The following is a 57,671-nucleotide window of genomic DNA, read 5'->3' as shown; positions in this document are numbered from 1 at the left end:
CCCCGCCCCCGGCGCCGGGGCGGGCGGCGCGGGGGGGGGGGGGGGGGGGGGGGGGGGCGGCGCCCCCCCCCCCCGCCCCCGGGGCCGCCCCCGGGGGGGGGGGCGCGGGGGGGCCCCCGGGGGGGGCGGCGGGCGCGGGGGCGGGGGCGGGGGGGGCCCCCCCCCCCCCCCCCCCCCCCCCCCCGCGACCGTGTTCACGGTGCCGCTGCCGCTGTGACGGGAGCCGGTGCCGTGGTGGGTCCTTGGGGTCCTACGAGCGTCAGCCCGCCCCCGGCGACCGCGAGCTGTCCGTCCCCACGGCTGACCGCGGCCCCTCGTCCTGGATCTGACGGTGTGGAGGGTTCTGAAGGCTCTGCCGGTTTTGGTGGCTCTGGCGGGGCGTCGGGAGACCGGTGGCGTCGGCCGCGAGGCCGTCCGGCGGCGTGGCGCCGTGGGGCACGGCGGCGGTCGCGGGCGACAGCAGCGCGGCCACGAGCATGAGCAGCAGGACCAGCACCATCGCGCCCCGCAGACCGTGGTGTTCGCCGACGAAGCCGAGCACCGGGGGCCCGGCCAGCAGCGCGACGTAGCCGATCCGGGAGGTGAGGGCGACGCGCCCGGTGGTGTCCGGGCCCGATTCGCCCGCCGCGGAGAGGGCCAGCGGGAAGCCGAGGGACGTGCCGAGCCCCCAGAGCAGCACGGCGCAGCCGGCCGCGAGCGGGGAGTCGACGAAGCAGACCAGGGCGATCCCCGCGGCGGTCAGCAGCGCGCCGCCGCCGAGGACGACGGGCCGGCCGAGCCGGGCGACGACGGGCCCGCCCGCGAACCTTCCGGCCGCCATCGCCGCGGCGAAACCCGCGTACACCAGCGAGCCGAGGCCCGCGGGCATGCCGTGCCCGTCGACCATCAGCAGCGGCAGCCAGTCGGTGGCGGCGCCCTCGGCGAGCGTCATGCCGAGGACCACACCGCCGATCAGGAGCAACCGCGGGTCGAGGTACAGCCTGCGTTCGGCGGTGGCCAGGGGCGCGACCGAGGGGGCGGCTGCCCGGGCAGCTGGACCACCCGCCGCGGCCGTGGCCCCTTCCTCGAAGCCGGTGCCGGTGCTCGTGCCGGTGCCGTCGGACGGGGCGCGGCGGCCGATCCCGGGGCGCAGTCCCGGCACCGCGACGGCGAGCAGCACCGCCACGAGGAGCAGCACCGCCGCGAGGTGCCAGGGCACGGGGAAGTCCAAGGTGGCGCCCGCCACCCCGAGAGCCGCGCCGATGACGGTGCCGAGGCTGTAGCAGCCGTGCAGGGCGGGCAGCACGGGACGGCCGAGCTGCCGCTCCACCTCGACGCCCGCCACGTTGCTGGCGACCTCGGACAGGCCCACCCCGGCGCCGATGAGCAGCAGCCCGAAGGCGACCGCCGGCGGCGAGGACGCCGTCGTGCCGAGGGCCGCCCCGCCCGTGCCGGCCAGGACGAGGGCCATGCCGGTGACGATGACGGGACGGGTCGAGAAGCGGGCGACCAGGGCGGCGGCCACCAGGATGCCGAGCATCGAGCCGATCGACATGCCGAAGAGCACCAGGCCCATCTCGGCGGTGGACGCGCCGAGCCCGTCCCGGACGTCCGGGGTACGGGTCACCCAGGAGGCGAGCGCCAGGCCGGGGATCGCGAAGCAGAGCCGCAGCGCGGTGCGGTGACGGCGGATCAGCGGGTCCAGCGGGGCGGCGCCCCGGCGGGCGCTGGCCGTGGAGGCGGGGACAGCGGGCATACCGACGTACCCTAACCACCCGCACGAGCCCCCTGAACTGCGCGGGGGCCACCGGCACCGGCCGTGCCGGTGCCGCTCCCGGCCTGTGCGCCGGCGGGACCGGGGCCGCGTGCCGCCCCTCGTACGGCACGCGGCCGCGGTGTCAGCAGACCGGCAGCGGGTTCGTCTCACTGCTGATCGAGGTGTCCTTCATGTAGCCCCAGGCGCCGTTGTCGGCCTTGGTCCACACCCAGCGGTGCGGGTGCGGGCCGCCGACGTAGGGGCCGTCGTCACGGCGGCAGCGGAACCAGCTCGGATTGCTGTTCATACGGCCGACGACGACGTCCGGGTGCGGGTAGCCGTTGCTCTCGGCGCCTTCGTGGACGGCGGCGCCGCGGACGTTGTTGCACCACCACTCGCCGCCCTGGTACCAGCAGGGAGAGGCGGCGGACGCGGTCGGTGCGGCGACGACCGTGAGACCGGCGGCGAGGGCCGCGGCCGCGGTCGTGGTGACGATGTTCCTGACGAAGTGCATGGTGGGAGATCTCCTCGACGGGTGCCGGGGCGGACAGGGATACACGGCGGTCATCGCGTCACCAGCAGGCGGGCAGCGTGTTGGTCTCGCTGGCGATGGCCGTGTCCTTCATCCAGCCGTACGCGCCGTTGTCCGCCTTCGTCCACACCCAGCGGTAAGGGTGCGGTCCCCCGACGTACTCGTCGGGGTTCCCGCCGTCGTAACGGCAGTCGAACCAGCTGGGGTTGGAGTACATGTGCCCGACGACCCGGCTGGAGTCGGGGTAGAACCGGGCGAGGTCCTTGTAGCCGTAGACGGCGGCTCCGGAGACGTTGTTGCACCACCAGTGCGCGCCGCTGCGCCAGCAGCCCGCGGCGGCCGACGCGGGCGGCGCGGTGGCGGCGCCGAGGCCGACGGTGAGCGTGGCAGCGCCGAGCAGCAGAGCCAGGTTGTTCTTCAGACGCACGACGGATGTCCCTTCTGCGGGCGGCGGTCGGTCCGCCTCTCCAGCAGATCTAGCAGGTGGACGTTGTTCGCTCTCCGTCGCTGGTAGTGAACAAACAGATCCTGAACAATGGGATCAAGGGGGGTGGGACGGTGCCGCGCAGAGAGACGCCGCTTACTGAGGGCGACAGCCCGTTGCTTCGACTGGCGGCGGAGCTACGGAAGTTGCGCCACGGCGCGGGCTCCCCCTCGTACCGCGCCCTGTCGGAGCGTGCGCACTACTCCGTGGCCACGCTGTCGGGCGCCGCGGCGGGACGCAGGCTGCCGACGCTCGACGTGACGCTGGCGTACGTGCGCGCCTGCGGGGGCGACGCCGAGGCGTGGGAGCGGCGCTGGTATCAGGTGGCGGCGGAGCTCGCCGCCGGGACCACGACGGAGGCGCGCGGTGCCGGGCCGCCGCCGGACCGGCCTCCCTACGCGGGGCTCGTCGCCTACGAGGCCGAGGACGGCGACTGGTTCTTCGGGCGCGAACGGCTCGTCGAGGATGTCGCCCGGCGCGTCGCGCAGCGCCGGCTCATCGCCCTGTTCGGGGCGTCGGGGGCGGGCAAGACCTCGCTGCTGCGCGCCGGGCTCGCTCCGTCGCTGCGGGCGGGCGGCCACCGGGTGATCACCTTCTGTCCGGGGCCGCGTCCGCTGGAGGAGCTCGCGGTCCGGCTGGCCGCTCCCGCGGGCACCCCGCCGGGTCCGCTGCTGCGGGAGTTCGCGACGGACCCGCGCTCCGTCCACCTCACGCTCCGGCAGCTGGCGGCCGCCGGCACGCCCGGCCGGGGCCAGGGCCCCGCGCCCGAGACGGTCCTGGTGGTGGACCAGTTCGAGGAGGTCTTCACGCACTGCCGCGACGATCAGGAGCGGTCGCGGTTCCTCTCCGCTCTCCTCACCGTGGCCCGCGCTCCCCGGAGCGGCGGCCGGGTCGTCCTGGGCGTCCGCGCCGACTTCTATCCGCACTGCGCGGTCCACGCCGAACTGGTGGAGGCGTTGCGGGACGGCCAGGTCACGGTGGGGCCGATGACCGTCGACGAGCTGCACAGCGTGATCACCCGCCCGGCCGCCCGGGCGGGATGCCGTGTGGAGGGCCCGCTGCTCGCCCACCTGATCGCGCAGGCCCAGGGCCGGGCCGCCGTCCTGCCGTTGCTGTCGCACGCCCTGCTGGAGACCTGGCACCGCAGGCGCGGCAACGTCCTGACGCTGGACGGGTTCCGTGCCGCGGGAGGCATCGAGGGGGCGCTGGCGCAGACCGCCGAGTCCTGTTACGCGTCGCTCGCACCGGACCGGCAGGACGTCGCCCGGCATCTGTTCCAGCGGCTCACGACCCTGGGCGACGGCACCGAGGACACGCGACGCCGCATCACGCGCGCCGAACTCGACACGGACGGTGCCACCGCCGACGTCCTCGAACAGGCGGTGCGGGCCCGGCTGATCGTCCTCGACGGGGACGGCGTCGAGATCACCCACGAGGCGCTGCTGCGCGGCTGGCCGCGGCTGCGCCACTGGCTGAGCGACAACCGCGACCTGCTGCGGACGGCCCGGCGGCTCACCGAGGCGGCCGAGGTCTGGGAGTCCCTCGGCCGGGACCCGGGCGCGCTGTACCGGAGGGCGCGGCTGGCCCTGGCGCGTCAGCTGGACGACGCCGGCACCCACCGGCTCACCGCGGGCGAGCGCGCGTTCCTGGACGCGAGCGTGGCCGCCGAGAGCGCCGAGGCGTCCGTCGCCCGCCGCAGGACCGGTCGGCTGCGGCTGCTGGCCTGCCTGTTGGCCCTGCTGCTCCTGCTCGCCACCGGCACGACCTACTACGCGCTGCGCGCCGGCAGGCAGGTGACCGAACAGCGCAACGCGGCGGTCGCGATCACCGCGTCGGACCGCGCGAGCGCGCTGGAGCACAAGGATCCCGCGCTCGCCCGTCAAGTGGCGCTCGCCGCCCATGAACTGGCGCCCCAGCGGCACACCCGGGACAACCTGCTCAGCACCCTCATGCAGGCGTGGCGGGCGCACGGCTCCGAGGTGGTCTCCCTGGCGGTCGTGCCGGGCGGCCGGATCCTGGTCACCGGCGGCGGTGACCGGACGGCCCGGCTCTGGGACCTCGGTGGTCCCCGGCCGCGGCCGCTCAGCACCCTGCGGGGTGCGCACGGCACCGTCTGGGCGCTGGCGGCCGGCCCCGGCGGACGCGTCCTGGCCACCGCGGACGCCGCCGGGGAGCTCCGCACGTGGAGCCTGGCCGACACGGCGGCCCCGAAGGCACTGGCCGTCTTCGGCCCCCGAGACGGGGCGGTCCGTGCCCTGGCCTACAGCCCCGACGGCCGTACCCTCGCGAGCGCGGGCGCCGACCGCGCCACCCGCCTGTGGGACGTCGGCGACCCCGCACGGCCGCGGCAGCTCGCCCGCCTGACCGGCCACACGGCGACCGTCCGCGGGGTCGCCTTCGACCGCACGGCCCGGCTCCTCGCCACGGTCGGCGACGACCGGCGGCTCCAGCTGTGGGACGTACGGGACCCGCGCCACCCGCGCAGGTACGGGCAGTGGTACGCGCACGCCATCACCGGCCTGGCGGCGGCCTTCAGCCCCGACGCCGACCTCCTGGCGACGTCGGGCGGCGGCGACGAGTCCGTTCGCCTGTGGTCGGTCGCGGACCCGGCCCGCCCGCGGGAGCTGGCTGTCCTGCGCGGCCACAGCGACGTGGTGGGCGGGCTCGCCTTCAGCCCCGACGGCCGCACCCTCGCCACCGGCGGCGACGACCGGACCGTACGGCTGTGGGACGTGTCGCGCCCGGCCGGGCCCGCCCTGCGGGCGGAACTCACCGGGTACACCACCGCCGTCAGCGCCACGGCGTTCGCGACGGACGGCCGGACGCTGTTCACCGGCGTCTACGACGGCATGGTCCGGGCCCTGCCCCTGGACTTCCCCGGCGTGATCGGCCGGGCCTGCGCCGGGGCCCGGCCGGCTCTCACCGCACTCCAGTGGCACCGCTACCTCCCCGGCGTCCCCTACCACCCGCCGTGCGCGGAATGAGAGGTGACGGATCGAGCGATAACTCCTCCCCGACGGGCGCCGAGTTGATAGCACTGACAGTGACTGACGGGGACTGACGGGGACTGACGGGGACTGACAGAGACACGGTCTCGGGGTGGGAGTGGAACGATGGCGGCGGACGAGCAGCGGGAGTGGCGGGCGGGCGAGGTGCCCCGGGCCCACGGTGGCCTGGTCGGCCGACGCACCGAGCTGGACCAGGTAACGCGGGCGTTGCGGCCGCACGGTGTGGTGACGCTCGTGGGGGTCGGCGGCGTCGGCAAGACGCGGCTGGCGCAGGGCGTCGCGGCCCGCCTGCGGCCGGAGCTCGCGGACGGCGTGTGGTGGGTCTCGCTGTCGGGGCTGCGCGAAGGGGAGTTGCTGCCGCACACCATCGCGGAGTCGCTGCCGATGGCGCACCAGACGGCCGTGCCCGTGATGGACGCCCTGGCGCACTACCTCGCCGGGCGGCGGCTGCTGCTCGTCCTCGACACGTGCGAACATCTCACGCGCGAACTGCGGCCCGTGGTGGAGCGGTTGACCGCGGCCGCTCCCGGGCTGCGGATCCTCGCCACGAGCCGGCGGGCGCTGGGGGTGGCGGCGGAGGAGGTGCTGACGGTCGATCCGCTGCCCGTGCCGGGCCCGGACGCGGAGCAGGCGGCGGGGCCGGAGTCCGACGCCATGGTGCTGCTGGCCGAGCGGGCCGCCGCCGCGGTGCCGGGGTTCACCGTCACCGATGCCGTCCGGGCCGACCTGGAGCGGTTGTGCCGGCAACTGGAGGGCCTGCCGCTGGCGATCGAGCTGGCCGCGGCCCGGCTGCGGGAGCTCTCCCCCGCCGAACTCGCCGACCGGCTCGCCGACCGGGTGACCGACCGGTTCTCGGTGCTCGGCGAGAGCGATCCCGCCGCCGCCGGACCGGCCGACCCCGTCTGGCACCACGCGCTGCGCACCACGATCGGCTGGAGCCACCAGCTGTGCACCCCGGCCGAACGGCTGCTGTGGGCGCGGCTGTCGGTCTTCGTGGGCAGCTTCGACACGGAAGGCGCCCTGCAGGTCTGCGCCGACGACCGCCTCGACCGTGCGGACATCCCCGGCCTGCTGGCCGGGCTCGCCGAGAAGTCGATCATCACGTGGGAGCCGACGGCGGCCGGTGAGCGGTACCGGATGCTGGACACGATCCGCGAGTTCGGCGAGGTCTGGCTGCGGAGCCTGGGCGAGGGCCGGGAGTTCCGCCGCCGCCACCGCACCTGGTACCTGCGCCTGGCCCGCGAGGGTGACACGGCCTGGATGGGCCCCGACCAGTACCTCTGGTACGAGCGGATGCACGCCGAGTTCGACAATCTCCGGCTCGCGCTCGACTCCTGCCTGGGCTCCGCGGACACCCGAATAGGCCTCGGGATGGCCGGGGACCTGTGGTTCCTCTGGTACGCGTGCGGGCTCGCCCGGGAGGGCCGGCACTATTTGGAGCGGGCCCTCGCGGCGTTCCCGGGGCCCAGCCCGCTGCGGCTGAAGGCGCTCTACGCGTACGGCCTGGTCCTGACCGAGCTGGGCGATCTGCCCGCGCTGGAGGAGTGCGAGGTGCAGAGCACCGCTCTGGCGGCCCGGTTCGGCGAGGCCGAGGACAGCCTGGCGAAGTCCGTGACCGCGGTGACGGCGGCGCTGCGCGGTGACGCGGTTACCGTCCTCAAACTCACGGACGAGCTGCATGCCCGGCACAGCCGCTCGCCCGAGGCGATGCTCAGCGTGCCCGGCCTCGGCTCGCTCTCCGTCGGCAGCCACGCCCGCATCGCCCTGGGGATGGCCGAGGAGGCCCTGGTGGGGCTGGACGAGATGCGGCGTACGTGCGACGCGTCCGGGGAGAGCTGGATGCGTGCCTGGGGCGACTCCATCCGCGCCCAGGCCGAGCTGGCCCTCGGCCGCATCCAGGACGCGGAGCACTCCGCGCGGGCGTCGCTGACGGTCAAGCACCGGATGCACGACAGCTTCGGCTCCGGCATGTGCCTGGAGGCGATCGCGCAGTGCGCCATCGCCGACGGCCAGGCGGAGCGGGCGGCCCGGCTGCTGGGCCTGGCGCACCAACTGTGGGACGCGCTCGGCCGCCCTCAGGTCGGCATCCCCACGTGGGTGGCGGCCCATGAGGACTGCGTCAGCCGCACCCGCGAGGCGCTCGGCATACCGGCGTACGACCGCGCGTTCGACGCCGGTTACCGCACCGACCTCGACGCGGGCATCGCGGAGGCGCTGGACGGGGCCGCGGCGACGTGATGCGGGCGTGCAGGGAGGGTTCCCTCACAACGGTGGCTCCGAGGAGTACCCGCTCTCGCCGGGCGGGGCGGGCTCGCGCTTCGACTCGGCGGCACGCTGTTCGGCCACTGTGGGGTGGACGGAGATCGCCTCGTCCGCGCGGCCTTGCAGGACCAGGACCTCGCACAGTTCCTGACGTGCCTCGATCGTGCCGAGGGCCCGCAGTGCATCGGCGGCGTCAGCAAGGCGGCCGGCCCTCTTGAGGAGGGTGGCCTCGGCGATGCGGGGATCGGTCCAGGGAGGGTCGAGCGCGGCCACGGTGATCGCCTCGTCGACGCGGCCGAGGCCGGCGAGGGCCCAGGCCCGCCACCAGTGCTGGAACTCCTCGTGGTCGTGGTGCGGCACGACCTGGAGACCTCGCCGGCTTCAGTCAGCCGCACCAGACCGAGAACCTCCTCCGTGCCGCGGCCCGCCCGGAGCAGGATCCCGGCCTTCGCGTCCGTGGCCGGCCGCCACCCGGCCACGACGAACGGCTCCAGCACGCGAAGCGCGCGCCCGAGGTCCCCCGCCTGGCTCAGCTCCGCTGCCGCTGCTTCGGCACAGAACCACTCGCGGCGCTCCACCGCCGCCCGGGCCACCAGGTCCAGGTGACCGTGGTCCAACAGGAGCCGCACCGTTGCTGGAGACAGACCGCGGTAGGTGCTCGACTGCCATGCGCGATCGTCGACATTCATGGCAGGAAGCGTAGAAGCACCCACCGAGCCCGGCTCGACGGCACCCGTCGTCTCCTACGCGGACGGTCATCGAGCGTGCCGGCACCGAGATCCTCCAGCCGGACTACGACGAGCGCCTGACGGCGGCGCGCCAGCGCCTGCTGGGCACTATGTACGGCCCGGACGACGGAGCGGCGACAGGGAAGACGACGTCCTGACGCGGGACTCGGAGGTGCTCTCCGCACGTCGATGGGCCAGGGGAGGTGACCACGTCGCACCCCCTTCCTAGGGCAACCGCCCCGCCCGCTTCGCCCGGGTCCACTCCAGCAGCCTGTCCGCCGGCCAGGTCGTGACCACGTGGTCGGCGGGCACTCCGCACTCCTCCGCCCGCGCGCAGCCGATCACCTGCCAGTCCAGCTGGCCCGGGGCGTGCGCGTCGGTGTCGACCGAGAACAGGGTGCCCGCCGCCACCGCCCGGCGCAGCAGGCGGCGGGGTGGGTCGAGGCGCTCGGGGCGGCTGTTGATCTCCACCGCCGTGCCCGCCGCCGCGCACGCCGCGAAGACCGCGTCGGCGTCGAACTGCGATTCGGGCCTGCCCCGTCCGGTGACCAGCCGGCCGGTGCAGTGTCCGAGGATGTCGGCCCGCGGGTTGCTGACGGCGGCGATCATCCGCCGGGTCATCGCGTCGGCGTCCATCCGCAGTCTGGAATGGACCGAGACGACCACGACGTCGAGCTGGTCGAGCAGTTCGGGCTCCTGGTCCAGGGAGCCGTCGTCGAGGATGTCGCACTCGATGCCGGTGAGCAGCCGGAACGGCGCCCAGCGCGCGTTCAGCTCCGCCACCACGGCCAGTTGCTCGCGAAGCCGCTCGGGGGAGAGGCCGCGGGCCACCGTCAGCCGCGGGGAGTGGTCCGTCAGGACGGCCCACTCGTGCCCGAGCGCCCGGGTGGCCCGGCCCATCTCCTCGATAGGGCTGCCGCCGTCGGACCAGTCGGAGTGCAGATGGCAGTCGCCGCGCAGCAGCGCCCGCAGACCGCTGCCGGCGCCCTCCGGCACGAGGGGTGTCGTCCCCGCCTCGTCCTCCAGGCGCCGCAGATACGCGGGGACGTCGCCCGCCCAAGCTTCCCGGATCACGGCGGCGGTCTTCGGGCCGATCCCCTTGAGCTTCTCCAGGGAGCCGTCCGCGATCCGCCCGGCCAGCTCGGCGGCGTCCAGCCCGGCGATCACCTCGGCGGCCGTCCGGAAGGCGCGCACGCGGTAGGTGGGAGCCGCGGCGCGCTCCAGCAGGAACGCGATCCGCTCCAGCGCCCGCACCGGCTCCCCGGCCGCCCCGGCGTCTGTCCCGCTCTGCGTCATGGGGCTGCTCCACTGGTCACTGCGCGGCGACGGCCTCGACCGCGGCTCGGGTCGCGCCGACGAGCGGCACCCGGCCGGCTCCCCACCAGGATGAACCGCCCGGTCCCGTTCAGCACGTGGGCGGGCCCGTGCCGGGCCGGCCGGTGAGCGGCTGCGCTGCTGTGCGCGTCTCCACTTCCTGACACCACGCCCACCGGCCCCCACCGCGGCCCGCCGAGAACTGAAGCGGCAAGCGCGACAAACAGGGCCCGGGCGGTGACCGTTCCGTTCGGGTCCTGAAAATAAATCGTGCCCGAGGTCTTGCCCGACCAATTGCCTCGGACCTTAAATCAAACCCCGAACTAAGCCGTTTCATATGGCCGTTCACCCCTTCCGCACGCGGCAGGGGTGCGCTCCACCGCGCCCGTCGGTCCAGACGTGCGCTCACTCGGTGAAGGCCTCCGGGCCGCCTCACCCTCACCCCCGCACGGAGTGAAAACGTATGAGACACAGATCCTTGGGGATCGCGCTCGCCACGGCGGCGGCGCTGCTGACCGTCCCCGCCCAGATGTCGGTGGCGGCCCCCGCGGCCGCCGCCGACACGCCGCTCTCCCAGGGCAGGACCGCCACCGCCTCCTCCACCGAGAACGGCGGCACGCTCGCGTCCGCCGCCGTCGACGGTGACAACGGGACCCGCTGGTCGTCGGCGGCCAGTGACAGCCAGTGGCTCCAGGTCGACCTGGGCGCCTCGGCGAACCTCAGCAAGGTCGTCCTCAACTGGGAGGCCGCCTACGCCAAGGACTACAAGATCCAGGTCTCGGACAACGCGAGCACCTGGACCGACCTCAAGTCCGTGACCGCCTCCGACGGCGGCACCGACACCCTGGACGTCTCCGGCAAGGGCCGCTACGTCCGCATGTACGGCGTCACCCGCGCCACCTCGTACGGCTACTCCCTCTGGGAGTTCCAGGTCTTCGGCGACTCCGGGAGCACCCCGCCCGCGGACGGCTGCGGGAGCGCGAACGCCGCCAAGGGCCGGCCGGCGACCGCCTCCTCCACCGAGAACGGGGGCACCCCGGCCTCCGCCGCGTTCGACGGTGACACCGCCACCCGCTGGTCCAGCCAGGCGAGCGACCCGCAGTGGGTCCAGGTCGACCTCGGTTCCTCGCAGAGCATCTGCAAGGTCGACCTCAACTGGGAGGCGGCGTACGCCAAGGCCTTCAAGATCCAGGCCTCGGCCGACGGCCAGAGCTGGACGACCCTGAAGGACGTCACCAACGGCACCGGCGGCCAGGCCTCGTACGACGTGAGCGGCACCGGCCGCTACCTGCGCGTGCAGGGCACGAGCCGCGCCACCGGCTACGGCTACTCGCTGTGGGAGGTGGCCGTGCACACCGGCTCGGGCACCACCACACCGCCGGTCGAGGGCGGCGGCGACCTCGGTCCCAACGTCATCGTGGTGGACCCGAGCACGCCGAACCTCCAGGCCAAGTTCGACCAGGTCTTCGCGCAGCAGGAGTCGAACCAGTTCGGTTCGCAGCGCTACCAGTTCCTGCTCAAGCCGGGCACCTACAACAACATCAACGCCCAACTCGGCTTCTACACCTCCATCTCCGGCCTCGGGCTCAACCCCGACGACACGAAGATCAACGGTGACGTCACGGTCGACGCGGGCTGGTTCAACGGCAACGCCACCCAGAACTTCTGGCGCTCGGCCGAGAACCTCTCCCTCAACCCGGTGAACGGCACCGACCGCTGGGCCGTCGCCCAGGCCGCGCCGTTCCGCCGCATGCACGTCACCGGCGGCCTCAATCTCGCGCCGAACGGCTACGGCTGGGCCTCCGGCGGCTACATCGCCGACTCCAAGATCGACGGCACGGTCGGCCCGTACTCGCAGCAGCAGTGGTACACCCGCGACAGCTCGGTCGGCGGCTGGACCAACGGTGTGTGGAACATGACGTTCTCCGGTGTGCAGGGCGCTCCGGCGACGAACTTCGACACCGGCCCGTACACCACGCTCGACACCACCCCGGTCTCGCGCGAGAAGCCGTTCCTCTACCAGGACGGCGGCCAGTACAAGGTGTTCGTGCCCGCCAAGCGCACCAACGCGCGCGGCGTCTCCTGGCCGGCCAACGCGGGCACGTCGCTGCCGCTGAGCCAGTTCTACGTCGTCAAGCCCGGCGCGACCGCGGCCACCATCAACCAGGCGCTCTCGCAGGGCCTGAACCTGCTGTTCACGCCCGGCGTGTACCACCTCGACCAGACCATCAACGTCAACCGCGCCAACACGGTGGTCCTCGGCCTCGGTCTGGCCACGATCGTCCCGGACAACGGCGTCGACGCGATGCACGTCGCCGACGTCGACGGCGTGAAGCTCGCCGGCTTCCTCATCGACGCGGGCAGCAAGAAGTCCGACACGCTGCTGCAGATCGGCGGGGCCGGCGCGAGCGCCGACCACGCCGCGAACCCGACCACCATGCAGGACGTGTTCATCCGCATCGGCGGCGCCGGCCCCGGCCTCGCCACCAACTCGGTGGTCGTCAACAGCGACGACGTCATCGTGGACCACACCTGGATCTGGCGCGCCGACCACGGCGACGGCGTCGGCTGGGAGACGAACCGCGCCGACTACGGACTCGTCGTGAACGGCGACGACGTCCTGACGACCGGCCTGTTCGTGGAGCACTTCAACAAGTACGACGTGCTCTGGAACGGTGAGCGCGGGCGCACGATCTTCTTCCAGAACGAGAAGGCGTACGACGTGCCCAACGCCGCCGCCGTCACCCACGACGGCATCGTCGGGTACGCGGCCTACAAGGTCGCCGACAGTGTCAACACGCACGAGGCGTGGGGGCTCGGCAGCTACTGCAACTTCACCTCGGACCCGAGCATCGTGCAGCAGCACGGCTTCCAGGTCCCGGTGAAGCCGGGCATCAAGCTCCACGACATCCAGGTCATCTCCCTGGGCGGCAAGGGTCAGTACGCCCACGTCGTCAACAACACCGGTGCCCCGACCTCGGGAACCAGCACCGTCCCCTCCAAGATCACCTCCTTCCCGTAGGCCCGACGCGCTGACGCGCCGCGTGCGGGGCGGTCCCACCACGGGCCGCCCCGCACGCGCGTGTCCACGGGCTGCGCACCCCCGGTGGCCCGGATCACACCCCGGACTCCCGCGGTGACGGAATGCCACGGGCGCCGGATCGGTTGGCACGCGCGTATTCATGCATGTGCACATACTGACTGGTACCCAGGAGGAACACTCCGTGACTGACTCCGCGCCGCACGCGTCCCGCGCCGCCGCCACCCTCTCCCGCCCCCTCGCGCTGAACGGCCTGACCGTCCGCAACCGCCTCGCGATGGCGCCGATGACGCGCATGTTCTCGCCGGACGGCGTCCCGGGCGAGGACGTCCGGTCCTACTACTCCCGGCGCGCCGCCGCCGGAGTGGGCCTGATCATCACCGAGGGGACCTACGTCGGTCACCCGTCGGCCGGGGAGAGCAGCCGGGTCCCGCGCTTCCACGGTACGGAGCAGCTGGCCGGCTGGGCGAAGGTCGCCGAGGACGTGCACGCGGCGGGCGGCGCCGTGGTGCCGCAGCTGTGGCACATCGGCACGGTCCGCAAGCCGGGCCGGCCGCCCTTCGCCGACGCGCCGGTCGTGGGCCCGTCCGGGATCGGCGTCGACGGCACCGAGGGCGTCGGCGAGGCGATGACGCAGAGCGACGTGGACGACGTCGTCGCCGCCTTCGCGCAGGCGGCCGCGGACGCCGAGCGCATCGGCATGGACGGCGTCGAGGTGCACGGCGCGCACGGGTACCTGCTCGACCAGTTCCTGTGGGCGGGCACCAACCGCCGCGGCGACGCCTACGGCGGCGACCCCGTGGCCCGCACGCGGTTCGCCGCCGAGATCGTCGCCGCGATCCGCGCCCGCGTCTCCCCCGGCTTCCCGGTGATCTTCCGGTACTCGCAGTGGAAGCAGGAGGCCTACGACGCCCGGCTCGCCGAGACCCCCGAGGAGCTGGAGGCGATCCTCACCCCGCTCGCCGCGGCCGGCGTCGACGCCTTCCACGCGTCCACCCGCCGCTACTGGGTGCCCGAGTTCGACGACTCGGACCTCAACCTCGCCGGCTGGACCAAGAAGCTCACCGGCAAGCCGACCATCACCGTCGGCTCGGTCGGCCTGGACGGCGACTTCATCGCCGCGTTCCAGGGCGAGGGCTCCAAGACCAAGGGCATCGACGACCTCCTCGACCGCCTGGAGCGCGACGAGTTCGACATGGTCGCCGTCGGCCGCGCCCTGCTCCAGGACCCGCAGTGGGCGGAGAAGGTCCTCGCCGGCCGCTTCGACCAACTGAAGCCGTACGACGTCGCGGCGCTCAAGACGCTGAGCTAGCGGGCGGGGCGGGGGCCGGTGGGCGGGGGCGCCCGCCGGCCCCCGCGGCCGCGCCGGGCCTGACTCAGCGCCAACGTTGAACCACCCTGCGAAGAAGGGCAGTTCTCCGCTCCGGACGTCGATATGACGCGTGCGTGACATTGACATGTCACACGCCGTTCGGGAGCCTGAGGCAGCGCACTTCCAACGATGTAACCCTTCCTCGGGGGTGCGTTCCGGGAGCAGCGACCCACAAGGAGAAGAAGCCCATGAAGATCTTCAGACGCTCCTTCGGCCTCGGTGTCCTCGCCCTCGCGGGCGCGCTCGCCGTCCCGCTCTCCGTGTCGCTGCCCGACGCGGCGCACGGTGCGGCGCCCGCGCGGGCGGAGCCGGCACAGCGTGCGGCCCCCGCCCGGACCGCGTCGGCGCAGGGCGCGATCGGGCTGCGGGGCGCCGACCCCAGCGTGCTGCGGGTCGGCGGCACCTACATCGCCGTCCAGTCGGCCGACGGCGGCATCGTCGTCCGGCAGGCGTCGTCCCCGGACGCCCTCGCCTCCGCGCCCACGGCGAAGGTCTGGTCGGACACCGCGGGCCGCGGCGAGATCTGGGCCCCGGAGATCGTCCGGGACGGCGGCCAGTACCACATCTACTTCTCGGCGGGCCGCGGCGCGGCCCACCGGATGTACGTCATCAGCTCGGCCGCCCCGGCCGGCGGCTACTCGGCCGAGAAGAAGGTGGCGCTGCCGGACGACAAGTGGGCCATCGACGGCACCCTGTTCACCTTCCAGGGCCAGCGCTGGTTCGTCTGGTCGGGGTGGGCCGGCGACACGAACGTCGAGCAGAACCTCTATATCGCCCGCATGAGCGACCCGGCCACCGCGACCGGCGGCCGCTCCGTCATCTCCCAGCCGCGCGAGAGCTGGGAGCGCGTGGTCGGCAATCCGTACATCAACGAGGCACCCGAGGCGATCAAGGACCCGAACGGGCAACTGCACATCGTCTACTCCGCCAACGGCAGCTGGAGCGACCAGTACTGCCTGGCGGACCTGCGGCTGCGGGCCGGCGGCGACCCCACCTACGTGTGGGACTGGTACAAGTCGAACGGCTGCCTGTTCGGTTCGCACCGCGAGACGATGATGGCCGGGTGGGACCCGACCCTGTACGTGGACGGCCCGGGCCACCACAGCTTCGTGCTGCTCGACGGGGACATCAACACGAGCCCGCCGGCCGGAAGCACGTTCCCCTCCATGTTCCACGCGGTGGCGAAGGGCACGCCGTACTCGTGGGAGAACCGCCAGTGGTACCGGGGTTCGTTCGCCTGGTGGGGGAACACCACCTACCGACGGGCCAACGTCCCCGGGGCCGAGACGAACACGGGCTGGAGCCTGAAGTTCTTCGAGTGAGCAGGGAGCGAGGGCGAGGGGCCGGGCGCGGAGTTGACGGCGGAGTTCGCCGCATGCGGGAGTGACCTACCGGCTCCCGCGCACGACACGACCGGGGAGCCGGCTCCCGCGCCGCCGCGCGCCGAACGTCCCGGAAGGTGTCCGCGTGACCGCTCCGCTCCCCCTCGACGGGGTCACCGTCGTCAGCCTCGAACAGGCCGTCGCCGCCCCGTTCGCCACCCGTCAGCTCGCCGACCTCGGCGCCCGCGTCATCAAGGTCGAGCGGCCCGGCGGGGGTGACTTCGCCCGCCGCTACGACACCACCGTGCACGGCCAGTCCAGCTACTTCGTCTGGCTCAACCGGTCCAAGGAGTCGCTCGCGCTCGACCTGAAGTCCCCGGCGGGCCGGGCGATCCTGGAGGAACTGCTCACCGGCGCCGACGTGTTCGTCCAGAACCTCGCCCCGGGGGCCGCCGAGCGCCTGGACCTCGGCCCGGCCGCGCTGCAGGCCCGCCACCCCACGCTGATCCCCTGCACGATCAGCGGCTACGGCACCACCGGTCCCTGGTCCGGACGCAAGGCCTACGACCTGCTCGTGCAGTGCCAGACGGGGCTGCTCTCCCTCACCGGCTCGGCGGACGAACCGGCCCGTGCGGGCATCTCGGTGGCCGACATCGCGGCGGGGATGTACGCGTACAGCGGCCTTCTCGCCGCGCTCTACACCCGGGCCACGACCGGCCGGGCGCCCACCGTAGAGGTCTCGCTGTTCGAGGCGCTGGCCGAGTGGATGGGCCAGCCCGCCTATTACACCCGGTACGGCGGCACCCAGCCGCCCCGCGTCGGCGCCCGGCACGCCACGATCGCCCCCTACGGGCCGTTCACCGCCGCCGACGGGAAGGACGTCCTGCTCTCCGTGCAGAACGAGCGCGAGTGGGTGGCCCTGTGCGCCACGGTCCTCGGCCGCCCCGAGCTCGCCCGGGACCCCCGCTTCGCCACCGGCGCGGCTCGCGTCGCCCACCGCGACCAGGTCGACGCCGCCGTCGCGGCGCGCTTCGCGGAACTCGGCAGCGACGAGGCCATGGCGCTCCTGGACGCGGCGGGCATCGCCAACGCCGGGGTGAACTCCGTCGCCGAGTTCCTCGCCCACCCGGTCCTCGCCGCGCGCGACCGGTGGCGGGAGATCGAGGTGCCGGACGCGCCCGGCCCCGTACAGGCGCTGCTCCCCCCGGCCGACCTCTCCGGCGTCACCCCCCGCATGGCTCCCGTCCCCGCCGCCGGACAACACACCGCGCAGATCCTCGCCGCCCTGGGACACGACGCCGCCGCCATCGAGCGGCTCCGGGCGCAGGGCGTCGTCGACACCCCGCGGGAGGGCAGGGGGTGACCCCGCTGAACGATGTGAGCAATTTCAGTCAAGTGCTGCGCGATATTGCCGCTCCGTGCGTGAACGAGCACAGTGACAGGGTCAGTTGTGTACTGCATGGAGGACTTGGCATGTCGCACTCCTTCTCGGCTCTCTCTCCGCGAAGCGCTCTCGAGGCCAGTCAGCGGCTGGTGGCGCGGCGCAGGGGTGTGCCGATGTACGTGTCTTTGCGTTCGGCGCCCTCCGGGGAAGGGGCGGGATTCGGCGGGGGCGGGCCCGCCCCCGCCGCCCCGCATCCTGCCGATCTCGCGCTCGCGCAGGCCTTCTGCGAGGCCCGCGCCGAACTCGCGGCGTCCACCGAGGAGGACACCTTGGTCCGGACGCTGCAGGCCTTGGCCTATCACGGTCTGGGGCCCGGCCGGGCCGCCCCGCCCGTCTCACCGCCGCCCGGCGGGGCGAGCGCCGCTCTGCCGCTGTCGGCCGGTCCCGGGATCAGCGCGGCGGGCACCGAGGCCGATCTGCGGGCGGGGCACTTCCTGCGCGTCGTGAACTACCACAACACTCCGGCCAGTTGGAAGGACGAACTCGTCGCCGAACTGCGCGGCTATGCCCGCGACTTCGCGACGGTCGACGTCGACGATCTGGAGCGGTTCGCCCGGACGGGGGTGTGGCACAAGCCCCGGCCCGGTCTGCTGCCCGTCTTCTACGAGGGGTACCGGGACAACTACGACGTCGCCGCGGCAGCGTGCGAGGAGGCCGGGGTCACCGGGTGGTTCTTCATCTGCACCGCGTTCGTGGAGACCCCGCCCGACGCGCAGTACGCGTACGCCCTCGACCACCGGATCAAGCTGGTGCCGGAGAACCCGCAAGGCGAACGGATCGCCATGACCTGGGACGAGATCGGCGATCTGCACCGGCGCGGGCACGTGGTCACCCCGCACACCGCCTCGCACGCACTCGCCCGCACGGTCCTCTCCCCGGCGGACATCGAACGGGAGGTGCACGCGCCGAAGCGCCTGATGGACCGCGCCACCGGCGGGTCCGCGCTGTGCACCGCCTGGCTGGAGGGCACCTCCTGGTCGGGCGGGTCGGCGGCCGACCGGGCCCTGGTCGAGGCGGGGTACCGGTTCGTGTTCAGCAACACGATGGTGCAGCGGCTGCCCGGTTGAGACGACGCGGTGGCCCGGCACACGTGTGCCGGGCCACCGCGTCCGCGCCGACGGCCGTCGAGCGTCGGGCGTCGGCTTCAGCCGCCGATGTACTGGATCGCGGTGTTGCCGAACTGGTAGCGGTAACCGGCCTCCCGCAGCGCCGCGTCGACCAGCGGATCGGCGCCGTACGGCGTGCCCCACAGGAACGCGGTGCTCGCGGCGGCCTGGCCGGTGACCGCGTCCATCCGGCGCTTGGGCTCGCCGATCTCCCGGTCCAGGTCGCTCGCGGTACGCAGCGACGCGGCCTCGGCGTGGTGGGCCGTGTGCGGGGTGACGACGTGCCGCCGGCTCAGTTCCGCCACGTCGTCCCAGGTCATGGCGAGCCGCTCGCCCCGCTCGTTCTCCTCGACCAGATCGATGTGGTGCTCCCCCGCGTAGTCGTACTGCTGCGCCACGGGCACGTCGAGGAAGGCCGTGCAGATGAAGAACCAGGCGGTCAGCCCCACCTCCTCGGCCAGCGGCGCGGCGACCTCGGCGTTGTTGCGGTAGCCCTCGTAGAAGACCGGGATGACGCCGGGGCGGCTCTTGTGCCAGCGGCCGGTGGACCGGAACAGGTCCAGGTCGTCGAGGGTGACGGCGCTGAAGTTCTCGGCAAGCCGGGCCAGTTCGCCGCGGATCCTGTCCGTGTCGGCGTGCGGGGTGTTGTGGTAGTTCACGACGCGCAGGTACTGGCCGGAGCGCAGTGCCTGCTCCTGGCCCGAGAAGGACGGCTGCCGGGTGCGGGCGGAGGTGGTCATCGTGCCTCGTCCTTCGGTGCGGCGGGGCCGTGCGGGGTGAAGTGGGCTGCCCCCATGACCTGGAGGACGTCGATCAGGGCGGGTTCGGCGTCGTCCGGCGCGTCGGGGGCGAGGACGGCCCGGTAGTGCCCGAGCAGAGCGGCCAGCTCCTCGCCCTCGGTGTCGCCGGGCGCCGCCGGCGGTGGCTGGTCGGCGGCGCGTCCGGGTACCTGGAGGGCCAGGAACATGGGGATGCCTTCGCGTTCGAGGACGCGCTCACCGAGTGCGGTGAGCAGGGCGCGAGGGTCGGGGACGGGCTCGTGCCGTGGCGCGGGCGTGGTCATGCTCGGTGCTCCTTCTGTGCCGCCGCGAGAGCGGATGCCGGTGCCGATGCAGATGTCGAGGTCGATGCAGATGTCGAGGTCGAGGTCGGATATGGGGGACGCCGGACGGGCTCAGGGAGCGGTGGGCGCCAGGAGGCGCAGGCGCTGCTCCGTGGCCGCGGCCACCGCGTCGCGGCCCGCGGCGAGATAGCGCCGCGGGTCCACGCCCGTGTACGCGTCGAGCCGGTCCCGGACCGCCCGGGTGAAGGCGGCGCTGAGATGCGTCCCGAAGTTGATCTTCCGCATGCCGTGGTGGACGGCGGACCGCAGGGCGGCGTCGGGGACGCCGGACGAGCCGTGCAGGACGAGCGGCACGCCGACGGCGGCGCGCAGGCGGGCGATGAGTTCCTGGTCGAGGGAGGCCGTGCGCTCGGTCATGGCGTGGGAGCTGCCGACGGCGACCGCCAGCGCGTCGACGCCGGTGGCCCGTACGTACGCCGCGGCGTCGGCCGGGTCGGTGCGCGCGGTCGCGGCGTGCACGCCGTCCTTGCCGCCGATCTCGCCCAGCTCGGCCTCTACCCAGATGCCGTCGTCGTGCAGGCGCGCGGTGACGGCGGCCGTGCGCGCGACGTTCTGCGCGTGCGGCAGCCGGGAGGCGTCGAACATGACCGAGCCGCAGCCCAGTTCGCGGGCGCGCAGCGCCAGGTCCTCGTCCTCCACGTGGTCGAGGTGCAGGGCGAGCGGGGCGGCGGCGCGGCGGGCGACCGCGGCGGCCGCCGCGAGCAGCGGGGCCGGGTCGTCGTGGTGGTAGCGGACGGCGTTGTGGCTGACGGCGAGGACGGCCGGCGCCGCGGCGCGCTCGCAGGCCCGCGCGACGGCCTCGGCGTGTTCCAGCGTCACGATGTTGAAGGCGAGGACGGCGGAGCCCTCGCGTACGGCGTTGTCCACCAGGGTGGCGGTGGGGACCAGAGGCATGGGTCACCTTCGGTGGGTGCGGGAGCCGGGGCGGGCATGCCCCGGGGCGGGTCAGGCGTGGGTGACGGTGCTGCCGCGGTCGGTGAGGGCGCGGCAGACGGGGTGGTCCGGGTCCGCGTCGGTGACCAGGGTGGCGACGCGGTCGAGCGGCACGAGGCGGACCGGCCCGCGGCGGCCGAGCTTGGAGCCGTCGGCGAGGACGACGACGCTGCGAGCCGCGGCCAGCAGCGCCCGGTCCGTCTGGGCCTCGTCGACGTGGGCGCCGGTGAGCCCGGCGTCGGCGTCGAGCCCGTAGGCGCTGGTGACGATGGAGCCGATCTGGAGTTCGTGCAGGGCGTGTTCGGTGAGGTGGCCGAGGAGGGACTGTTCGCGGTGGCGCAGGACGCCGCCGAGCACGATGACGTCGACGGTGGGGACGGCGGCGAGGGTCTGGGCGATGGGCAGCGCGTTGGTCACGACGGTCAGGCCGCGGCGTTCCCCCAGCCGGGCGGCGAGCGCCTCCGTCGTCGTGCCGCCGCTGATGAGCACGGTGCTGTGGTCGGGGATCAGCCGCAGGGCGGCCTCGGCGATGCGGCCCTTCTCCGCCGGCCGGGCGGACGCCCGCTGCGGCTGGTCGGGTTCCAAGGCGCCGTCGACGGTGGTGGCGCCGCCGTGCACCCGGCGCAGCATTCCCTCGAGTTCGAGGTCCCGCAGGTCGCGGCGGACCGTGGAGGGGCTGATGCGCAGCAGGTCGGAGAGTTCCTGCACGTTGACGGTGCCGCGGCGGCGCAGCCGGGTCAGTACGGCGTGCCGGCGCTGCGGGGCGAGGAGGTGCTCAGTAGCCACGGGAGCGGTCCACCAGGTTGATCAGTTCGCGGCCGGCGAGGAAGCGTTCCACGTTGGCGCCGACGAGTTCGAGGGTCTGTTCCTCGTAGTCCGGGGCGAAGCCCGCGACGTGCGGGGTCAGGACGACGTTCGGCTCGGTCCACCAGGGGTGGCCCGCGGGCAGGGGTTCCTCGTCGAAGACGTCGAGGGCGGCGCCGGCCACGCGCCCCGAGCGCAGGCTCGCGCGCAGGGCCGCTTCGTCGACGATGCCGCCGCGGGAGACGTTGACGACCATCGCGCCGTCCTTGAGGGCGGCGAACGCGGCGGCGTCCATCATGCCGCGGGTCTCGTCCGTCAGGGGGCAGGTCACGACGAGGTGGTCGCAGCGTCCGAGGAACGCGTGCAGGCGGTCCGGGGTGTACAGCTCGGCCTCGCCGCTCTCTCCTGCGGGGGCGCCGAAGAACGCGCCGCCGCGCGGGGCGCGGTCACGCTTGAGGCCGAGCACGGTCATCCCGAACTGGGCGGCGAGACGGCCCACTTCATGCCCGATGCGGCCGTATCCGATGACGCCCACGGTCGCGCCGCGCAGCCGCCGCGGCATGAGGGTGTTCCACCGCTCCCCCAACGAGGGCCAGGTGCCGCTCTGTTGCACCGCGATGGCGCGGGGCAGCCGGTGCGCGAGGCCGAGCAGCATCATCATGACGTACTCGGCCATGGGGACCGGTGAGATGCCGCCGATGGAGGTGAGCGGGACGGGCAGGTCCCACACGCTCGTCCCCTTCAGGTGGTCCGCGCCCGAGGTGTCGAGCTGGATCCAGCTCAGGCCGGGTGCCGCGGCCGGGGAGTCGGGCAGGACGGAGCTCGTGTGCAGGATCTGCGTCCGGCGCCACACCTGCGCCGGTATGTCCGCGGCCGTCTTCGCGGTCAGCTGGGTGACGACGAGCCGCGGATGCCGGGCGCGGAGCCGGTCGAGCCACCGGTCGGGGAAGGAGAGGGTGCTCAGGTAGTGGACGGGGGACGGAGAGGTCACTTGATTCCCGATCGTGCGAAGCCCTGGACGAAGTACTTCTGGAAGCAGAGGAAGAGAACGACCATGGGCAGGACGGAGAGGAGAGCGAGCGCCATGATGGCGCCGTAGTCGGCGGTGTACTGGCCGTTGACGAACTGCATGCCGACGGCGAGCGTGTACAGCCGCTGGTCCTTGAGGACGGTCAGCGGCCAGGCGAAGTCGTTCCACTGGTAGAGGAACGTGAGCAGGGACAGCACCGCGATCAGCGGCTTGCACAGCGGCAGGACGACGGTGAGGAAGGTGCGCAGCTGTCCGGCGCCGTCCATCCGCGCGGCCTCGATGATCTCGTCGGGGATGCCGAGCATGAACTGCCGGGCGAGGAAGACGCCGAAGGCCGTGGACGAGGCGGGGACGATGACGGCCCAGAAGCTGCCGAACAGGCCCAGGGCGCTGACGAGTTTGAACTGCGGCACCATCAGTACCTGCACCGGCACCGTCATCGTGCTGAGCAGCAGCAGGAAGAGGGCGTTGCGGCCGCGGAAGCGCAGCTTGGCGAAGGCGTAGCCGGCCAGCAGGTTGCAGGAGACCGTGAGCAGGACGACGAGGCAGGTGATCACGGTCGAGTTCATCGCCCAGGTCCCCACCGGCAGGCGGAAGACGCGGCGGAAGTTGTCCAGGGTCGGCGCGCTCGGCCAGAAGCGCAGCTGTGTGGTGTGCAGGTCGGCGAGGGGCGAGAAGGCGACCAGGACCATCCAGAACAGGGGCAGGACCATGACGAGGCCGATGACGACGGCGGCGGTCACGCGCAGCGCCTGGGCGCGGTCGCGGCGTCTCGGGTGGGCCGGTCCGTGGGGCCGTGCCGGGGAGGTGACGGACATGGGTGTCCTTCGGGAGGTCGGACGGGAGGCGGCGCGCAGGGGCGGGGCGAAGGCCGGGGCGGCGGCAAAGGGGCGGCCCGGGGTCAGCCGACCGTGTCCCTGTTGCGGCTGAAGCGCCACTGCAGCGCCGTGAAGATCATGACGATGACGTACAGGACGATCCCGATGGCGGCCGCGTAGCCCTGCTGCCGTCCTTCGAAGCCGTTGCGGTAGGCGTAGGTGATCATGACGTCGGTGGAGTGTCCCGGCCCGCCCAGCGTCATCACGTAGACGGTGTCGAAGACCTGGAACGAGTAGATGACGTTCATGATGAGCAGGAAGAACGTCGAGGGGCCCAGCAGCGGGACGGTGATGTTGCGCAGGCGCTGCCAGGGCCCGGCGCCCTCGACCTCGGCCGCTTCGTACATCTCGGGTGAGATGCCCTGGAGGCCGGCCAGGTAGATGACCATGTTGAAGCCGACGCGCATCCACAGGGTGATCAGCACGACCGAGGCCATGGCGGCGCTTCCGCTGGTCTGCCAGGGGGCGGCGGGCAGTCCGAGGGTGGTGAGGAGCTTGTTCAGGAGGCCGATGTTCTGGTCGAACATGAGCGTGCCGATGAGGGCCGTCGCCACGCCGGAGATGACCATGGGCAGGTAGACGAGGGTCCGCCAGAGCGGGCGCGCGGGCATCACCTTGTCGAAGAGCAGGGCGACGGCGAGGCCGAGTGCCATTTCCACGGGCACCGTCGCCACGCAGAACACGGCGGTGTTGCCGACGGTGCGCCAGAAGACCGGGTCCCCGGCCAGCTGCCGGTAGTTGGCGAGCCCGGCCCAGGTGGGCGAGGCGAGTCCGGTGCTGTACTGGAAACTCAGGACGAGCGCCATGACCAGCGGCACCAGCAGGAAGACCGTGACGAGCACGAGGTTGGGGCCGAGCGTGCAGTAGGCGGCGAGGGTCTCGCGGTGGCGCGCCGCTCTGCGGGCGCGGGACGGCTTCGGGTGCGGGACCGGCGGGTGCGGGTGCAGGGCGCGCGGCGGCGAGGCGGTGGTGGCCATGGCAACTCCTGTCTGCGGTGGGCAGGGCCTTACGCGGAGGCCAGCGCGGTCCGGGTGGCGGCGGCGATGTTGCGCAGCGTGGTCTCGGCGGGCTGCCGGCTGACGAAGGCCGCCTCGAGTTCGTCCTGGAGCGCCGAGTTGATGCGTCCAAAGCCGGGCACGGCGACCTGTTCCGTCATGGCCGGGGTGAGCGCCGTGGCCTGTTCGGCGTAGACGGGCATGAGGTCGGGGCGGACCGCGTAGTCGAGCGGCCGGGTGAGCAGCGAGCCGCGCGTGGGCAGCACGACGCACTGCTCGCAGAAGCGGGCCATGTTCTCCTCGTCCGACAGGAACCGCAGGAAGGCGGCGGCGAGTTCGGGGTTCTCGGTGGTGCGGGTGGCCGCCACCGCGTTGCCGCCGAGATCGGTCGCCGCCTGGCGGCCGCGCGGCTGGAAGGTGACGCCGTACAGCTCCTTCTTGAGCGCCGTGTCGATGGTCGGCAGGAGGAAGTCCCCGGCGAAGCTCATGGCCACGGTGCCCGCGGTGAACAGGGCGTCGGGGAACGCGGCGCTCTTGACCGAGCTGTTGGGCGGGACGAACCCCTCGCGGAAGAAGTCCTGCGTGTAGCGCAGGGCGCGCAGGCCCGCCGCCGATTCGATCGCGGGTGCGGTGCGGTCCTCGTCGAGGATCCGGCCGCCCGCCTCCCACAGCCACGTCAGCCAGCGGAACGCGCCGGTCTGCTGCCAGCCGTAGACGAAGGGGTAGACGCCGTGCACCTTCTTGCGCAGTCGTGCGCATATCTCGGTGAACTCGTCCCAGGTCCAGGCCTCGTCGAGCGCGGTGGGCACCGACGTGATGCCCGCGGTGCGGAACATGTCCTTGCGGTACAGGACCGCGGTGGTGTCGGTGTGGTGGGGGACGGCGTACGGCCTGCCCTCGTGGCAGACGGCCTCCCACAGGGCGGGCAGGAACGCCTTGCGGTCCCGGTCGCCGAAGTAGGGGCTGAGATCGAGGAGTTGGCCGCTGGCGCTGTACATCCCGAGGTTGGCATAGTCGCAGCGGAACAGGTCGGGGGCCCGGCCGCCCGCGAGCAGCGCGTCCATGTTCGTGTACATCTGCTGGTACGACTCCAGCCGGATCCGCACGCGGATCCCGCGGTGACGCCGTTCGAAGGCGCGGGCCAGGGACTGGAAGGCCGCGATCTCGGCATCGGCGCCCCACAGCGAGAAGGTGAGCGTGTCCGCGCCCGCCGAGCCGGTACTGGACGGCGAGAAACCGGACCGCCGGGCGTAGCCGACCGCTCCGGCGCCCACCGCGGCGGCGCCCAGCACCGCGCGTCTGGCGACAGCCATCGTGCACAACCTCCGTCGTCAAGGGGGAGATTCGGCCTCTCGAACGGCCCGGATGCCAGCTTTCTAGTCGCCGTGGGCAAGGTCAGTCAATAACAAGCACAGGCTGACTTTTATTGCTCGTTTTTTCATTGACGACCCCCGAGGGCGGGCTTAGCCTCGGCCCGGCGCGCGCTCGGTGCCCGCGCTGTCGCGAGCAAGGAGGAGCACACGTATGCCGGTGATCCAGGTGACCGCGCCGAAGGCGCGGGACGGCGCGGCGGACGACGCGGTCCGGCTGCGGTCCTTGTGCGCGGAGGTCGCCGCCGCGCTCGGGCTGCCGCCCTCCGGCGTGGTCGCGGTGCTGGGCGACGCCACGCTGACCAGTTCGGGAGACGAGCCCGTCACGGCGTGGCCGCTGGCCGTCCTGCACGGGTCCGACCGCGGCCGGGACGCGACCGAGCGGGCACTGGACGCGGCGGCCGGCGCGCTGGCCCGCGGGTGGGGCGTCCCGCGAGCGGAGGTCTGGGTGGAGTGGGCGGGGTACGGGCCGGCCCGGGGCTGAGGGAGCGGGGCGGGGCCCGGGTCAGACCCGGACGACGTCCACCCCGGCCGCCCGCAGCACCCCGAGGTCGTCCTCGGGTGCGGACGCGTCGGTGATGACCCGGTACAGCCGGGTGACGGGCGCGACCCGGACCGGGCCCGAGCGGCCGAACTTCGAGCCGTCGACCAGGGCCGTGACGCGCCGGACCTTCGACAGCAGCCAGCGGTCGGTCTCCGCCTCGTCCACGTGCGCTCCGCTGATCCCCGCGTCCGTGATGCCGTACGCGCCCACGAACGCCTCGTCCACCTGCAACTCCTCCAGGGCCTGGCGGGTCAGGTGACCGAGCAGGGACATCTCGCGGTGACGCAGGTAGCCGCCGAGCACGACGGTGCTGATCGCCTCGAACTGGGCGAGTTCCCCGGCGAGATGGAGCGAGTTGGTCACCACCGTCAGGTGCTCGATCCCGTCGAGCAGCGGCACCATCGCGGCCGTGGTCGTCCCGCCCGTGATGAGGATCGTGGCGCCGGGGGCGATGTGCTCCACGGCGGCGCTCGCGAGCTTGCTCTTCTCCCAGGACGCGACACCGCTGCGCTGCCGCCGGTCCGGCTCGTCGGCCTGGACCGCCTCGGCCATCGCGCCGCCGTGGGTGCGGTTCAGCAGGCCCTGGGACTGGAGGGCGGTCAGGTCCCTGCGGATCGTCGAGGGGCTGACGTCCAGCCGCTCGGCGAGCGTGCCCACATGGGCGACGCCTTCCGCGCGCACCACGTGAAGCAGCCTGTTCCTTCGCTCGGCGCCCAGCATGGTCCGGTCTCTCTTCCCTCGTCGGCTCGGACCGACGACCGGCTCGGCCTCGGCACCCGCGACGGCACCGACCGTGGGGTCCGCCTGTCGCACCGGCAGTTTACTGGCGTCGCCCGCGCGTGTTCCTGACGTCGCCGAGGCGCCCGGGCTCACGCGGGCCGCATCGACCACGGCCGGACGGCCCCGAGCAGGGCGTCCCGGTCGTCGTCGGCGTCCAGTGACGCGAGCGCCGCGGCGGAGATCTCCTGCGGCGTGTGCCACCGCGTCCCCCCGCCCGCGGAACCGGGCCGCGCCGGCCCGAGCCCCGCGGACCCGGGCCGGGCGGACCCGGGCCGCGCAGATCCGGACCGCGCAGGTCCGTCGTCGCGCCAGCCCAGCACGAGCAGTCGGCCGGGCGCTCCGGAACGCGCCTCCACGGGCAGGTCGTCGGGCGACCAACACGCGCTGCCCACGTGGGCAGCGCCCTGTTCCGCCACCCCGGCGCCCAGCCGCGCACCGCCCCGGCCCGGCGCAGCCCACTCACTTGTCACCAGCACCACCACGGGCCCCGCGACGTACGGCCCGACGCGTGCCGCCAGTTCGCCGGGCGGTACCGCCGGCGCGTACACGACGGCGCCGGTCAGCGGCGCGTGCCCGGCGGTGTCCGCCAGCGCCCGGTCGAAGCCGCCCGTCGTCACGTCCACCGCGAGCGGCGTGATCCGGCCCTCGCGGCCACGGGCCAGTGCGCGCAGGTCCGCCGCCGAGCGGGCGACGGCCGTCACGCGGGTGGCCCGGTCGCTCAGCGCGTCGACGGCGGGCCGCAGGATGCGGGTGGCGCCGACGACGAGTACGCGGGCGGGGCCGGTGGCCGCCAAGTCCCGCTGCGGATCGCGCTGTTCAGACATGGACATCAGTCTCTCCTCCGGCCCGGCCCGGTAGGCCGCGCTCCCGGCCTCTTCGCGCAATATTGCTCGTTTCTGCTCATTGACGCTTGTTAATGGGTGTGAATAGGCTGCTGATCGTGGCGCTCCCGGCCGTCGGCCCCGGTGCGGCGCCGACGTTCTCGCCGCCCGGCCCTTGAGGTGTCCCTTGGCTGCTCCCCCGGCTCCCTCCCTTCGTCCCCTCCGTACGGCGCCACCCCCGTCCTCCCGGGGCGGCATCGGTCTCGCGCAGGGCCGCTACGGCCTCCGCGGCAATCTCGAACTGGTCCTGTGCGACGCCCAGGACGGCCTGTGGGTCCTGTGGTTCAACAACGACCCGCCCGGGACCGCACCCGAGCCCGGCGGCCCGCCGCCGGGTGAGTGGAGCGGCGCCCTGCGCTTCGCGACCGGGCGGCGCTACGACGAGGTCACCGTCGTGCAGAGCCGCCACGGCCCGCACCACCTCGAACTCCTCGCCCGGAGCGGCGACGCGGCCCACCGGCTGCGCTGGAGCCCCGAGTCCGCGTTCACCGCCGAGCCGCCCCCGCCGTGCGGACCGGCCCGCTCGGTGACGGTGGCCGAGACCGGGGACGGCACCTTGTGGACCGCCTCGCTCACCCCCGACGGCGCGCTCCGCACCCTCCGGGCCGACGCCTCCGCGTACCCGCGCCTCACCTGGACCGACGCCACGCCGTCGCACCCGCCGCCCGCCGACACCCGGTGGACCCGGACGGCCCTCGTCGACGGCGACGAGGCGGCCGGGTCCCGCCCCGGAACGGTGCTGGTGGGCGACCGCGACGGCGTCCACCTCTCCCCCGGCGCGGCCACCACTGACCTGCCGGCGGGCAGTGAGGTCGCCGCGGTCGCGGCCGACGGCGGCGCACGGCTGTACCTGTGGACCGCGGGGCCCTGGCTCGACGTCCTCGTCCCCGGTCACCCCGGGCGGACGCGCCGCCTGCCGCTCCCCGGGTCAGGAGCGGTCACCGCCCTCGCCGCCACGTCCCTCCCCCACGAGCCGGGCTGCGTCGATCTCGTCGTCCGCCGTGCCGGGCGGCTGTGGCACCTGCGGGACACCGGGGACGAGAACGTCGCCGTCGCCACAGAACTCGTGAGCCGGCTGACCCCCGCTCCGGCCGACACCGACACGCCCCGCCCCGTCCACCGCGGCTGACCACCCGGCAGTCCCGGACCACCACCGCACCTGAAAGAGACCGAGGACCACCATGCGCATACTCATCGTCGGCGCCGGAGGCGTGGGGACGGCCGCCGCCCGGATCGCCGCCCGGCGCGACTTCTTCGAGCACTGCGTGATCGCCGACTACGTCACCGACCGTGCCGTACGGGCCGTGGAGGCCACCGAGGACGCCCGGTTCGTGGCCGCCCGGGTCGACGCGGACGACGAGGAGGCGACCGTCGCCCTGCTGCGCGAGCACCGCTGCGACGTCCTGCTGAACGCGACGGACCCGCGGTTCGTCATGCCCCTGTTCCGCGCGGCGCTGAGCGCGGGCACGCACTACCTCGACATGGCGATGTCCCTCTCCCGCCCGCACCCCGACGACCCGTACCGCCGAACCGGTGTGATGCTCGGGGACGAGCAGTTCGCCCTCGCGGCCGACTGGGAACGGGCCGGCGGGCTCGCCCTGCTGGGCATGGGGGTCGAGCCCGGACTCTCCGACGTGTTCGCCCGCTACGCAGCCGACCACCTCTTCGACACCATCGAGGAGATCGGCGTACGCGACGGCGCGAACCTGACGGTGGAGGGGCACGCGTTCGCCCCGTCGTTCTCGATCTGGACGACGATCGAGGAGTGCCTCAATCCGCCCGTGGTGTGGGAGAGGGACCGCGGCTGGTTCACCACCGAACCCTTCTCCGAGCCCGAGGTCTTCGACTTCCCCGAGGGCATCGGACCCGTCGAGTGCGTCAACGTCGAGCACGAGGAGGTCCTGCTCATCCCGCGCTGGGTGGACGCCCCGCGCGTGACCTTCAAGTACGGGCTCGGGCAGGAGTTCATCGACGTGCTGCGCACCCTGCACAAACTGGGCCTGGACCGCACCGACCCGGTCCGCGTCGGCGGTGTGGAGGTCGCCCCGCGGGACGTGGTCGCCGCCTGCCTGCCCGACCCGGCGGGGCTCGGCGACCGGATGCGCGGCAAGACCTGCGCCGGGACCTGGGTGAAGGGCGTGCGCGACGGCGCCCCGCGCGAGGTGTACCTGTACCACGTGGTCGACAACGCCTGGTCGATGGCGGAGTACGGCTCCCAGGCGGTGGTCTGGCAGACCGCGCTCAACCCGGTCGTCGCCCTCGAACTGCTGGCCGCCGGGCGGTGGCGCGGCAGCGGCGTCCTCGGCCCCGAGGCGCTGCCCGCCGAACCCTTCCTCGACCTGCTCGCCGAGTACGGCGCCCCCTGGGCCCTGCGCGAGCAGTGACCGCCGGGCCCGTCTCGTCTCCCGTCTCGTCTCCCGCCGCCTCTGCCTCCCTCTCCTCCGCCCCTGCCCTGTCCCAAGGAGTCCGTGTGAAGACCGCCGTTCCCGAGACCGCCGACCGTCCGCCCGTGCCGCCGGGCGCCGCCCACACGCACCGCGAGATCCGCCAGCAGCCGCGCCTGTGGACCGAGACGCTCGCCCGTCTCGCGGAGGAGCGCGCCGCGCTCGACACGTTCCTGGCTCCCCTGCTGGCCGACCCCCGGCTGCGGATCGTCCTCACCGGCGCCGGTACGTCCGCGTACGCGGGGCAGATCGCGCGCTCGGCCCTGGCCGCGGCCACCGGCCGGACGGTCGAGGCCCTCGCCACGACGGAGATCACGGCCGATCCCCGGGCGTGTTTCGCGGAGCGCGACCGCCCGACGCTGCTGGTGTCGTTCGCGCGCTCCGGGAACAGCCCCGAGAGCCTCGCCGCCACCCGGCTCGCCGACCGGCTGCTCGACCGCTGCGCCCACCTCGTCATCACCTGCAACCCCGACGGGGCCCTGGCCGCCGGGCGCGGCGGCCGCGCCGACTCGTACGTCCTGCTGACGCCCCCGGAGTCCGAGGACCAGGGTTTCGCGATGACCTCCAGCCTCACCTGCATGCTCCTCACGGCGCTCCAGGTGCCGGGCGGCGCACACGTCCGCGGCCTGGAAGGCTGCGCCGCCGCGGCCTCGGCACTGCTGGCGGGACCGGTCCAGGACCGCGTCGCCGACCTGACCCGGCACGCGCCGGACCGCTTCGTCTACCTGGGCAGCGGCGCCCTGGCCGCCCTCGCGGGCGAGTCCGCGCTCAAGCTCATGGAGCTGACCGGCGGCGCGGTCGCGGCGCTCGCCGACTCCTGCCTGGGGTTCCGGCACGGGCCGAAGGCGTTCCTCACCGACCGGACCGCGGCCGTCGTCTACGTGTCGAACGACCCCTACACGCGCCGCTACGACCTCGACATGTTCCAGGAGTTGAGCGCCGCGCTGCCCGCGGGCCGGGTGATCGCGGTCGCCGGCCGGCCGGACGGGCTCCCCGAGGACCGCACCTGGCTGGTGGAGCACATGGCCGCGGCGGACGACGCGGCGCTGGCGCTGCCCGCCGTCCTGTGCGCGCAACTCGTCGCGCTGCATGCCTCGTTGCAGCGCGGCATCCGGCCGGACAATCCGTTCCCCGACGGTGAGGTCAACCGGGTCGTCCAGGGCGTCACCATCCATCCTCTGCCCGCTTCCTGAGGCCGGCGCCGCACCCCGGACGACCCGTCCGCGCCCCCCGCGGACCCCGCGCACAAGGAGTTCAGCCCATGTATCTCGGAGTCGACGGCGGCGGCACCAAGACGGCCTTCGCCGTCGTGGACGCCTCCGGCGCCCTGCGCGCCTCGGCCACCGGGCCGTCCACCGCGCCCGCGCCCGGGCCCGGTGGCACGCGGACCGCGCGGGCGGTGCTGCGCGAGGGGGTCGCGGCCGTCTGCCGCCGGGCGGGCACCGACCCGTCGCGGCTGACGCACGCGTACTTCGGGCTCCCGGCGCACGGCGAGTCCCCGCGCCTCACCGAGGCCCTGGACGCGCTCCCCGCCGCCGTCCTCGGCCACGACCGGTACGCCGTCGGCAACGACATGATGTGCGGCTGGGCCGGCTCGCTCGGTCTCGCGGACGGCGTCAACGTGATCAGCGGCACCGGCTCGATGGCGTACGGCGTCCTGCGCGGCGGGCAGGCACGCACCGGCGGCTGGGGCGAACTCTTCGGCGACGAGGGCTCCGCCCACTGGGTCGCCGTGCGGGGACTCAACCTCTTCACGCGCATGAGCGACGGCCGCGCGCCGGCCGGGCCGCTGCTGGACCTGCTGCGGCGCCGCCTCGCGCTCGGCACCGACCTCGACCTCGTCGACGTCATGCTGCTGGACCGCCCCGACCGCACCGCCGTGGCCGCCCTCAGCCGCGACGTGTCCGAGGCCGCCGCGCAGGGCGACAGCGCGTGCGCCCGCATCCTCGTCCGGGCGGGCGGGGAACTGGCCGCCCTCGCCCGCGCGGCCCGCCGCGCCCTCGGCGCCGCGCCCGGTGAGACGCTGCCCGTCTCGTGGTCGGGCGGGATGTTCACCGTGCCACAGGTGCGCGAGGCGTTCGCCGGGGCGCTCGGGGCCTTCCCCGAGCCGTACGACCTGCGCCCGCCGCTGCACCCCCCGGTCATCGGCGCGGCGCTGCTCGCCGCCCGGTGCGTCGGCGAGTCCCTCGGCGCACCCGACGGCCCCTGAGCCTCACCCCACCCCTTCCCTCCGCTCCGCCGCCCTCCCCCGGGACGGGCCGCCGGACGCACCGAAAGGACCAGACCGTGTCTGCCACCCACCCCGGCCGGCGTTCCCTCGTGCTCATCGGCGCGGGCAGCGCCGTCTTCACCCGCGGCGTGCTCGCCGACCTGATCAGCGCCGAGGACCTCGGGTCCTGGGAGATCCGGCTCGTCGACGTCAGCACCGAGGCGCTGTCGGTCACCGCCCGCCTCGCCGAGCGCATGGTCGCGGCCCGCGGCGCCGAGAAGCGCATCACCGTACGCTCCTCCACCGACCGGCGCACCGAACTGCCCGGCGCCGACTACGTCGTCACATGTGTGGGCGTCGGCGGCCGGCCCGCATGGCAGACGGACCACGAGATCTGCCGGCGGCACGGCGTCTTCCAGCCGGTCGGTGACTCCGTCCTGCCGGGCGGCATCTCCCGGCTGCTGCGCACCACGCCCGTCATGGTCGACATCGCGCGGGACGTCGTCGAACTCGCCCCGGACGCCCACTTCTTCAACTACAGCAACCCGATGACCGCCAACATCCAGGCGATGACCCGCTACACGGGCGCCACGGTCACCGGCCTGTGCCACGGCATGCACCACGTGCAGCGTGAACTCGCCGCGTTCGCGGGGCTGCCGTTCGAGGAGACGTCGACGCTGTACGCGGGCATCAACCACCTCACCTTCATCTACGACTTCCGTCACCGGGGCCAGGACGCCTGGCCCGCGGTGCGGGCCCGGATGGAGCGGGAACTCGCCGAGCCCGCGGACCCCGCCGACATCGGCTCCATCTGGGAGAACGGCAAGGCGTGGCACAACCCGTTCTCCTGGGAGTTCTTCCGGACCTACGGCGCGTACCCGGCGGCCAACGACCGGCACGTGGTGGAGTTCTTCCCCGAGCGCTGGGCGAGCGGCGACTACTACGGCAAGAAGCTCGGTGTGGACGCCTTCTCCGTCCCGGAGATCCTCGCGTGGGGCGAGGACCGGTACCGGTCGATGCGGGTCCAGGCCGAGGGGGACGCGCCGCTCGACGAGTCCGCCTTCGACCGCTCCACCGGCGAGCAGGAGCAACTTCTCGCGATCATCCGGTCGATCACCTTCGACCGGCGGGAGATGTTCTCGGTGAACGTGCCGAACCGGGGCAGCGTCCCGGGCCTGCCGGACGGCGCGGCCCTGGAGATCCCGGCCGTGGCCACGGCGCGCGGCCTGCGCCAGCTGCGGGTCCCGGACCTGTCGGCGCCGCTGACCGCGATCCTGGCGCGGCGGCTGGCCCCCGTGGACCTCGCCGTCGAGGCCGCCATGACCGGGGACCGCGATCTGGTCGTGGAGGCGGTGATCGCGGACGGCGCCGTCACCGGGCGGGACGCGGCGGCCGCGCTGACGGACGAACTCCTCGCGGCCCAGAGCCGTTTCCTGCCACGCTTTGCCTGAATCCGCCCGCACACCGAGCCGACCGATGAGCCTGGAGAGACTGTGAAGATTGCCCGCGTGCGGTACGAGGGACGCGTCCTGGCGGCCCGGGTGGCCGGCGACACCGTGTTCCCCGTGGTGGTGGAGGAGCCGCGGCACATGTCCGACGCGGTCCGCGACCTGATCGCGGACGGCACGGCCGAGGAGGTGCTGGGGGCCGGGGTGCCCGGGGTGCCGCTCGCCGACGTGGAGCTGCTGAGCCCGCTCGCCGCCCCGCAGAAGATCGTCTGCATCGGCCTGAACTACGCCGACCACATCCGCGAGACCGGTCTGCGGACCCCGCAGTCCCCGCTGGCGTTCGTCAAGACGGCGCACTGCCTGACCGGTCCCGCCGCGGAGGTCCGCGTCCCGCGCGGCACCACCGAGCAGCTCGACTGGGAGGCGGAACTGGCCGTGGTCGTCGGCCGCACGGCCCGGAACGTGAGCGCGGCGGACGCGGCCGCGTACGTCTTCGGCTACACGGTCGCCAACGACGTCTCCGCGCGGGACGCCCAGTTCTCCGACGGGCAGTGGTTCCGGGGCAAGAACTTCGACGGGTTCTGTCCGCTCGGTCCCTGGATCACCACCGCCGCCGAGGTCCCCGACCCCCAGGACCTCGCCGTGCGGGCCCGGGTCAACGGCCGGACGGTGCAGGACGGTTCCACCAAAGAGATGATCTTCGGCGTGGCCGAGGTGATCGCCTACCTGTCCCGGTACATGACGCTGTACCCCGGGGACGTCATCGCCACGGGCACCCCGCACGGCGTCGGCATGGGCCGCGACCCGCAGCTGTGGCTGGCCGACGGGGACGTCGTCGAGGTGGAGGTCGAGGGGCTCGGCCTGCTGCGCAACCCGGTCCGCGTCACCGGCTGACGGCGGCGGGCCCCGCCGCCGTCCTCCGGCGCTCTCCCGTCCCCCCCCGGGCGGCGCAGACCGCTCCGCTTCTCCCACTCTTCCTTCCGAAGGAGTCGCCATGAACATCGCCGACGATCCCGACCGCGCACCGGCTCGCTCGCACCTGTACGCGATGGGCCTGAGCGACGAGGAGATGCGGCGGCCCACCGTCGGCATCGCCTCGACCTGGACCGGCACGATGCCCTGCAACCTCACCCACCGCGAGCTGGCACGTCATGTCGCCACGGGGGTGCGCCGGGCGGGCGGGACCCCGATGGAGTTCAACACCGTCGCCGTCTCGGACAACCTGACGATGGGCACGCCCGGCATGCGGGCCTCGCTCGTCAGCCGGGAGGTCATCGCCGACTCCGTCGAACTCATGGGACGGGCGCACCAGTTCTCGGCGATGGTGTGCATCGTGGGCTGCGACAAGACCGTCCCCGCCGCCATGATGGCGATGGCGCGGCTCGACATCCCGTCCGTCCTGCTCTACAGCGGCAGCATGATGCCGGGGACGTGGCGCGGGCGCGAGGTGACCATCCAGGACATGTGGGAGGCGCTCGGCGAGCGGGCCGTCGGCCGGGTCAGCCAGGAGGACGTCGACGATCTCGCCCGGCACGCCTGCCCGGGCGCCGGGACCTGCGCGGCGCAGTACACGGCGAACACGATGGGCACCGTCGCGGACTTCCTCGGCCTCGCCCCCTTCGGCGTCGGCGACATCCCCGCCACCGCCCCGGAGAAGACCGCCGCGGCCGAACGGGTGGGCGCCCTCGCCCTCGACGTCCTCGCCCGTGACCTGCGGCCCTCGTCGATCCTGACGGAGGACGCCTTCCACAACGCGATCGTCTCCGTGGCGGCGATGGGCGGCTCCACCAACGCCGTCCTGCACCTGCTGGCGATCGCCCGGGAGGCGGGGGTCGACCTCGCCGTCGACCGGATCGGCGAGATCTGCCGTCAGGTGCCGATCATCACCGCGCTGAAGCCGTCGGGCCCGTACACGGCGGCCGACCTGTGGCGGGCCGGCGGGACGTCGCTGGTGGCGGCGCGGCTCCTGGAGGCGGGCGTGCTGCGTGGCGCGGTGACCCTGGTCGACGGCCGCTCGCCCGCGGACGTGGCGGCCGACGCCGCGGAGGCGGACGGTCAGGAGGTGGTGGCCGAGGTGAGGTCCCCGGTCAAGCCGGCGGGCGCCCTGGCCGTGCTGCGCGGCTCGCTCGCCCCGGACGGGTGCGTGCTGAAGCTGGGCGGCAGGCCCGACTTCGTGCGGCGGGGCCCCGCGCGGGTCTTCGACTCCGAGGAGGAGTGCTTCGAGGCGATCCAGGGCGGCCGGATCGCGGCGGGCGACGTGGTGGTCGTCCGGTACGAGGGCCCGGCCGGCGGTCCCGGGATGCGGGAGATGCTGTCGATCACCGGCGCGCTGGTCGGGCAGGGCCTCGGCGAGTCGGTCACCCTGGTCACCGACGGACGCTTCAGCGGTGTCTCCCGCGGCCTCGTGATCGGCCATGTCGCGCCGGAGGCCTGGCACGGTGGTCCCATCGCGCTGGTAACGGACGGCGACACGGTCGTCGTCGACTCGGCCCGCGACGCGCTCGACCTCGACGTCCCCGCCGGGGAGCTGGCGCGGCGGCGCGCGGAGTGGGCACGTCCGGACCGTCCGGTCGAGCGCGGTGTGCTCAGCAAGTACGCCGCCGTCGTCGGTTCGGCGTCGGACGGGGCGGTCACGGTGTGAGCGGCGGGGTGCTCACCGCACGGCGGCGGTGAGCACCCCACCCGCACGCGACGCTCCGATGTGCGGCCGGTGCGTTACGCGGCGGGTACCGCGCCCGTGGCGTAGTAGGGCTTGCAGACGGTCCCGTCGTAGTCCGTGGCGATCTCCAGCAGGTTCCGTCCGTCCGCCGAAGGCAGCAGCGCGGAGCTGTAGTTGGGGCAGTAGTCGACGGTCCGGGACGACACGGCGACCGGCGCGGCGATCTCCCGCCAGGTGCCCGCCCCGCCGGCGTCGTTGACCCAGACGGTGCGGCCGCTGCCCGCGGCGACCGAGTCATCGGCGTTGTGCAGGACCTGGCCCACCAGGTAGAGGCGGCCCGTGGCCGAGCCGTTCAGCGGCGCCCAGGCCACGGTGGGGGCGTGCTTGAAGTACTTGCCGTCCGCGGTCTGCGGGCGGTAGCCGAGGTGGGCGGGGTCACCCCAGTTCCAGCCGTCCGCCGAGGTGCGGTAGTGCACGACGCAGACGTACTGCCCGGCCGCGGCGCAGATCTCGTACGTCATGAAGTACGTGCCGTCAGCCAGCCGGCGGACGACGGCCATGCCCGGCCGGTCCGAGGCGAGGTTGCTCGCGATGGTGGCGTGGTGGCCGGACCAGGTGACGCCGTCGGTGGTGCGGGCGGCCATCAGCTTCTGGCTGTGCCCGGGGTCGGTCTCGTCGGAGTAGTGCGCCACCAGTTCGCCCGCGGCGTCGACCGAGAACTCCGGTTCCCACAGCCCTTTCTCGTTGCCGGCGGCGGCCACGGTGGAGAGGTAGCTCCACGTGCGTCCGACGTCCGTGCTCTTGAAGACGCGCAGGGCCATGCGGCGGCCGGCCTCGTCCTGACCGACGGAGGCCGCCCACAGCAAGGTGCCCGCCGGCAACGACCCGATCTGGCGCGGGAGTTCGAACAGCGTCGAGCAGCACAGCCCCTGGCCCCCGGCGGCATCCGGGTCGGAGACCGTGCCGACCTGGCGGAAGGTGCGGCCGCCGTCGGTGCTCTCGTGGATCGCGCCCAGGCCGTTGTTGCCGGAGAAGGAGACGACCGAGGCCAGGACGCGTCCGTTGGCCGCTCCGCTGTGTTCGAGACGGACGACGCGAGGGTACAGGCCGGTGTCACCGCGCAGGGCGGTCCCGGTCGCCGCGGCGGCGGTCCCGGCCTGGACGCCGCCCAGCAGGGAGACGAGCAGACCGAGGACGACCGCGCTGAACAGGGCTGCTCTGCGCAACGGGACGGGAGACAGGGGGCGTGCGGGGGACGGCGGGTGCATGGGGGCTCCTCACGAGGATGGTGGAGCGGGTGGGGATGTGCGGGCAACGATGCGAGTGGGGGGCGCGGGTCGGATTTACATCGCTGTACATGCGATTTACATCGTTGTACTCAGGGGACGGGTGAGCGTCAAGGGGCGGCGCGGGGCCAGGTGGGTCCGGGCGTACGGGAGTTGAGAGTGCCCCGAGTCGGTTCGCGCCCGCCGCCGTGCACGCCATATTCACGTGCCCGGCGGCCCATCGGCATGCAGACTCGCGCCATGACGAACGTGACGGACACGGCGGGCGGGGCGGAGGCGGCGGGTGCGCCGGGCGGTGCGGCGATGGTGGCGTTCAGGGCCGCGGTGACCAGGTGGGCGGCGGGCGGTCCGGAACGGCCGGCGCGGGAACTGGCGGAGAGCGCCGGGGTGCGCACGGCTGTGCTGCTGGAGGGCCTGAGCGATCTCGCGGCCGTCGAATCGCTGGCGGCGCGGCGGGGCCGGGACCTGGCCGCCGACGGGGTGTGCGCCGTGCCGATGGGCGGAGCCATGAGCGTCGGGCGCTACGCCGCTCTGCTCGGGCCGCCCGGACTCGGACTGCGGCTGGTGGGCCTGTGCGACGCGGGTGAACGCGCCTTCTACGAACGCGGGCTGACCCGGGCGCAGGCGCCGTCGGCCCGGATCCACGTCTGCGCCGCGGACCTGGAGGACGAGCTGATCCGCGCGCTCGGCACGGCCGGCGTCGAGGAGATCTTCCGCACCGAGGGCGACCTCCGCGCCTGGCAGACCTTCCAACGCCAGCCGGCCCAGCACGACCGCGGCCGACACCAGCAGATACGGCGTTTCCTGGGCACGAAGAAGGGCCGCAAGATCCGCTACGGCCGCCTCCTGGTGGAGGCCCTGGCCCCGGGCCGGACACCGCGCCCGCTGGACGAGTTGCTCACGGGGGTGTGAGTACGGGGTCCCTGCGGGGCTGGGGGTGGGACCGGCTGGTTCGGGGCTTGGGGGACGGTGGGGGGTGGGACCGGCTGGTCCGGGGCTTGGGGGATGGTGCGGGGTGGGACCGGCTGGTCCGGGGCTTGGGGGATGGTGCGGGAGCGGCTGCCGGCCCCTCCGGGACCGGAAGGTAGCCCGGTGCCGGGGGCGGCGGATCGACCGCCTGCGGAAGCGGGCCGCGGCCCGGACCCAGGCGCGGCGCGTCAAACATCCGCCCCGCAAGGCCAGCGGACCGCACCCCCCGACCCGGCGGGCCGGACCCCTCCCGAGAACAGATGGCCCCCCGAACCCCGCCGCGGCAGCCTGGCGCCCCCCACAAGGTGCGGGCGGTCCGACGCCTCCCGGGCAGTCGGGCCTCAGGAGCCTCTGGCTGAGCCCCCGCACCGGCCGGCCAGGCCTATTCCTCGGCCTGGTCCGCCCGGGAAGCGCGCCGGCCGCGCGTGAGTGCCAGGACGCTGCCCGCGACCGCGATCACCGCGATGGCGATGGCGATGCTGAGACCGCCCTCGGTGTCCCAGTACACGTCCTCCAGGCTGATCAGCAGCGCCGCTTCGTCGATGACGAGGGCAAGACCTACCCCGTAGGCCAGGCCCATCCACGCCCGGGCCCGCGCCGAACGTTCCACGAGCCCCGCCGCGCCGACCACGATGAGCAGGAGGATCCCCCACACGTAGTGGTGGATGTGGACTCCGCCCGCGCTCATGTCACCGACACCGGCCACGTCGATGTGGATGAGCCACGTGAGCAACCGCATCCCGCCGAACGTGAGAGTGAACCCGTACCAGGCCAGCACGAACCCGCGGCGTTTCGGCGAGATGCCGGGCAGCACCCGCAGCCAGGGCGAGGGCCGTTCCGGGTGCCCGGCGCGTCGGCCGGGGTGCTGGGACGACATCATGCGGATCCTCCCGGGCCGGTCGCCGTGAACTTCCCGATGAGCTCCGCCAGGGCGTCCGGGGCGCTGTAGTGGGCCGCGTGGGCCGCGCCCGCGATCTCGGCCGTGCGCCCGTCGCCGACCAGCCCGGCCACCCGCGCGGTCCAGGAGGGGGAGGCGATGGTGTCCCCGGCGCCGCGGACGACGAGGGTCGGTACGCGGACCCGGGCCAGGTTCGCCTCGAAGGCCCCGGCCGAGTCCCGCAGGGCGTGCCGGAACGACGCGGCGCAGCGCAGGGGGCCGGTCAGCACGTAGTCGGACACGGCCACCCCGAGCAGGCTCAGGGGTTCCCGGGGCGCGTCCCGGATCAGCGCGCCGCACTGCCGCCGAGCGGGCACCGCCGGGTCGAGGGCGGGGCCGACGAGCACCATCCGGCTCACCAGGTCCGGGAAGCGGGCGGCGAGCGCCGCGGTGACCTGGCAGCCGACCGAGTTGGCGACCAGCAGCACCGGTCCCAGGGACAGCCGCCGGTGCCAGTGCGCCAGCGCGGCGGCGACCCGGTCGATGTCCGGCGCGCGTGGGGCGGCGGCCCGGGAACGCGCGTTGCCGGGCAGGTCCGGCACCAGCACGCTCGCCCCGTCCGCGGTGAGCCGGCGCGCGAGCGGCACGAAGTACCGCCCGGAGAGCCCCAGCCCGTGCACCAGCACCACCGCGGGGGCGCCCGCCTCCGGCTCCGCCCCGAACCCGCGGGTGAACAACCCCGCTCTCCACGTCTGTTCCACCGGCCCACCCTCGCCTCTCCGTACTCCTACGGCCGCCGCGACCGCTCCGGACGCAAGGAAGTACCACTCTTGGGACGCGGCAAACGAGGGACGTACGACCAGGTCCGGAACGCGCGGGCGCCCCCGGGGCAGCGGGGCCGATCGGCGGCACCCGCGCCCACCCCCTGGGCGGCGGGGCTGATCGGTGACGCCCGCGCCCACCCTCCGGACGACGGGGCTGATCGGTGACGCCCGCGCCCACCCTCCGGGCGGCAGGGCCGATCGGTGACGCCCACGCCCACCCCCTGGGCGGCAAGGCCCATCGGCGGCACCCACGCCCACCCCCTGGGCGGCAAGGCCAATCGGTGACGCCCACGCCCACCCTCAGGACGGCGAGGCTGGTCGTCAGCGCTCACGCCAACCCTCCGGACGGCAGGGCCGATCGGTGACGCCCACGCCCACCCACTGGACGGCAGAGGCTGGTCGTCAGCGCTCACGCCAACCCTCCGGACGGCAGGGCCGATCGGTGACGCCCACGCCCACCCACTGGACGGCAGAGGCCGGTCGTCGGCGCTCACGCCCATCCCCTGGGCGGCACGGCCCATCGGTGGCACCCCGCGCCGCACTCGTGGCCTCCGGCCGACCCGCCTCGGGGATCGACCGGTCCTGTCGTGCCGCCGTGCGCCCCGGTGCACCGGGTTCCGCGACGGCCACCGCACGGACACCCTTCACGAGGGGCCACAAAACGCCCCTGACGCAGCGCGAACCGCCAACTACCCTCTAGAAGAACCCTCTTGCCGCAGAACCCTCCTTGCCTCCTCGATCTGAACGGCGCAGCCGCAAACCGCCCGCACCGCTGAGGAGCCCGCATGCACGAGCCGCATGACGCGCACGAGCCGACCCCCTCTCCTGCATCACACGAGCGCCGCCAGTCGCACGAGCCGCACGAGCCGCACGAAACCCGAAACTCGCACCACGCACACGACCCGCAGGTCCTCGTCCTGAACGCCGCCGGGAGCGACCGGCACGCCGAGGACGCCGCGCTGCGCTCGCGCGGCCCGGCCGCCCGCGTCGACGTCCTGGGAGTCGAGGCCTGGGCGGTGACCGACCCGGCCCTGCTCCGCAGGCTGCTGACCGACCCACGAGTCTCCAAGGATCCACGCCAGCACTGGCCGATCTTCCCCGACGAGATCGTCGGCAGCTGGCCCCTCGCCCTGTGGGTGGCCGTCGACAACATGTTCACCGCGTACGGCGGCGACCACCGGCGGCTGCGGCGCCTGATCAGCCCGGCCTTCACCGCACGGCGTATCGCCGCACTCCGGCCGCGCGTCGAGGAGATCACGCGCGACCTCCTCGACGAGCTGACGGCCGTCGCCCCGGGCGACGCCACCGATCTGCGCGAGCGGTTCGCCTATCCGCTCCCGATCCGGGTCATCAGCGAGCTGATGGGGCTGCCCGACCGCTCGCAGGCCGGGTTCCGCCGTACCGTCGACCGCGTCTTCGACACCCGGCTCGGCCCCGACGAAGCCGCCGCCAACACGCAGGAGCTGTACGCGATCATGTCCGACCAGGTCGCGGCCAAGCGCGCCGCGCCGGGCGACGACATGACCTCGGTCCTCATCGCCGCCCGCGACGACGACGGCGCCGCGCTGACCGAGCAGGAACTCCTCGACACGCTCCTGCTGGTGGTCAGCGCCGGGTATGAGACCACGGTCAACCTGCTCGACCAGGCCATCACCGCTCTGCTGACCCACCCCGGCCAGCTCGCCCTGGTCCGCGAGGGCAGCAGCGGCTGGGCCGACGTCGTCGAGGAGACGTTGCGGTACGAGGCGCCCGTCGCGCACCTGCCGATGCGGTACGCGGTCGAGGACATCCCGCTGCCCGGTGGCCTGGCGATCCGTCAGGGCGAGGCCATCCTCGCCTCGTACGCGGCCGCGGGCCGTCACCCCGCTCTCCACGGCACCACCGCCGACGCCTTCGACGTGACCCGGGCCGACAAGGCCCATCTGGCCTTCGGTCATGGCGTGCACGTGTGTCTCGGCGCCGCGCTGGCCCGCATGGAGGGCGAGGTGGCGCTCCGCGCGCTGTTCGACCGGTTCCCGGACCTGCGTCTTGCCGGCCCCGCGTCGGCCTTGCGCCCCACAGGGTCGTTCATCTCCAACGGACACCACGAACTCCCGGTCGTGCTGCGCCCGGACACCCGGAGCTGACGACACAGCCGCGATCAAGGAGGTGTGGGCGCGGGCGGCCCGGGCAAGGGGAAGCGGAACCGTCCACCGTGCCCGAAGGAGTCCTCGTCATGCTGATGGCGCACCCGGCCGTCCTGAACGACCTCATCCAGCAGTACGAGACGCTGGAGGCCCTCAACGCCTCGCAGGGCAGCGAGCAGGTGCGGCAGCGGATGGACGACGTCGCCTACACCCTGTGCATCGCGACCGGAACCGCCGACATCGACGCCGCTCTGATCGCCGCCCGCCATCGACTGCCGGGCGCACGCCCGGAGGACGACTCCCTCGCGGCAGCCTGAGCCCGGCCCCAGCACCCGAGCCCGGCTCCAGCACCCGAGCCCGGGCCTCAGTGCCTAGCCCCCGGCATACCCGTACACCGCACCCAGCCCGACCCGGCCGGCCAGGCGCATCCGCATCTGCCGCTCCCGCCCCGCCCCCGGGCCGGAGCGGCAGACCGCTGTCGCCCCGGGCCGACCGACAGCTCCCCCGGCCCTGCGGCCCGTCAGGACGAGCGGCCGAGGACGCAGAACTCGTGCCCCTCCGGATCGGTCAGGCACGTCCATGTCACGGCGTCGCCCTGCCCGATGTCCAGGCCGCTCGCGCCGAGGGCACGCAGCCGGGCCACCTCCGCCTCCTGGTCGTCACCCGCGTACGCCAGCAGGTCGATGTGCACGCGGTCCGGCACGAACTTCCCGCCCGCGCGCAGGAATTCGAGGTACGGGCCGACCTTCTCGGCCGAGCGCAGCCGGGCGTGGTCGTCGCTCACCTCGTGCACCGTCCAGTCGGTCGCCGCGTCCCGGAACCGGGCCATGGCACGCGGGTCGACGCAGTCGACCACCACCGCGGCGACCGGTCCGGTGTCCCGGTACGTCTCCCGGGGCTCCAGCACACAGAACTCGTTGCCTTCCGGGTCCGCCAGGACCGTCCAGGGCACGTCGCCCTGGCCCACGTCCACCGGCGTGGCGCCCAGCTCCCGCAGGCGGGCGACCAGCTCCGCCTGGTGGGCCGCCGAGGTGGTGGCGAGATCGAGGTGCGTGCGGTTCTTCACAGCCTGCTTGGCGTGCGGGACGGAGACGACGTCGATGCAGACGGCCGTCGCGTCGGGCCACGTGTAGCCGCCGCCGGGCTCGACGTTGGTCACGCCGGGGCCCTCGCTGGAGACGCCCCAGCCGAGCGCCCCGGCCCAGAACCGGCCGACCGCCGCGTCGTCCAGGGCCTTGATGTTCACGTTCACAGGTCGCAGAGGCATGCCGGTGACCCTACGCACCTCGTGTCCCGGTCACGCCCCATCCGTCAGGGCGACAGCGGCCCCCGCTCCGCCGCCGTCGACTCCCGTACGTCCAGCCGGTGCGGGGCCACATGGACCTGGAACGGCGGTGGTTCCGCGGCACGGATGCGGGCGGCGAGGCACTTCACGGCCAGAGCGGCGATCGCCCCCTTGTCGGGGACCACGGTCGTCAGTGACGGCGTGCTGTACCGGGCCTCCTCCGAACCGTCGATGCCCGCCAGCGCGATGTCGCCGGGGACGCGCAGGCCGGCTTCGTGGACGGCGCGCTGCGCGCCGACGGCGAGCAGGTCGCTGAAGCAGAAGACCGCGTCGGGGCGGATTTCCGGGGGCAGGCCGAGGAGCGCCCGCATCGCCCGGAGGCCGTTGCCGCGGTCGAACTCCGCGACGGGCGGGGCGAGTCGCGGGTCGAAGGGCAGCCCGGCGTCGTGCAGGGCCAGCTGGAACCCCTCCAGGCGCTGACGGCTGGTGGCCGACGCCTGCACGTCCGCGCCGACGGCCGCGATCCGCGTCCGGCCGAGACCGACCAGGTGGCGGGTGACGTCCCGGGCCGCCGCGACGTTGTCGATCAGGACGTGGTCGGCGACCACCCGTTCGCGCCGGTAGCCGCGCTCCCCGAGCAGGACCAGCGGGAACGCGTCGGCGACCGGGGCCAGTTCGGTCGTGGTGACGTGCAGCGGCGAGAGGATCACGCCGTCGAGGAGCGACGCCCCCACACCCGTGGCCAGGCGCAGCTCCTCCGCCGGGTCCCCGAGCGTCTCCTCGATGAGCACGGTGAGACCGAGCGCGGTGGCCTGTGCGCGGATGTGGTGGGCGAGTTCCGCGAAGTACGGGGTCGTCAGGTCCGGGACGGCGAGGGCGATCAGGCCACTGCGGCCCGTACGCAGCCTGCGCGCCGAGGCGTTGGGCCGGTAACCGAGCTCACGGACGGCGTGCAGCACGCGCTCCCGGGTGGCCGCGGACACCTTCGGCGCGTCACGTACAACGTTGGAAACGGTCTTGATGGAGACGCCTGCCCGCAGCGCCACGTCCTTGAGTGTCACGGCTGTCACAGCTGGTCCCCCTCGCTCACAGTGCCCCACGATTATGCACTTTCCGGCGCCGCCGACGAGCGCCGCACGAGACAGGAATGGTGCCTGCCAGAGGGTTGACCCCATGGACCCACGGCGGTTACAACGTTGGAACCACTCGACGGCAAGCGCTTGCTGCGCGGACCGTCCTGCGCGCTGCGCTCCGTCCGACGCGCCCGTCCGTCTCCTGAGAGGACCGCATGTCTTCGCACCGCTCACCCCGCCCGCTGCGCACCGCCGTCGTCGGCACCGGAGGCATCGCGCGCGCCACGCATCTGCCCGCGCTGCGCACGCTGGCGGCGGAAGGGGCCGTCGACGTGGTCGCGGCCGTCGACACGGACGCGGGCTCCGTCGCCCGGTTCGCCGACGACTTCGCGGTCCCGTACCGGACCACGGAGTTCGCCGCCGTGCTCACCGAGGTCCGCCCCGACCTCGTCGTCCTGTGCACCCCGCCGGCCGTCCACCGCGAACAGGCCGTGGCCGCGCTGCGGGCCGGCGCCTGGGTGTGGTGCGAGAAACCGCCGTGCCCCTCACTGGCCGACTACGACGCCGTCCTGGCGGCGGAGCGGGGCGGCAGCGCGGACCCGTACGCCGCCATCGTCTTCCAGCACCGCTTCGGCTCCGCGGCCCGGCACGTGCGGCGGCTGCTGCGCGAGGGCGCGTGCGGCCGGCCGCTCGTGGCGCACTGCCAGACCACCTGGTACCGGGACGCCGCCTATTACGCGGTCCCGTGGCGGGGCCGCTGGGCCACCGAGGGCGGCGGCCCCGCGATGGGACACGGCATCCACCAGACGGACCTGCTGCTGGACCTGATGGGGCCGTGGCAGGAGGTGCACGGCATGGCGGCCCGGCTCGTGCACGACGTGGAGACCGAGGACGTGTCCACCGCCCAGGTCCGGTTCGCCGGCGGGGCCCTCGCCACGGTCGTCAACAGCGTGCTGAGTCCGGACGAGGTCAGCCGGATCCGCATCGACTGCGAGCACGCCACCGTCGAGGTGAGCCACCTGTACGGCCACCGCAACGCGGACTGGCGGATCACCCCGGCACCGGGCGTGCCCGAGGAGACCGCCGCCGCCTGGCGCGACTTCGGCGCCGACGAGCCCAGTTCGCACCTGGCGCAACTGCGCGAGCTGGTCGCCGACATCCGCGCCGGACGGCGCCACGCCACCAGCGGTCCGGGCGGCCGGCGGACGCTGGAGTTCATCACCGCCCTGTACAAGTCCGCGTTCACCGGCGCGAGCGTCCCCGCGGGCTCCATCGGCCCCGGCGACCCGTACTACACCCAGTTGCACGGTGGTGCGCCGCAGTGGGCGCCCGCCGCCCCGCGCCCGGAAGGAACCCCCGCATGACCCTCGCGCTGACCCACGTCCACAGCGACCGCGTCACCGTCGCCCAAGAGGCCTCCGGCACCGCGCTGTTCTCCTACGTGTACCGGCCCGAAGCGGCCTGGGAGGCGCCCAAGCCGTACCTGCACCCGATGCGCACGCTGTCCGGTGGCCTCGTCACCGACTACCGCCCCAACGACCACCGCTGGCACAAGGGGCTCCAGCTGACGGCCTCCCACCTGTCGGGGCAGAACCTGTGGGGCGGCAACACCTACGTCCACGGTGAGGGGTACCTCGCCCTGCCCGACCGGGTCGGCTCGATGGCACACGTCAGCTTCGAGGAGGTCTCCGCCACCGCGGACCGCGCCGTCATCGCCGAACGCCTGACCTGGCACCCGCACGACGGAGAGCTGTGGGCCGACGAGGAGCGCCGGATCGAGGCCCGCGCCGACGCCGACGCCGGCAGCTGGTCGCTCACCTGGACCTCGGCCGTCACCAACCGGCGTGCCGAACCGCTGCGCTTCGGCAGCCCCACCACCCACGGCAGGCCCGCCGCCGGGTACACGGGCCTGTTCTGGCGCGGCCCGCGCGCCTTCCGCGACGGGCGGGTCTTCACCGCCACCGCCGACGACGGCGACCTGATGGGCACGCAGGCCGACTGGCTGGCCTACGTGGGCGAGCACGACGGCCGCGACGGCCACGCCACGCTCGTCTTCGAACACGCCCCGGCCAACGACCATGCGGGCGAGAAGGGGGCGCACCCGGCGCACTGGTTCGTCCGCACCGACCCCTTCGCCGCCGTCGCCCCCTCCTGGGCCTTCCACGACGAACTCGTCCTCGCTCCCGGCGCGACACTCACCCGCGGCTACCGGGTGACCGTCGCCGACGGCGCCTGGGACCGCGCCCGGGTGACCGCGCACCTGCACGGCCAGGCCTGGTGAGCCCGGGCCGCGCGCCCGGCCGCCGCCACCCCTCCCCCTCCCGGAAGGCACCCATGCCCGAGCCCCGAAGCGGCGCCCGCCGGCCCCTGAGCCGCCGGACCGCCCTGGCCGCCACCGCCGCCGGCCTGGGCGGCGCCCTGACCGCCGGCCTCGCCGGCTGCTCCACCGCGAGCGGCGGCACCGGCGGCGGCGTCTCCCTCACGTTCACCTGGTGGGGCAACGACGACCGCGCCGCGCGCACCAAGAAGGCCGTGCGGCTCTTCGAGAAGGAGCATCCCGGGGTCACCGTGCGCACCTCGAACGCGGAGTTCGGCGCGTACAAGCAGAAGCTCGCCACGCAGGCCGCCGGTGGCGGCATCCCCGACGTCGCGCAGCTCGACTACCGGCAGATCTCGCAGTACGCGGGCGGCGGCGCGCTGTTGCGCCTGGACGAGGCCTTCGACAAGGAACAGATCCGCACCGCGGAGATGGACCCGTCCTTCCTGCGCACCGGGCGGTACGCGGGAAAGCAGTACGCGGTGCCGATGGGCCGCGGGATCACCGGGTACGCCTATGACGCGTCCGTCTACAAGAAGGCGGGCGTACCCGCCCCCGGGCCGGGCTGGACCTGGCAGGACTTCACCGACGTCAACCGGCGGATCGCGGCGCTGGGGCTCACCTCCCCCGACGGTCGCCCGTTCACGGGCAGCAACGACGGCGGCGGCAACGAGGACGTCTTCGAGGACTGGCTGCGCGGCCGCGGCGGGCGGCTCTACGCGAGCCAGACGCGGCTCGGCTTCACCGAGGACGACCTGAGCGAGTTCTGGACCTTCTGCGACCGGCTGCGCAAGGAAGGCCTCGTCGCCGCGGCCCGGGACTCGACGCAGGCCAAGTCCACCGAGACCAGCCCGATGGGCCGCGGCCTTGCGGCGGCCGACTTCACCTGGGACGCCCCCTTCCCCGGCTACCCCGCGCTGCTCGGCGACGCCGTGCACTTCGCCCCCGTCCCCACCACCGGCGGCCACCAGGGCGCCTACTTCAAGCCGTCGATGCTGCTCGGCGTCGGCGCGCACAGCGCCCACCCCGCGCAGGCCGTCGCCCTGGTCGACTTCCTGCTCAACGACCCGCGGGCCGGCGACATCCTCGGCTTCACCCGCTCCACCCCGCCCAACCGGACGATCGCCGCCCGGGTGGCCACCACCCTCGAAGGAGCGGAGCGGGAGATCTACGACTACGCGCAGACCATGGAGAAGTACGGCCTGGACGCACCGCCCTCGGCGCCGCCCCGCGGTGACGTCCCTGTCCAGATCGCCTTCGGAAGGGCGTACCAGCGCGTCATGTTCGAGAAGGCCACCCCGCGTCAAGCGGCACGCGAACTCATCGACGAGGCCCACCGGGAGCTGCGGTCATGAGCACAGCCACGACCGGCGCGCCACCGCGCGCCCAGGACACCGCACCGCCGCCACCCCCGTCCGGGCGGCGCGGGCCGCGCCGCGAACGGCAGTGGCCCGCCTACGTGTTCCTCTCCCCCTGGATGATCGGCGCGCTCGTCCTGACGCTGATCCCGATGGCGGTGTCGCTGTACCTGTCGTTCACCGACTACAACCTGTTCGACCCGCCGCACTGGGTGGGGCTGCGCAACTACACCGAGATGCTCACCGAGGACCCCCGCTACTGGCGGTCGGTGGGCACCACCCTGCTCTACGTGGTGATCGCCGTGCCGCTGAAGCTGGGCTTCGCGCTCGGGGTGGCGATGCTCCTGCGCGGTCTCGGCCGTGGGCGCGCCTTCTACCGCTCGGCCTTCTACGCGCCCTCGCTGCTCGGGGCCAGCATGACGATCGCGCTGGTGTGGCGGGCCCTGTTCAACGACGGCGGTTCCGTCGCCCGCGTCCTGAGCGCGGTCGGCATCGACACCGGCGGGTGGATCGGCGACCCCGATCTCGCCGTGTACGCGGTCGTGCTGCTGACGGTATGGCAGTTCGGCGCGCCCATGGTGATCTTCCTGGCCGGGCTCCAGCAGATCTCGCCGGACCTGTACGAGGCAGCCGCCCTGGACGGGGCGGGCCGCTGGCGGCAGTTCGTCTCCGTCACCGTGCCGATGCTGTCCCCGGTCGTCTTCTTCAACCTGGTCCTGGAGATGATCCAGTCCTTCCAGGTCTTCACCCCGGCCTTCGCGATCAGCGGCGGTGACGGCGGCCCCGCGGACTCGACGCTCTTCTACACGCTCTACCTGTACGAGCGCGGGTTCACGGCCTCCCACATGGGCTACGCGGCGGCGATGGCCTGGATGCTGCTGATCGGAGTCGGCGTCCTCACCCTGATCCTCTTCAGGACCTCCCGGTCCTGGGTCTTCTACGCGGACGAGGAGGGGCGATGAACCTCGCCACCCGACGCCGGCTGCCGCACACCGTCGCGGCCCTGGCCCTGCTCGTCCTGCTGTACCCGCTGGCCTGGCTGCTGGCCACCTCGCTCAAACCGGCCGACGAGGTGGTGACCAGCCTCGATCTGTGGCCGAGCCACCTGGAGTGGTCCAACTACACGACCGCCCTGGACGGCGTCTCCGGGATCTCCGTGACCCGGCTGCTCGGCAACACCCTGGTCATCGCGGTCGGCGCCGTCGTCGGCAACGTGCTGTCCTGTTCGCTGGCCGCCTACGCCTTCGCGCGGCTCCGCTTCCGCCTGCGCAAGGGGATGTTCGCGTTCATGGTGGCGACGCTGATGCTGCCCCACCACGTCGTGCTGATCCCGCAGTACATCATCTTCAACCGGCTCGGCCTCGTGGACACCTACTGGCCGCTGGTCCTGCCGAAGTTCCTGGCGACCGAGGCCTTCTTCGTCTTCCTCATCGTGCAGTTCATGCGCGGGCTGCCGCGCGAACTGGAGGAGTCCGCCCGGATCGACGGCTGCGGCCCGTTCCGCACCTACTGGTCCATCACGCTGCCGCTGAGCCGGCCCGCGCTGATCACCACCGCGATCTTCACGTTCATCTGGACCTGGAACGACTTCTTCACACAGATGATCTACCTGTTCGCGCCGGAGAAGTTCACCATCACCCTCGCGCTGAGCAGCTTCGTCGACCAGTCCAGCACCTCCGCGTACGGGCCGATGTTCGCGATGTCGGTGATCTCCGTGCTGCCGATCGTGCTCTTCTTCTTCGTCTTCCAGCGCTACCTGGTGCAGGGCATGGCCACCTCCGGACTGAAGGGCTGAGCGACCATGACGACCCACACCCCCGCACCGCCGCGCACCCACCGCGAGGCCACCGAGGTCTTCGGCCCGGGGTTCTCCCTCTTCGCCGACATGCTCCTGGTCGGCCTGTTCACCAGCCTGGCCTGCCTGCCGGTGCTGACGCTGCCGGCCGCGTTCCGGGCCGCCTGCGCCACGCTCGGCGCGAGCGCCCGCTCCGGAGTCCCGGTCACCGCCGCCGTCTACGGGCGCCACCTGCGCGCCCAGCTCACCGCGCGCGGCCTCGCCGGTGGGCTGCTGCCGCCGCTGTTCGCCCTGCTCCTGCTGACCGACGCGGCCCTGCTGGACAGCGCGCTGCCCGGCGCGGCCGTCATGGCCCCCGCTCTCGCCCTGCTCGCCGTGGGGGCCGCGACCGTGGGGCTGCGCGCCACCGCGCCGGGGGCGGGACACCGCTCACGCGTCCGGGAGGCGCTGGTCCGCTCGGCCGCTGAGCCGCGCGCCACCCTCCTGCTGGCCTGCGCGGTGCTCCTCGCCGCGGTCCTGGCCTGGTCGATGCCGCTCCTCGTGCCGCTGCTGCCGGGCCCGCTCGCCTTCGCCGCCACCGTCGTGGACCTGCGCTCCCCGGCCCCGCCCAAGAAGCGCCGCACCCGTTCGTCCCACCACGGAAGTCAGCGACGGAAGTGAGAGACATGAGCTCAGGAATACGCCGCAGGTCCCTGCTGACCGCGGCCGCCCTCGGCGGCGCGGCCGGCCCGCTCGCCCTGGCCGCACCGGCCTCGGCGACGACCGCCCCCGGCGCCGCGACCGTCGGGGCACTGCCCGCCGAGGACGGCTACGAACTGTGGCTGCGCTACCGGCAGGTGGACGATCCCGACCTGCTCCGGTCGTACCGTGCCGCGCTGCGCCCGCTCGTCTGGCAGGGCGGCGGCCCGCTCCAGAAGTCGGCCGTGGACGAGCTGGCCCGGGGCCTGACCGGGCTGCTCGGCACCAGGGTGGAACCCCGCGGCACGGCCCCCGCGGGCCCGGCCCTGGTGGTCGGCACGGCCGAGAGCTCTCCCCTCGTCCGGTCGCTGGTCCCCGCGTCCGAGCTGGCGGCTCTGGGCGCGGAGGGCTATGTCGTCCGCCGGGTCACGAAGGGCGGCGGCTCCCGCGTGGTGGTGGCGGCCCGCACCGACCGCGGAGTGCTGTACGGCGCGTTCCACCTGCTGCGGCTCGTGCAGACCCGGCAGCCCCTGGACCACGTCGACCGCACGGAGCGGCCCGCCGCGCCGCTGCGCGTCGCCGACCACTGGGACAACATCGACGGGTCGATCGAGCGCGGGTACGCGGGGCTGTCCTTCTTCGACTGGGAGAAGCTGCCGGCCCTCGACGACCGGTACACGGACTACGCGCGGGTCCTCGCCTCCCTCGGCATCAACGGCGCCGTCATCAACAACGTCAACACGCCCGCGACCTACCTCGAAGAGCCGTTCCTGACCAAGCTGGCCGCACTGGCGGGCGTCCTGCGCCGCTACGGCGTCACCCTGTACGTCACCGCCAACTTCGCCGCCCCCATCGACCTGGGCGGCCTCGACACCGCCGACCCCTTCGACGCGGCGGTACGGACGTGGTGGACGCGGAAGGCCGACGAGATCTACGCCAGGATCGCGGACTTCGGCGGCTTCCTGGTGAAGGCCAACTCCGAGGGGCGGCCGGGCCCCCTGGACTACGGCCGCACGCACGCCGACGGGGCCAACCTGCTCGCCGACGCGCTGCGGCCGCACGGCGGCATCGTGATGTGGCGGGCGTTCGTGCACGACACCGACGCCGCCTGGGACCGGCAGGGGTTCCTGGACTTCACGCCACTGGACGGCGCGTTCGCCGACAACGTCGTGCTGCAGATCAAGAACGGCCCGATCGACTTCCAGGTCCGCGAGCCGGCGCACCCGCTCTTCGGTTCGCTGCCCCGCACCAACTCGATGATCGAACTCCAGGTCACCCAGGAGTACACCGGACACGCCACCCACCTGTGCTACCTGGTGCCGCAGTGGAAGGAGGTGCTCGCCTTTGACACCGGCAAGCCCGGGCCGGGCAGCACGGTCGCCGCCGTCGTCACCGGCGAGGCGTACCCGTACACGCACCACGGCTTCGCCGGGGTCATGAACCTCGGCGACGCCCGGAACTGGACGGGCTCCCACCTCGCCGCCGCCAACACCCACGGCTACGGGCGCCTCGCCTGGGACCCGGGCCTGTCCGCGGCCGAACTGGCGGAGGAGTGGACACGGATGACCTTCGGCAACGACCGGCACGTCGTCGCCACCGTCACCGATCTCCTGCTCGACTCCTGGCACACCTACGAGGACTACACCTCACCCCTGGGCACGGGCTACCTCACGCATCCGCCGGACGGCTCGGTCACCGGGCACTTCGACCCGAGCCCGACCACGACCACCCAGTTCCACAGGTCGGACCGCGCCGGGATCGGCTACGACCGCACCGCCGCCACCGGCGACGGCTACACCGCGCTGTACGCCCCGCCGGTCCGCGACGCCTACGAGTCGCTGGAGGACTGCCCCGAGGAACTGCTCCTCTTCCTGCACCACGTCCCGTACACCCACCGCCTGGACAGCGGGAAGACCGTCATCCAGCACATCTACGACACCCATTTCGACGGCGTGGCACGGGTGGCGGAGACGGTCGCGGCCTGGGACGGGCTGCGCCGCCGGATCGACCGCCGCAGGCTCGCGGAGGAACACGCCCGGCTGCGCGACCAGCTGACGCAGGCGGCCCGGTGGCGGGACACCCTGGTCGCGTACTGGTTCGAGCTGAGCCGCGTCCGCGACGAGCGGCGCAGCTGGCTCCAGGCCGTCGTCGCCCCGGCCGACACCGCCCTGCTCGGCGGGGAACGCAACGAGCTGCCCGTGCAGGTCGTCAACGCGACCGGCTCCGGGCTGCGCACCGACGTCACCCTCGGCGTACCGAAGGGCTGGGCCGCCGAGCCGGCCGCGTGCTACGTGGCCTCCCGCGGGGACGAGACGGTGCGGATGACCGTCGTACCGCCGCTCGCTCCCGGCCTCGCCACGCTGCACGCGCGGCCGAGGTCCGGCGCGGTGCGGGTGCTCGACTCCTCGCTGCGCAGCCTGGCCGACACGGTCGTCGTGCCGCCCGCCGCCCGCTGCGTGCACGCACTGGACGCCGGTCCCGCCACGGCGCCGGTGCTCACCGGCTACACCCGGCTCGCTCCCGACAGCGTGTGGCGGGAGGGCGCGGACGCCGGCTGGGTCGGCCGGACGCCCGAGGCCACCGACACCGGCCTGTTCGACGTCGTGCGCCGCGACTACGTGCGCGCCGCCGGGCCGGCCGTGCTCCGGCTGCGGCTGCCCGCGGGGGCCTGCACGGCGCACTTGCTGACCGGCGACCCCAACACGTTCAACCGGACGCTGATCGTCCGGGTGGGCGGGGTCGAGAAGGCGCGCAGCGAACGGCTCGACGGCCGGACGTTCACCTGGCTCCGCGTCCCCCTGGACGGCGGTCCCGCCGGACGGGAGGTCGACGTGGAGCTGTCGGCGAAGGAGAACGAGACCTGGCACCTGGGCGCCTGCGTGGTCCTGGCGGACGAGCGGTCCTGAGAAGCACGCGGCCCGGGCCCGGCCGGGGTCCGGGAACGCCTCTGGGGTCGCGCCGCCGTGTTCCGGTGGCGCGACCCCAGGGGATGGAGCGCTGTACTGCTGGTCAGTCCAGGTCCATGTCGCCGAACTGGACCACGTTGGTCTCGTGGTTGACGACGGCGATGTCGCCGTTGCTGTAGCCGTCGTTGTCGTCGGCGGCGGCGAGGCCCGCACCACCGAGAACGGCGAAGGCGGCAAGAACCGTGGCGGTGACAACTGTACGCAGACGCATGAGGCAGTCCTCTGCTCGTGGGTGGAAAGATCGAAAGGAGGCTTATCCGATCCGTTCCGGCCGTACACGGGCTCCGGCCAGACCCACTCGTCCGTGTGTTCCATTCGGCCGATACGCCGAGCGCACGCAGGGGCGCGCGCCCGCGCGCCACCCGCTCTCGTGCCGTACCGCCGTCCCCCCGCTCCGGGCCGCCCCGTCCCTGCCGCCGGGCGGGCGGCGCCGGGGGCTGGGTCACGCGACCCGCTCCGCCAGGAACTCCTCCCACGTACGGTCGCCGTGCATCGCCTGCGCGGACTGCGCGAGGTTCACGCCCTCGCGGTACGCGCGGCCCGCCTTGCCGGGCATCCGCATGCCGAGGACCGGGCGCCGGCGCCCGGTGGCGCCGAGGTAGCGGCGCACCACGTCGTCCATCGTGTAGACCTTCGGGCCGGCCATCTCCGCCACCAGGCCCGCCGGCTCCCCGAGGGTCAGCTCGACCAGACGCTGGGCCACGTCACGGGCGTCGACCGGCTCCAGCCGCATCCCGGGCGCCGGGACCAGGGGCAGCTTGGCCATCTTGGAGACCATCAGGTGCACCAGGTCGTGGAACTGGGCGGCGCGCAGCATCGTCCACGGGATCCCCGAGCCGGTGATCACTTCCTCCGCGGCGCGCTGGGTGGCGAACCAGGCCATCGGCATCCGGTCGGCGCCGATCACCGAGATGTGCACGATGTGCTTCACGCCGGCCTCGCGGGCCGCCGCGACCAGGTGGGTGGCGACCACGTCGTCGCCCTTGTTGCCGCCCGCCAGGTGCAGCACCGTCTCCACCCCGGCCATCGCGGTGGCGACGTGCTCCCCGGTCGACAGGTCGCCCTTGACGTAGGAGATCCCGTCGGCGTCCGGGCGCTCGCTGCGGCTGAGCACCCGCAGCGGGCGGCCGGGCGCGGCCTCGCGCAGCAGCGGAAGCACGTGGCGGCCGAGCGTTCCGGTACCGCCGGTGACGAGGATCGTGCTGTCAGCAGTCATGATGGACTCCTCAGTTGATCGTTCGCGTGGTGTGCGAGCTTCGGTTCTGCTGCTCTGACACGCCGCCGTAGGGGTGTGTGACAGATGCAGGGAAGAAAAATCGAGAAGAACGAGAAAAGTCTGCGGACCGAGGTCTTCGAGGCGCACCGCCCGCATCTGCGCGCGGTCGCCTACCGCATGCTGGGCTCCCTGGCGGAGGCCGAGGACGCGGTGCAGGAGACCTGGCTGCGGGCGTCCGCCGCGGACACGAGCGCCGTGCAGAACATGGGCGGCTGGCTGACCACCATCGCCACCCGGACCTGCCTGAACGCCCTGCGCTCGCGTGCGACACGCCGTGAGGAGCCGCTGGAGACCACGTTCGGCACCGGCCGCCCCGACGGGCGCCCCAGCCCCGAGCAGGAGATGGAGGCCGCGGACGCGGTGGGCATCGCGCTGCTCGTCGTCCTCGACACGCTCACCCCCGACGAGCGGCTCGCCTTCGTCCTGCACGACCTTTTCGCGATCTCCTTCGACGAGATCGCCGCGATCCTCGAACGCAGCCCCGCCTCCGCCCGCCAGCTCGCCAGCCGGGCCCGCCGCCGGGTCCGGGGCACCTCCCCGGCGGCGCCGGACACCTCCCGGCAGCGCAAGGCCGTGGACGCCTTCCTCGCGGCGACCCGGACGGGTGACTTCGAGGCACTGGTCGCCCTGCTCCACCCGGATGTGGTGCTCACTGCCGACCCGGCCGTGACCCCGACCCCGGAGCCGGTGGTCGTGCTCGGGGCGCACACGGTCGCCCGGGGCGCGATGGCCGCCGCCGGGCGTGCCCGCTTCACCGGTCCCGCGCTGGTGGACGGCGCCCTCGGCCTGGCCATGGCCCCGCACGGCCGGCTGCGCCTGGTCCTCGCCTTCACGACCGAGCCGGAGAGCGGGCTGATCACCGCGGTCGACGTGATCGCGGAGCCGGAGCGGCTCGCCGCGCTGGAACTCTCGGTCGCCTGACGAAATATTCGCGGGGTCACGCCAGGTTGACCGGGGAGAAGGTGACGGTGTCCCCCGCGTCCGGCGGGGCGCGCACCCCGCCGCTCCGCTGCCGCGCCGGTCGTGGCGGGCTCCCTCCCCCGGTGTCCGCGCCGTCCGTGACGTCCGCGGGGCGTGATGTCGGCCACTCGCGACCGGCTCTCGCGGGGTGGCGTGGGGCGGGGCTGCGCGTGCGCCCCCGTTTCGCCCGTTACGCTTCGCAGTGTTCAAGGCGCCAAATAGCGGGCGCCGATTACTGGAGGCAAACACTTTATGCTGATCGCTCAGCGTCCCTCGTTGACCGAAGAGGTCGTCGACGAATTCCGCTCCCGGTTCGTGATCGAGCCGCTGGAGCCGGGCTTCGGCTACACCCTCGGCAACTCGCTCCGCCGTACGCTCCTGTCCTCGATCCCGGGTGCGGCGGTCACGTCGATCCGTATCGACGGCGTGCTGCACGAGTTCACCACCGTGCCGGGCGTCAAGGAGGACGTCACCGACCTGATCCTCAACATCAAGCAGCTGGTCGTCTCCTCGGAGCACGACGAGCCGGTCGTGATGTACCTGCGCAAGCAGGGCCCGGGTCTGGTCACCGGCGCCGACATCGCTCCCCCGGCCGGTGTCGAGGTGCACAACCCCGACCTGGTCCTCGCCACGCTCAACGGCAAGGGCAAGCTGGAGATGGAGCTGACCGTCGAGCGCGGTCGCGGCTACGTCTCCGCCGTGCAGAACAAGCAGGTGGGTCAGGAGATCGGGCGCATCCCGGTCGACTCGATCTACTCGCCGGTCCTCAAGGTGACGTACAAGGTCGAGGCCACGCGTGTCGAGCAGCGCACCGACTTCGACAAGCTGATCGTCGACATCGAGACCAAGCAGGCCATGCGTCCCCGCGACGCCATGGCGTCGGCCGGCAAGACGCTGGTCGAGCTGTTCGGTCTGGCGCGCGAGCTGAACGTCGACGCCGAGGGCATCGACATGGGTCCGTCCCCGACGGACGCCGCGCTCGCCGCCGACCTGGTGCTGCCGATCGAGGACCTGGACCTCACCGTCCGTTCCTACAACTGCCTCAAGCGCGAGGGCATCCACTCGGTGGGCGAGCTCGTCGCCCGCTCCGAGGCGGACCTCCTCGACATCCGCAACTTCGGTGCGAAGTCGATCGACGAGATCAAGGCCAAGCTCGCCGGGATGGGCCTCGCGCTCCGCGACAGCCCGCCCGGATTCGACCCGACGACCGCCGCGGACACCTTCGCCGCGACGGACGACGCGGACGCCGGTTTCATCGAGACCGAGCAGTACTGAGAGACCGAGCAGTACTGACCGCAGCAGTGCGGTAGCTGAAGGCAGCGGCCGGGGGGGGGGGGGGGGGCGCGGGGGGACCCCCCCCCCCCCGCCGCCCCCGCCCCCGCCCCCCCCCCCCCAAAACCCCCCCAGGAAGGTGAAGATAAAAAAACCGAGCTGAA

The 57,671-nt window shown here is 73.5% G+C and carries 49 protein-coding genes; 27 read left to right on the top strand and 22 right to left on the bottom strand.

Annotated elements, in window-relative coordinates; translation table 11 throughout:
- Positions 1-259: 259 nt before the first annotated feature.
- The 3 genes from ACIBW6_RS21220 to ACIBW6_RS21210 all read right to left on the bottom strand — a co-directional run bounded on the left by ACIBW6_RS21220 (position 260) and on the right by ACIBW6_RS21210 (position 2,694).
- The gene (locus tag ACIBW6_RS21220) at positions 260-1,735 is read right to left on the bottom strand and encodes an MFS transporter (RefSeq protein WP_399061773.1); all 1,476 of its coding nucleotides are present in this window, start codon (positions 1,733-1,735) and stop codon (positions 260-262) included.
- Between the two features lie 142 nt (positions 1,736-1,877).
- Positions 1,878-2,249: a hypothetical protein gene (locus ACIBW6_RS21215; protein WP_399061771.1), complete on the bottom strand. Its 372-nt coding sequence runs from the start codon at positions 2,247-2,249 to the stop codon at positions 1,878-1,880.
- Positions 2,250-2,307: 58 nt separating this feature from the next.
- Entirely contained in the window at positions 2,308-2,694 is a 387-nt protein-coding gene (locus ACIBW6_RS21210) for a hypothetical protein (protein ID WP_399061769.1), read from the bottom strand.
- Positions 2,695-2,897: 203 nt separating this feature from the next.
- On the opposite strand from ACIBW6_RS21210, the gene ACIBW6_RS21205 reads away from it, so the two are divergent.
- On the top strand, positions 2,898-5,735 hold the full coding sequence (locus ACIBW6_RS21205) for a hypothetical protein (RefSeq protein WP_399061767.1): 2,838 nt from the start codon (positions 2,898-2,900) through the stop codon (positions 5,733-5,735).
- 129 nt (positions 5,736-5,864) lie between these two features.
- Positions 5,865-7,997, top strand: a complete 2,133-nt coding sequence (locus ACIBW6_RS21200; protein WP_399061765.1) for an ATP-binding protein — start codon at positions 5,865-5,867, stop codon at positions 7,995-7,997.
- Positions 7,998-8,021: 24 nt separating this feature from the next.
- Here the strand turns inward: ACIBW6_RS21200 and ACIBW6_RS21195 are convergent, their stop codons facing one another.
- Both ACIBW6_RS21195 and ACIBW6_RS21190 read right to left on the bottom strand, forming a co-directional pair.
- Complete coding sequence (locus ACIBW6_RS21195; RefSeq protein ID WP_399061763.1) at positions 8,022-8,381, bottom strand: hypothetical protein; 360 nt, start codon at positions 8,379-8,381, stop codon at positions 8,022-8,024.
- A gap of 593 nt (positions 8,382-8,974) precedes the next feature.
- Positions 8,975-10,045, bottom strand: a complete 1,071-nt coding sequence (locus ACIBW6_RS21190) for a PHP domain-containing protein (protein ID WP_399061761.1) — start codon at positions 10,043-10,045, stop codon at positions 8,975-8,977.
- A 481-nt stretch (positions 10,046-10,526) separates the two neighbouring features.
- On the opposite strand from ACIBW6_RS21190, the gene ACIBW6_RS21185 reads away from it, so the two are divergent.
- The 5 genes from ACIBW6_RS21185 to ACIBW6_RS21165 all read left to right on the top strand — a co-directional run bounded on the left by ACIBW6_RS21185 (position 10,527) and on the right by ACIBW6_RS21165 (position 18,308).
- On the top strand, positions 10,527-13,085 hold the full coding sequence (locus ACIBW6_RS21185; protein ID WP_399061759.1) for a discoidin domain-containing protein: 2,559 nt from the start codon (positions 10,527-10,529) through the stop codon (positions 13,083-13,085).
- 202 nt (positions 13,086-13,287) lie between these two features.
- Positions 13,288-14,415, top strand: a complete 1,128-nt coding sequence (locus tag ACIBW6_RS21180; RefSeq protein ID WP_399061757.1) for an NADH:flavin oxidoreductase — start codon at positions 13,288-13,290, stop codon at positions 14,413-14,415.
- 248 nt (positions 14,416-14,663) lie between these two features.
- Positions 14,664-15,797 (top strand): glycoside hydrolase family 43 protein, encoded by a 1,134-nt coding sequence (locus tag ACIBW6_RS21175; protein WP_399061755.1) that lies wholly within the window; start codon positions 14,664-14,666, stop codon positions 15,795-15,797.
- Between the two features lie 145 nt (positions 15,798-15,942).
- Positions 15,943-17,160, top strand: a complete 1,218-nt coding sequence (locus ACIBW6_RS21170) for a CaiB/BaiF CoA transferase family protein (protein WP_399061752.1) — start codon at positions 15,943-15,945, stop codon at positions 17,158-17,160.
- 200 nt (positions 17,161-17,360) lie between these two features.
- Positions 17,361-18,308, top strand: coding sequence for a polysaccharide deacetylase family protein (locus ACIBW6_RS21165; RefSeq protein WP_399061750.1), 948 nt, complete (start codon positions 17,361-17,363; stop codon positions 18,306-18,308).
- A gap of 77 nt (positions 18,309-18,385) precedes the next feature.
- On the opposite strand, the gene ACIBW6_RS21160 is transcribed toward ACIBW6_RS21165, so the two are convergent.
- The 8 genes from ACIBW6_RS21160 to ACIBW6_RS21125 form a co-directional block, all read right to left on the bottom strand.
- Positions 18,386-19,087: a polysaccharide deacetylase family protein gene (locus ACIBW6_RS21160; protein WP_399061748.1), complete on the bottom strand. Its 702-nt coding sequence runs from the start codon at positions 19,085-19,087 to the stop codon at positions 18,386-18,388.
- Positions 19,084-19,410: a hypothetical protein gene (locus ACIBW6_RS21155; RefSeq protein ID WP_399061746.1), complete on the bottom strand. Its 327-nt coding sequence runs from the start codon at positions 19,408-19,410 to the stop codon at positions 19,084-19,086. The genes ACIBW6_RS21160 and ACIBW6_RS21155 overlap by 4 nt, the downstream gene beginning before the upstream one ends.
- Positions 19,411-19,521: 111 nt before the next feature.
- A complete protein-coding gene (locus tag ACIBW6_RS21150; RefSeq protein ID WP_399061744.1) occupies positions 19,522-20,364 on the bottom strand; it encodes a class II fructose-bisphosphate aldolase in 843 nt (280 codons plus the stop codon).
- A gap of 51 nt (positions 20,365-20,415) precedes the next feature.
- Complete coding sequence (locus ACIBW6_RS21145) at positions 20,416-21,189, bottom strand: DeoR/GlpR family DNA-binding transcription regulator (protein WP_399061742.1); 774 nt, start codon at positions 21,187-21,189, stop codon at positions 20,416-20,418.
- Positions 21,179-22,198 carry a D-2-hydroxyacid dehydrogenase gene (locus ACIBW6_RS21140; protein ID WP_399061740.1) on the bottom strand — a complete coding sequence of 340 codons (1,020 nt, stop codon included), beginning with the start codon at positions 22,196-22,198 and terminating at the stop codon, positions 21,179-21,181. The genes ACIBW6_RS21145 and ACIBW6_RS21140 overlap by 11 nt, the downstream gene beginning before the upstream one ends.
- Positions 22,195-23,055, bottom strand: a complete 861-nt coding sequence (locus tag ACIBW6_RS21135) for a carbohydrate ABC transporter permease (RefSeq protein WP_399061738.1) — start codon at positions 23,053-23,055, stop codon at positions 22,195-22,197. Before ACIBW6_RS21135 ends, ACIBW6_RS21140 begins: the two co-directional genes overlap by 4 nt.
- 83 nt (positions 23,056-23,138) lie before the next feature.
- Positions 23,139-24,092, bottom strand: coding sequence for a carbohydrate ABC transporter permease (locus tag ACIBW6_RS21130; RefSeq protein WP_399061736.1), 954 nt, complete (start codon positions 24,090-24,092; stop codon positions 23,139-23,141).
- A gap of 29 nt (positions 24,093-24,121) precedes the next feature.
- Positions 24,122-25,423 carry an ABC transporter substrate-binding protein gene (locus ACIBW6_RS21125; protein ID WP_399061734.1) on the bottom strand — a complete coding sequence of 434 codons (1,302 nt, stop codon included), beginning with the start codon at positions 25,421-25,423 and terminating at the stop codon, positions 24,122-24,124.
- Positions 25,424-25,634: 211 nt separating this feature from the next.
- Here ACIBW6_RS21125 and ACIBW6_RS21120 point away from each other — a divergent pair, with 211 nt between their 5' ends.
- Positions 25,635-25,964, top strand: coding sequence for a hypothetical protein (locus tag ACIBW6_RS21120; protein ID WP_399061732.1), 330 nt, complete (start codon positions 25,635-25,637; stop codon positions 25,962-25,964).
- A gap of 21 nt (positions 25,965-25,985) precedes the next feature.
- On the opposite strand, the gene ACIBW6_RS21115 is transcribed toward ACIBW6_RS21120, so the two are convergent.
- Together ACIBW6_RS21115 and ACIBW6_RS21110 are read right to left on the bottom strand one after the other, a co-directional pair.
- The gene (locus ACIBW6_RS21115) at positions 25,986-26,744 is read right to left on the bottom strand and encodes a DeoR/GlpR family DNA-binding transcription regulator (RefSeq protein WP_399062096.1); all 759 of its coding nucleotides are present in this window, start codon (positions 26,742-26,744) and stop codon (positions 25,986-25,988) included.
- A gap of 149 nt (positions 26,745-26,893) precedes the next feature.
- A complete protein-coding gene (locus tag ACIBW6_RS21110) occupies positions 26,894-27,634 on the bottom strand; it encodes a hypothetical protein (protein ID WP_399061730.1) in 741 nt (246 codons plus the stop codon).
- 178 nt (positions 27,635-27,812) lie between these two features.
- Here ACIBW6_RS21110 and ACIBW6_RS21105 point away from each other — a divergent pair, with 178 nt between their 5' ends.
- From ACIBW6_RS21105 to ilvD, 7 genes are all read left to right on the top strand, one after another.
- On the top strand, positions 27,813-28,814 hold the full coding sequence (locus ACIBW6_RS21105) for a hypothetical protein (protein WP_399061728.1): 1,002 nt from the start codon (positions 27,813-27,815) through the stop codon (positions 28,812-28,814).
- A 52-nt stretch (positions 28,815-28,866) separates the two neighbouring features.
- Positions 28,867-30,069 (top strand): saccharopine dehydrogenase family protein, encoded by a 1,203-nt coding sequence (locus ACIBW6_RS21100; RefSeq protein ID WP_399061726.1) that lies wholly within the window; start codon positions 28,867-28,869, stop codon positions 30,067-30,069.
- A gap of 86 nt (positions 30,070-30,155) precedes the next feature.
- Entirely contained in the window at positions 30,156-31,322 is a 1,167-nt protein-coding gene (locus tag ACIBW6_RS21095; protein ID WP_399061724.1) for an SIS domain-containing protein, read from the top strand.
- Positions 31,323-31,390: 68 nt separating this feature from the next.
- Positions 31,391-32,338, top strand: coding sequence for an N-acetylglucosamine kinase (locus tag ACIBW6_RS21090; RefSeq protein WP_399061722.1), 948 nt, complete (start codon positions 31,391-31,393; stop codon positions 32,336-32,338).
- Between the two features lie 77 nt (positions 32,339-32,415).
- Positions 32,416-33,789: a hypothetical protein gene (locus tag ACIBW6_RS21085; protein WP_399061720.1), complete on the top strand. Its 1,374-nt coding sequence runs from the start codon at positions 32,416-32,418 to the stop codon at positions 33,787-33,789.
- Between the two features lie 42 nt (positions 33,790-33,831).
- Positions 33,832-34,680: a fumarylacetoacetate hydrolase family protein gene (locus tag ACIBW6_RS21080; protein ID WP_399061718.1), complete on the top strand. Its 849-nt coding sequence runs from the start codon at positions 33,832-33,834 to the stop codon at positions 34,678-34,680.
- 100 nt (positions 34,681-34,780) lie between these two features.
- The gene (gene ilvD / locus ACIBW6_RS21075) at positions 34,781-36,427 is read left to right on the top strand and encodes a dihydroxy-acid dehydratase (protein ID WP_399061716.1); all 1,647 of its coding nucleotides are present in this window, start codon (positions 34,781-34,783) and stop codon (positions 36,425-36,427) included.
- Between the two features lie 74 nt (positions 36,428-36,501).
- Here the strand turns inward: ilvD and ACIBW6_RS21070 are convergent, their stop codons facing one another.
- Positions 36,502-37,713, bottom strand: coding sequence for an exo-alpha-sialidase (locus tag ACIBW6_RS21070; protein ID WP_399061714.1), 1,212 nt, complete (start codon positions 37,711-37,713; stop codon positions 36,502-36,504).
- A gap of 321 nt (positions 37,714-38,034) precedes the next feature.
- On the opposite strand from ACIBW6_RS21070, the gene ACIBW6_RS21065 reads away from it, so the two are divergent.
- Complete coding sequence (locus ACIBW6_RS21065) at positions 38,035-38,643, top strand: TOPRIM nucleotidyl transferase/hydrolase domain-containing protein (protein WP_399062094.1); 609 nt, start codon at positions 38,035-38,037, stop codon at positions 38,641-38,643.
- 439 nt (positions 38,644-39,082) lie between these two features.
- On the opposite strand, the gene ACIBW6_RS21060 is transcribed toward ACIBW6_RS21065, so the two are convergent.
- Complete coding sequence (locus ACIBW6_RS21060) at positions 39,083-39,580, bottom strand: hypothetical protein (protein WP_399061712.1); 498 nt, start codon at positions 39,578-39,580, stop codon at positions 39,083-39,085.
- Complete coding sequence (locus ACIBW6_RS21055; protein ID WP_399061710.1) at positions 39,577-40,338, bottom strand: alpha/beta fold hydrolase; 762 nt, start codon at positions 40,336-40,338, stop codon at positions 39,577-39,579. Before ACIBW6_RS21055 ends, ACIBW6_RS21060 begins: the two co-directional genes overlap by 4 nt.
- Positions 40,339-41,186: 848 nt before the next feature.
- Here ACIBW6_RS21055 and ACIBW6_RS21050 point away from each other — a divergent pair.
- A complete protein-coding gene (locus ACIBW6_RS21050; protein WP_399061708.1) occupies positions 41,187-42,527 on the top strand; it encodes a cytochrome P450 in 1,341 nt (446 codons plus the stop codon).
- Between the two features lie 89 nt (positions 42,528-42,616).
- Entirely contained in the window at positions 42,617-42,844 is a 228-nt protein-coding gene (locus ACIBW6_RS21045; RefSeq protein WP_399062092.1) for a DUF5133 domain-containing protein, read from the top strand.
- A 203-nt stretch (positions 42,845-43,047) separates the two neighbouring features.
- Here ACIBW6_RS21045 and ACIBW6_RS21040 read toward each other — a convergent pair whose 3' ends face one another.
- Both ACIBW6_RS21040 and ACIBW6_RS21035 read right to left on the bottom strand, forming a co-directional pair.
- Positions 43,048-43,794 (bottom strand): VOC family protein, encoded by a 747-nt coding sequence (locus ACIBW6_RS21040; RefSeq protein ID WP_399061706.1) that lies wholly within the window; start codon positions 43,792-43,794, stop codon positions 43,048-43,050.
- A 44-nt stretch (positions 43,795-43,838) separates the two neighbouring features.
- Entirely contained in the window at positions 43,839-44,882 is a 1,044-nt protein-coding gene (locus ACIBW6_RS21035; protein WP_399061704.1) for a LacI family DNA-binding transcriptional regulator, read from the bottom strand.
- Positions 44,883-45,100: 218 nt separating this feature from the next.
- On the opposite strand from ACIBW6_RS21035, the gene ACIBW6_RS21030 reads away from it, so the two are divergent.
- From ACIBW6_RS21030 to ACIBW6_RS21000, 7 genes are read left to right on the top strand one after another with little or no spacing between them, the layout of a single operon-like run.
- On the top strand, positions 45,101-46,249 hold the full coding sequence (locus ACIBW6_RS21030; protein WP_399061702.1) for a Gfo/Idh/MocA family protein: 1,149 nt from the start codon (positions 45,101-45,103) through the stop codon (positions 46,247-46,249).
- Positions 46,246-47,166 carry a PmoA family protein gene (locus ACIBW6_RS21025; RefSeq protein WP_399061700.1) on the top strand — a complete coding sequence of 307 codons (921 nt, stop codon included), beginning with the start codon at positions 46,246-46,248 and terminating at the stop codon, positions 47,164-47,166. The genes ACIBW6_RS21030 and ACIBW6_RS21025 overlap by 4 nt, the downstream gene beginning before the upstream one ends.
- 53 nt (positions 47,167-47,219) lie before the next feature.
- Complete coding sequence (locus tag ACIBW6_RS21020; protein WP_399061698.1) at positions 47,220-48,557, top strand: ABC transporter substrate-binding protein; 1,338 nt, start codon at positions 47,220-47,222, stop codon at positions 48,555-48,557.
- Positions 48,554-49,522, top strand: coding sequence for a carbohydrate ABC transporter permease (locus tag ACIBW6_RS21015; protein ID WP_399061696.1), 969 nt, complete (start codon positions 48,554-48,556; stop codon positions 49,520-49,522). The genes ACIBW6_RS21020 and ACIBW6_RS21015 overlap by 4 nt, the downstream gene beginning before the upstream one ends.
- Positions 49,519-50,355 (top strand): carbohydrate ABC transporter permease, encoded by an 837-nt coding sequence (locus ACIBW6_RS21010; protein ID WP_399061693.1) that lies wholly within the window; start codon positions 49,519-49,521, stop codon positions 50,353-50,355. Before ACIBW6_RS21015 ends, ACIBW6_RS21010 begins: the two co-directional genes overlap by 4 nt.
- Positions 50,356-50,361: 6 nt before the next feature.
- Complete coding sequence (locus ACIBW6_RS21005; RefSeq protein ID WP_399061691.1) at positions 50,362-51,015, top strand: hypothetical protein; 654 nt, start codon at positions 50,362-50,364, stop codon at positions 51,013-51,015.
- Between the two features lie 5 nt (positions 51,016-51,020).
- Positions 51,021-53,939, top strand: coding sequence for an alpha-glucuronidase family glycosyl hydrolase (locus ACIBW6_RS21000; RefSeq protein WP_399061689.1), 2,919 nt, complete (start codon positions 51,021-51,023; stop codon positions 53,937-53,939).
- 103 nt (positions 53,940-54,042) lie between these two features.
- Here ACIBW6_RS21000 and ACIBW6_RS20995 read toward each other — a convergent pair whose 3' ends face one another.
- A complete protein-coding gene (locus ACIBW6_RS20995) occupies positions 54,043-54,210 on the bottom strand; it encodes a hypothetical protein (RefSeq protein ID WP_399061687.1) in 168 nt (55 codons plus the stop codon).
- A gap of 231 nt (positions 54,211-54,441) precedes the next feature.
- A complete protein-coding gene (locus ACIBW6_RS20990; protein WP_399061685.1) occupies positions 54,442-55,215 on the bottom strand; it encodes an SDR family oxidoreductase in 774 nt (257 codons plus the stop codon).
- Between the two features lie 84 nt (positions 55,216-55,299).
- On the opposite strand from ACIBW6_RS20990, the gene ACIBW6_RS20985 reads away from it, so the two are divergent.
- Both ACIBW6_RS20985 and ACIBW6_RS20980 read left to right on the top strand, forming a co-directional pair.
- The gene (locus tag ACIBW6_RS20985; protein WP_399061683.1) at positions 55,300-56,196 is read left to right on the top strand and encodes a sigma-70 family RNA polymerase sigma factor; all 897 of its coding nucleotides are present in this window, start codon (positions 55,300-55,302) and stop codon (positions 56,194-56,196) included.
- A 291-nt stretch (positions 56,197-56,487) separates the two neighbouring features.
- Positions 56,488-57,510: a DNA-directed RNA polymerase subunit alpha gene (locus ACIBW6_RS20980; RefSeq protein WP_399061681.1), complete on the top strand. Its 1,023-nt coding sequence runs from the start codon at positions 56,488-56,490 to the stop codon at positions 57,508-57,510.
- Positions 57,511-57,671 lie beyond the last annotated feature (161 nt).

It is taken from the genome of Streptomyces sp. NPDC049813 (genome assembly GCF_044465085.1).
Classification (GTDB): Bacteria; Actinomycetota; Actinomycetes; order Streptomycetales; family Streptomycetaceae; genus Streptomyces.
Note: the sequence above shows the minus strand (reverse complement) of the source record. Positions and strands in the feature narration are given on the sequence as shown.

Coding starts and splice junctions, on each gene's coding strand:
- ACIBW6_RS21160 (WP_399061748.1), bottom strand. CDS start 19,087: ATGACCACCTCCGCCCGCACCCGGCAGCCGTCCTTCTCGGGCCAGGAG.
- ACIBW6_RS21135 (WP_399061738.1), bottom strand. CDS start 23,055: ATGTCCGTCACCTCCCCGGCACGGCCCCACGGACCGGCCCACCCGAGA.
- ACIBW6_RS21220 (WP_399061773.1), bottom strand. CDS start 1,735: ATGCCCGCTGTCCCCGCCTCCACGGCCAGCGCCCGCCGGGGCGCCGCC.
- ACIBW6_RS21000 (WP_399061689.1), top strand. CDS start 51,021: ATGAGCTCAGGAATACGCCGCAGGTCCCTGCTGACCGCGGCCGCCCTC.
- ACIBW6_RS21120 (WP_399061732.1), top strand. CDS start 25,635: ATGCCGGTGATCCAGGTGACCGCGCCGAAGGCGCGGGACGGCGCGGCG.
- ACIBW6_RS21005 (WP_399061691.1), top strand. CDS start 50,362: ATGACGACCCACACCCCCGCACCGCCGCGCACCCACCGCGAGGCCACC.
- ACIBW6_RS21150 (WP_399061744.1), bottom strand. CDS start 20,364: ATGCCTCTGGTCCCCACCGCCACCCTGGTGGACAACGCCGTACGCGAG.
- ACIBW6_RS21155 (WP_399061746.1), bottom strand. CDS start 19,410: ATGACCACGCCCGCGCCACGGCACGAGCCCGTCCCCGACCCTCGCGCC.
- ACIBW6_RS21190 (WP_399061761.1), bottom strand. CDS start 10,045: ATGACGCAGAGCGGGACAGACGCCGGGGCGGCCGGGGAGCCGGTGCGG.
- ACIBW6_RS20980 (WP_399061681.1), top strand. CDS start 56,488: ATGCTGATCGCTCAGCGTCCCTCGTTGACCGAAGAGGTCGTCGACGAA.
- ACIBW6_RS20990 (WP_399061685.1), bottom strand. CDS start 55,215: ATGACTGCTGACAGCACGATCCTCGTCACCGGCGGTACCGGAACGCTC.
- ACIBW6_RS21130 (WP_399061736.1), bottom strand. CDS start 24,092: ATGGCCACCACCGCCTCGCCGCCGCGCGCCCTGCACCCGCACCCGCCG.
- ACIBW6_RS21185 (WP_399061759.1), top strand. CDS start 10,527: ATGAGACACAGATCCTTGGGGATCGCGCTCGCCACGGCGGCGGCGCTG.
- ACIBW6_RS21010 (WP_399061693.1), top strand. CDS start 49,519: ATGAACCTCGCCACCCGACGCCGGCTGCCGCACACCGTCGCGGCCCTG.
- ACIBW6_RS21015 (WP_399061696.1), top strand. CDS start 48,554: ATGAGCACAGCCACGACCGGCGCGCCACCGCGCGCCCAGGACACCGCA.
- ACIBW6_RS21030 (WP_399061702.1), top strand. CDS start 45,101: ATGTCTTCGCACCGCTCACCCCGCCCGCTGCGCACCGCCGTCGTCGGC.
- ACIBW6_RS21100 (WP_399061726.1), top strand. CDS start 28,867: ATGCGCATACTCATCGTCGGCGCCGGAGGCGTGGGGACGGCCGCCGCC.
- ACIBW6_RS20995 (WP_399061687.1), bottom strand. CDS start 54,210: ATGCGTCTGCGTACAGTTGTCACCGCCACGGTTCTTGCCGCCTTCGCC.
- ACIBW6_RS21200 (WP_399061765.1), top strand. CDS start 5,865: ATGGCGGCGGACGAGCAGCGGGAGTGGCGGGCGGGCGAGGTGCCCCGG.
- ACIBW6_RS21070 (WP_399061714.1), bottom strand. CDS start 37,713: ATGCACCCGCCGTCCCCCGCACGCCCCCTGTCTCCCGTCCCGTTGCGC.
- ACIBW6_RS21060 (WP_399061712.1), bottom strand. CDS start 39,580: ATGATGTCGTCCCAGCACCCCGGCCGACGCGCCGGGCACCCGGAACGG.
- ACIBW6_RS21110 (WP_399061730.1), bottom strand. CDS start 27,634: ATGTCCATGTCTGAACAGCGCGATCCGCAGCGGGACTTGGCGGCCACC.
- ACIBW6_RS21020 (WP_399061698.1), top strand. CDS start 47,220: ATGCCCGAGCCCCGAAGCGGCGCCCGCCGGCCCCTGAGCCGCCGGACC.
- ACIBW6_RS21175 (WP_399061755.1), top strand. CDS start 14,664: ATGAAGATCTTCAGACGCTCCTTCGGCCTCGGTGTCCTCGCCCTCGCG.
- ilvD (WP_399061716.1), top strand. CDS start 34,781: ATGAACATCGCCGACGATCCCGACCGCGCACCGGCTCGCTCGCACCTG.
- ACIBW6_RS21045 (WP_399062092.1), top strand. CDS start 42,617: ATGCTGATGGCGCACCCGGCCGTCCTGAACGACCTCATCCAGCAGTAC.
- ACIBW6_RS21215 (WP_399061771.1), bottom strand. CDS start 2,249: ATGCACTTCGTCAGGAACATCGTCACCACGACCGCGGCCGCGGCCCTC.
- ACIBW6_RS21125 (WP_399061734.1), bottom strand. CDS start 25,423: ATGGCTGTCGCCAGACGCGCGGTGCTGGGCGCCGCCGCGGTGGGCGCC.
- ACIBW6_RS21090 (WP_399061722.1), top strand. CDS start 31,391: ATGTATCTCGGAGTCGACGGCGGCGGCACCAAGACGGCCTTCGCCGTC.
- ACIBW6_RS21025 (WP_399061700.1), top strand. CDS start 46,246: ATGACCCTCGCGCTGACCCACGTCCACAGCGACCGCGTCACCGTCGCC.
- ACIBW6_RS21115 (WP_399062096.1), bottom strand. CDS start 26,744: ATGCTGGGCGCCGAGCGAAGGAACAGGCTGCTTCACGTGGTGCGCGCG.
- ACIBW6_RS21050 (WP_399061708.1), top strand. CDS start 41,187: ATGCACGAGCCGCATGACGCGCACGAGCCGACCCCCTCTCCTGCATCA.
- ACIBW6_RS21040 (WP_399061706.1), bottom strand. CDS start 43,794: ATGCCTCTGCGACCTGTGAACGTGAACATCAAGGCCCTGGACGACGCG.
- ACIBW6_RS21065 (WP_399062094.1), top strand. CDS start 38,035: ATGGTGGCGTTCAGGGCCGCGGTGACCAGGTGGGCGGCGGGCGGTCCG.
- ACIBW6_RS20985 (WP_399061683.1), top strand. CDS start 55,300: ATGCAGGGAAGAAAAATCGAGAAGAACGAGAAAAGTCTGCGGACCGAG.